Origin of the sequence: Prevotella sp. kh1p2 (genome assembly GCF_900111525.1) — a bacterium.
In the GTDB taxonomy this organism is placed as follows: Bacteria; Bacteroidota; Bacteroidia; order Bacteroidales; family Bacteroidaceae; genus Prevotella.
Window position 1 is genome coordinate 1 of sequence record NZ_FOHY01000009.1, and the last position, 57,033, is coordinate 57,033.

Genomic DNA, 57,033 nt, shown 5'->3' on the forward strand with positions numbered 1-57,033 from the left:
CCTCGTACCGCTGGACGCCAAGGAGCGCCCCATCCTTTTGGAAATCATCGAAGACCGCCATGACAGGAAGTCAATCGTCATGGCCTCTCAACTCCCTGTGGAAAACTGGTATGATGCCATCGGTGACCAGGCTGTCGCCGATGCCGTGCTTGACAGGATCGTACACTCATCACACCGCATCGAACTCTTCGGCGAAAGCATCCGCAAGATGAAGGCTAAGAAGTAAACAGGGCAAAATAAAAATGACCCCGCCAGTCAGGACTTTAGAGGGGGCAAAATAAAAAAGTTTTCAGGGGGCAACGTCGCTTTGCCCTCGGGGGTCAAACGCGCTCGGCTTTTCCAAATGTAGCTTTTAGTGTACCCGGAAAGACAAACAATCTCACCAATTGTGAGATAGCTCTTGGATACAACATGCTGCCACTCTACATCCAAACTATCGTATGGATTGTAGTAATGTTTGAAATGCTTGTAATTACTCATAATTATTGATGTCACTTTTGTGTGACAGTTAATAAATATGGTCTACAAGTGGCAGAATGAGTATGAACTGGGTCAATAAAGTTTTAAGCAAACTGGAATATTATACGTTTGTTAACAGAAATCTACCATCTATTAACAATAATTGCGCACTTTTGTCGGCTATTGTTGGGCTTCAGAGACATAAATCGTACTTTTACGGTAGAAATACGGTAGAAAAAAGAAAATAAATAGACTCGAATAACTTGAAATAAAAAACGTAAAGTGTTGAAATTCAGTAATGTGAAAGATGATAAATTGCTTCTACTTTCTTTTTTAAGAGAGATGTAACATCTTGCATGTCAGCGAGTTACGGTCATTCATTTGCCGACGCAGAAGTGGGCGAAAATGTTATTTAGTGTTTCTTGGGGGGTGATGCGGCCTTTGCCGGTTATGTCGGCAAGGTTGTCGAGGCAGGCCTTGAGGTCTTCTGATAGCAGGTCGGCACTGAGATTGGCGTTAATGCCGGCAATTACGCGGGTGAGATTCGCGTGTGCTAACTTGAGTGCCTCGTAGTGTCTGGCATTGGTTACGATGACTTCGTTCTCTGTTATTGCGGGTATGTTTGCGGCTTTGTAGAGCGACTCTTCCAAGTTACTGATGCCGGTACCCAACTTTGCGCTGATTTGGAGGACTTCGTATTCCTGGCTCCGGATAGGTGTTTTGGACTGATCTATCTTATTCTGGACGATAATGATTTTCTTTCCTTCGCAGTATGTGGCGATATCGCGGAAGGCATCGTCTACAGTTTCGCCGTCTGTCATGTACAGCACGATGGCCGCTTCCTGCAGTTTTTGGTAGCTGCGGCGGATGCCCAGCTGCTCTATCTGGTCGTCGGTATGGCGGATGCCTGCTGTGTCGATGAAACGAAAGGTGAGGCCGTGAATGTCTGTAGTGTCTTCGATGGTGTCTCGAGTGGTGCCGTGGATGTTGCTCACGATGGCTTTGTCCTCGTGCAGAAGGCGGTTGAGCAGGGTGGATTTACCGACATTTGTCCTGCCGATGATGGCCACGGGAATGCCTGCCTTTACTGCTTGGCCAATTTTGAAAGAATGGGCCAGGGAGACGATGCGGTCATCAATCGTGCTGGCAAGTTGCAGCAGTTCGTCCCTGTTGGCAAACTCCAGCTCCTCATGGTCGCTGAAGTCTAATTCCAGTTCCAGCAGCGATGTAATCTTGAGGAACTGTTCGCGCAGCGTTGCAAGCTCGTTGGAAAAATATCCCTTGAGCTGACTGAGTGCCAGCTTGTGGGTAGCCTGGTTGGTAGAAGAAACCAAATCGGCAACAGCCTCTGCCTGCGATAGGTCCATCTTTCCATTCTGATATGCCCGCATCGTGTACTCGCCCGGCTTAGCTTGACGGCATCCGGCATCGATGAGTGCCTGCAACGCCAAGCGCAGCACATAAGGTGAACCATGGAAACTAATCTCGGTGGCGTCTTCGCCCGTATAGCTGTGCGGTGTTCTGAATACACTCACCATCACTTCGTCGATGGGGTTATGACGGGTATCACTGAATACCCCGTAATGCAGCGAATAGCTTTTAGCCTGGCTGATGTCCTTACTGAAGAGCTTGTTGGTTATCCCAATGGCATCGGGACCGGAAACCCTAACAATGCCAATGGCGCCACCAGAGGGTGTCGCCAAAGCACAGATGTTGTCGGTATTTATCATTAAATTCTGTCGAGCACTTTAAGAATTAACGTGTCAATATCGTTTTTGTAGTTCGATTCAGCTTTCTGAGCCACGCGGTTTGCAATGACCATGCAACAAGTCAGGGCATGATGCCCCAACAGCCGGGCCAGACCGGCGAGGGCCGAGCTTTCCATCTCGAAGTTCGTAATGCGCATGCCGTTATACTCAAAGCTCTCAACTTTCTGGTTCTGCATGGGGTCGGCGAGCGGAATACGAAGCTCTCGGCCCTGCGGACCGAAGAAGCCGCCGCATGAAATGGTCACACCTCTCACCATGTCATCCTTGGCTATTCTGTCCAGCAGTTCTGCATCGTTGTCGATGACATAGGGCTGGCACAGCAACGGATTCCACGACATGTGTTCCTTAAACTTTTTCTCAAAGTTCAAATCGCATACCTCGTTGCGGCCGGCATAGAAGTTGAGAAGCCCGTCGAAGCCTATGCTCTTGGCGCTGGCAACGAAAGTTCCCGTAGGCGTATAGGGCTGCAGACCGCCGCAAGTGCCGATGCGAACCAAGGTAAGCTGGCGTAGTTCCTCTTTTGTGGTGCGGGTCCGGAAGTCGATGTTGGCCAATGCGTCAAGCTCATTGACAACGATGTCGATGTTATCACACCCGATACCGGTACTCAATGCGGTAATTCTCTTGCCCTTGTAGGTGCCGGTGATAGCATGAAATTCGCGGTTTGCAACCTCACACTCCTTGTTGTCAAAGTGCGAAGCAACGAGTGCCACGCGTCCCGGGTCGCCAACGAGAATAACTTTGTCGGCCAGCTGTTCCGGCTTGAGATGAAGGTGGAAAACACTTCCGTCTTCGTTGATTATCAGTTCTGATTCTGCAAACTTCTTCATATCCAGTTTGATTTTATGGAGTTAATAATATGTTCTCTGCATTGCGTATCTTCTTTTCCATCGCGTGAAGTTGAAGCCGTTGCTGCTCGATTTCCCTCTCTAAACGGATGATATCCTGCTGCATTTGCTCCTTACCGCGAGCCGATGAGCCGGCATAGGCATCGCGCAGGCCGTTGAGCTTGCGTTCTTTGTCAGCCAGTGAGGCCTTGATGCCTGCCATCTCCAGGTATGATTGCCTGTTTGTGGGAGAGCGGAAGTCGTCCAAATGCCTGTAGGTAACATTGTCATTGACCACAAAGCGAATAACCTCACGGTCTTCTACAGCCTGTGCCCGCTCTTTCATCATGCGCAATCTCTCCATCGCTTTGTCTCTGTCTCCAAACTGCCAGGTCTCGCGTATGCTTGCAATGTTGGCATAGCTCTGCAGTTCCTTGTCCGTAATCTCATCGCCGTTGAAGTTCTGCCGAGGGTAAGTAGGCACAAAGGTATAGATGCACACCTTGTCTTCCGGCTGGTTCCGGTCGCTCACAAGCCAGCCCAGTGTGTCCAGGTCGTCGTAGGCTATCAGGTAGTCATTGGCTTTTGAGTTGAAAGGCAAGCCGTAGTTTTCGGCAGAGTAGAACTTGCCCGTCTCGCTGTCGAACCGTGTAATGAAGATGTCGTAACCGCCTATGCTGTTTTTCCCCTGTGCTGCGAAGTAGAGTGTAACGCCATCGGCCGAAAGGAATGGATAGTTCTGCTTTTTCAGGTCATCGCCAAGTTCGTCTATCAACTTAGGCGAGCTCCACTCTTTCCCCAGCAAATCCATGGCATACAAGTCTCCTCCAGTTACCGTATCTGTAGTGGAGAAGTAGCATTGGTTCTTGAATTCGTTGAGATAGACCGATGCACCGGGCTGGTTGTCCTTGTGGAAGAATTCTTCGTAGCCCATGAGGTAGCCCGATTCCTTGTTCAGTGGCACCTTGGTGAGGAAATCCTCCTTGTCAACCACAACACTGTCAATGAACATCACCTTGGCCGTAGCCGACAGCATGCTCTTGTACATCCTTTCGCCCGGCGACTCTTCCTTCTGCACAACTTTCCCCCTTCCTTTCCGCTTCTGGGCAGGAGTTGGAACGGCGAACAAGGCAAGTGCCAATAATGCTATCAAGTATTTCTTCATTTCTTCGTTATTTCATGAAAACCAGATACACTGCACAGATAATGAGGAAGAAAGCCAGAATGTGATTCCAGTGCAAGTTCTGTCCTTGGAACATGATGTTTGCTATCATGGCGAATACGGCCAGGCTGATACATTCCTGTATGACTTTGAGTTGTACCAGTGTAAAAGGTCCTCCGTTTGCATTGAAGCCCAACCGGTTGGCCGGAACCTGACAGCAGTATTCGAAAAAGGCTATTCCCCACGAGAAAGCGATGACACCCAGCAGTGGCCAGTCCTTGCTGATGCCTGCCTGTTGCAGTCGCAGGTGCCCATACCAGGCCAGTGTCATGAAGATGTTGCTGCAAATGAGCAGCAGAATTGTATATAAACCATTCATTTTTCTTGTTTTTAATAGCGTCTCATCATGCAGGCGTCACTTGTGCCAGCAGCTGTTGAGCCATATTGTTGGCTGCCCGGCGGCCGTCGCCCATGGCCAGTATCACCGTTGCACCACCACGTACGATGTCGCCGCCGGCGTAGATGGTTGGCTGTGAGCTTTGCATCTGCTCATTCACCACAATGGTGTTCTTTCTGCCAAGCTCCAGTCCGGAGATGCTCTTGGGTACCAGCGGGTTAGGCGAAACACCCACCGCAACGATTACCTGGTCACAATCTACCGTAATGGTTTTGCCCGTAACCACAGGACTGCGGCGTCCCGAAGCATCCGGTTCACCCAGTTCCATGATGTCCAGTACAGCAGCTTTCACACATCCTTCCTCGTCTGCGAGATACTCCTTGGGATTGTGCAGCGTCATGAACCGGATGCCTTCTTCCTTTGCATGTTTCACCTCTTCCAGACGGGCGGGCATTTCGGCTTCCGAACGTCTGTACACCAACATAACCTCTGCCCCCAGTCGCTTGGCCGTGCGGCATGAGTCCATGGCGGTGTTGCCGCCTCCTACCACAATCACTTTTTTGCCTATGTTGAGCGGAGTGTCGGTTTCGGGATTGGCAGCGTCCATCAGGTTCACGCGTGTAAGGTACTCGTTGGACGACATGATGTTTATCAGGTTCTCGCCCTTAATGCCCATGAAGTTGGGCAGTCCGGCTCCCGAACCCACGAAAATGCCCTTAAATCCCTGCGCCTCGAGCTGCTGTACCGAGATGGTTTTGCCCACAATGCAGTCGGTCTGGAAGTGTACGCCCATCTTGCGTAGGTTGTTCACCTCTACGTCTACAATGCGGTTGGGCAGACGGAACTCCGGGATACCGTATTTCAACACGCCTCCTATCTCGTGCAGCGCTTCGAAAACGTAGACCTCGAAGCCCCGTTTCACCATGTCGCCGGCAAAGCTGAGGCCTGCTGGGCCAGAACCGATGACGGCCACCTTGATGCCATTAGCCGGCTCAAGTTCGGGCAATGCCATCTGTCCACTCTCGCGTTCAAAGTCGGCAGCGAAGCGTTCCAGGTGGCCGATGGCCACGGATGGCTCGTTCATTTTTAGATGGATGCACCGGCTCTCGCATTGTTTCTCCTGCGGACAAACCCGACCGCACACAGCTGGCAGTGCCGAAGTGCTTTTCAGAACCTTGGCAGCAGCCAGGAACTGGCCGCGTTCTATGTTCTTGATGAACGAAGGTATGTTGATGTTTACAGGGCATCCCTCTACACAACTGGGCTTGGCACAGTCCAGGCAACGTTTGGCTTCGCGCATGGCCATTTCGGGTGTGAGTCCTTGGTTCACTTCTTCGGTACGGGTTGTGGCCCTGTAAACGGGGTCGAGTTCCGGCATCTGTACCCGCTCAATGAGCTTACGCTCCTTGGGGTTCATGCTCTTGCGAAGCTCCACTCGCCACGAGGCATCTCTGTCGGTGAGTACATCTATGCTTTCGTCAATAGGAATTGCCTGCTGCGCAACGGCTTGCCCTTCTGCTGCTGCAGTGTCCTGCCGGTCTTCCGAGGCTGGATTATGCTGCCGGAAGTGTTCGAGTTCCTCTTTTTCAGCTCGTTTGAAGGTGCCCATTCGCTTGAACATCTCGTCCCAGTCTACCAGGTCGCCGTTGAATTCGGGGCCGTCGATGCAAACAAACTTGGTCTTGCCGCCTATCGTCAGCCGGCAGGCGCCGCACATGCCCGTACCGTCTACCATGATGGTATTCAGGCTCACGTCGTTCGGAATGTTGTATTGATGGGCCAGGAGTGAGCAGAACTTCATCATGATAGGAGGCCCGATGGCCAGTACCTTATCTATATGCTCGCGCTTGATGACTTCTTCCATTCCCACCGTTATGACACCTTTCTGGCCGTAGGAGCCGTCATCGGTCATGATGATGAGCTCATCAGAATATCGCTTCACGTCGTCTACCATGATGACCAGCTCCTTGGTGCGGCCTGCCAGAATGGAGATGACTTTGTTGCCGGCCTGTTTCAGCGCCGTCAGTATGGGCAGTATGGCAGCTATGCCGATACCTCCGCCGGCGCACACCACGGTGCCGTAATTCTTTATCTTGGACGGATTACCGAGTGGTCCCACTATATCAAGAACACTGTCGCCAACCTGCAGACTGCAGAACTTGATGGAGGAGAGGCCCACTTCCTGTATAACGAGTGTCAGCGTACCCTTCTCTGCATCGGATTTTGCGATGGTGTAGGGCACGCGCTCGCTGTTCTTGTCTACTCTCACGATGATGAAGTTGCCGGGTTTGCAGCTGCGTGCAATGAGTGGAGCCTCTACTTCGAAACAGTAAACTTTCTCTGAGAACTGTTGCTTGTCGATAATCTTGTACATAGTGTTTTTGCTCTTTGGATGATGGTGGGTTATAGTTTGACGGGCACGATGACCGGCCTGCAGAAAAAGAGTGAGGCTTTTGGCCAGTGGCGGCGGCGCTGTTGCCGGCCTGCCATGAGCCAAAAGCCAGTATGTGTTTAGAAGTTTTTGTCGTCAAGAAGCTCGAAGCCGCAGTAGGGAACGAGAACCTTAGGCACGCGGATGCCTTCGGGCGTCTGGTTGTTCTCTATAATGGCAGCCACGATGCGGGGTAGTGCCAGAGCCGAACCGTTCAGCGTATGGCAGAGTTCTATCTTCTTGTCGTCAGCATGGCGGTAGCGGCAGTGCAGGCGATTGGCCTGATAGCTCTCGAAGTTTGATACCGACGAAACTTCCAGCCAGCGCTTCTGGGCTGCACTCCACACTTCGAAGTCGTAGCAAATACTCGACGTAAAACTCATGTCGCCGCCACAGAGGCGCAGGATGTGGTAGGGCAGTTCCAGCTTTCGGACCAGTCCCTCTACGTGCGTAAGCATCTCGTCAAGGCTCTCGTACGAATGCTGCGGCGTGTCTATACGCACAATCTCTACCTTGTCGAATTGGTGCAGGCGGTTCAGTCCGCGTACATCCTTGCCGTAGCTTCCGGCCTCGCGCCGGAAGCAGGCCGAGTAAGCACAGCGCTTGATGGGCAAATCCTTCTCGTCCAGAATCTCGTCGCGGAAGATGTTGGTTACCGGAACTTCGGCCGTGGGGATGAGGTACAGGTCGTCGAGGTTGGCGTGGTACATCTGTCCCTCCTTGTCGGGCAGCTGACCGGTACCCAGTCCCGAGGCCTGGTTTACCACGAAAGGAGGTTGAACCTCCAGATAACCCGACTTGCGAGCCTCGTCCAGGAAGAAGGCTTCCAATGCACGCTGAAAGCGCGCCATCTTACCTATATAGATGGGAAAGCCGGCTCCCGTAATCTTTACACCGAGGTCAAAGTCCACCAGGTTAAATTTCTTCAGCAGGTCCCAGTGGCAGAGTGCGTCGGCTCCCAGTTCGGGCTTGTGGCCACCCTCTTTTACAACCACGTTGTCGGAGGCATCCTTGCCCTCGGGTACCAGCTCGTTTGGGATGTTGGGGATAGTGAGCAGCACCTCGGTCATGTCCTGCTGTGCCTTCTCCATAATTTCCTGAATGGCTTTGTCGGCCGACTTCAGTTCGGCCACCATGTTCTTTATTTCTTCTGCTTCTGCTTTCTTGCCTTCCTTCATCAAACCGCCAATCTGCTTCGAGAGCAGGTTCTGCTGCTGCTTGTTGGCGTCGAGTTTCTGCTGCGATTCGCGGCGAAGCCTGTCGTATTCCAATACTTTTTCCACAGCCTCTCTTGCACCGTTGAAATGCTTCTTCTCGAGGCCTTTAATCACACGTTCCGTTTCCTCACTGATGAGTTTTAGTGTAAGCATATCTTTTTTGTTTGATTCTTTTTCTTATTTGAGAGCAAAGATAATCATTTTTTTTCTCATACAGCGAGATTTGCAGTATGATTTTTAACCTGACCGTAAATAGTGCAGCTTGCCGAATGGCCGTTACGTGCGCTGCAGGCAGGGCGGGGGAGAAAGCAAAGATGCCAACTCTCCGCAGAGAATTGGCATCCTGTTGTTTGTTTGGAATAAGTTTTTGTATGTTATGCTTCAGCTTTCCTGCTCTTTTCAGCATAGGCTTCGGGCGAAAGCACCGATACGGTACTCTTGTCGCGCTTGCCTTTGTGGAAATAAACAACGCCGTCGGTCAGGGCGTACAGTGTATCGTCCTTACCCTGGGCAACATTCTCTCCGGGGAAGTGCTTGTTACCACGCTGGCGAACGATGATGTTGCCTGCGTTGATTTTCTGACCACCCCAGATTTTAACGCCTAATCTTTGTGAAGCTGATTCGCGGCCGTTCTTAGAACTACCTACACCTTTTTTATGTGCCATTTCTGTTTCCTCCTGAATTTAAGCGATTACTTGTTTAACTTCAACCTCAGTGAACTGTGCGCGGTGACCGTTCTTCTTGCGATAGTCCTTGCGGCGCTTCATCTTGAAGACAATAACCTTCTCACCCTTCACGAGCGGGTTTACAACCTCTACTAATACCTTGGCACCTTCTACAGTAGGTGCGCCCACTGTGACAGCTCCGTCGTTGTCAACGAGGAGAACCTTGTCAAACTCAACAGTCTTGCCGGCTTCCACATCCTTCAGATGGTGTACGAAGAGCTTCTTGCCCTGCTCAGCCTTGAACTGCTGACCGTTAATTTCTACAATTGCGTACATTACTTTAATAATATAAACGGGTTTTTCCGCCAGGCGGTTGACTTCCTGTCAACGCTTGTTCGAGCCCAAACGGACTAAATCGGCTGCAAAATTACGAAATAAAAACGAGAGTTTCCAGCACCGAAGTTGATTTCTTTTCTGTTTTAAGACAGATTAACATACACGGAATTCTTCTTGTTCTCATTGGTTCCTGCATAGTAATAGTGCTAAAGCAGCTGACAGCCGGAGGCTTTGATAAGCGAGAAAGCAATTTTCCCACATTTTAATCGGCGTGGGGCGTGGAACGAGATGCAGCTTGATGAAATGCACACCGGCTTGTCTACAGCATGTAAGCATCGTCGGGCGAGAGTGTCTGATCGCCCACGTACACTCGCCAATCAGTTATGATATCGGTAGAGTAGGTGCCGATGTCGCCGTTCTTCAGGCTGCTTACCCACACAGGAGTGTTCGTGCACTTGGCCATGAAGGTAGTGGCGGAGGTTATGGCCACAATCTCGAACCAGATGTGTTCGCGTTCCTCGGTGCCTTCCTTGGCAGCGTCGTCGGTCAGGAAACCGAGCTTCACAATGGCGTTTTCGGGTGTTTTGCGGGCTATATCGAGCATAATGCCCAACCGTTCTTGGGCCCGCTGATGCATGTAGTCGGTTTCGCGTTTGGTGTAGAAATAGAGTCCGTTGGTGCTAAGTTTCTTGCTCAGTCGGCTGATGTGGCGATAGTCGTGCTGCTTTTCAGCTTCCTTGGAGGGATAACAGTAGATGGCTGCCGAGTACGAATGGTGATCGTATTTGCGGTCGTACTTGCCGCCGTTCAGGTGCTCTGGGAAGCGTTTGATGGCTTCCTCCCAAGGCACAAGCGTAACCACCAGAGGCGTTTCGTCGTCTATGGCGCCCACGCAGATACCCTCGTAGGGCTTTGCTGCGTCGTTGTTACCGAGTATATAGCGTGCCGTGGCATTGAGCAGGTCGCCCATCGGTTTGTAGTTATCCACGTTTGCGCCCAATATCTCAAGCTCCGGAACGTGGCAGCGGGCCAGTCCGTGGGTGTGCATCCACACCTCATCTTTATCGTCACTTACTGCCTGAAGAACGTACATCATGTCAGAAGGAGGCGGAACGGCCGACTCCGCAGCCAACCGAACCCAGCGTCCGAGGAGCAGCTGCTCGCCACTCTCGTCGAAAACGGCAACGGCATCGGGCATGACAGCGTCCATAATCTTGAGCTGAAGATGGTAAGACGTCATGTAATCGGAACCGAACGGCATGTCGACGGCAAGCCCCATACGGGCATCCGTAGCCTGTTTCATTTCCTGCTCGGTGAACTCCTGGCGCACTTTCCAGCCGTTGTAGGCAATTTGAACGGGTACAAAGTAGAAGATGAGAGGATACTCTTCGTCTTCATGTCTTATGCGCAGCATGGCTTCTCCCTGTTCTTCGTCGTGCAGTGGGAGCATCTCCACGCCTTCTATGGCTGCAATCTTTTCGGGTATGCCGGTCAGTGTGGCATCGTCGCCAAGCTCTTTGGGCGGGATAGCAACCATCACCGACTTCTTTTCGTAGTATGCTTGCTCTTGTGCAGTGGGGTTCTTCAGAAACTCGGCAATGGGCCGGCAGTCTTTCAGCAGCGTCTCGGCATCAGCGTCAAGGTCGTCACAAACGGCTTTGCTCTTGGGCATCTTGAGCACGCGCTCCAAGTAGGGAACAGCCTCTTCTTCACGTTCCAGGTCCAGCAACGAATAGCCTACGCGGAAGTGCCAGTAAGGGTCGTTGCGCCCTTCTGTCTCCACTCCCTGCAAAAGGGCAAGCCCTTTGGCCAAGTATTGCTCACCGTCATCGCTGTTGTTGCCCTTGTTGTTGTAAGCCCGGGCAAGCCAGCTGGTGAGCTCATAGTCCAGTTCGTCGGCCGGCAAGGCCTCTATGGCCTCAATGATATGGCCGTACTCTCCGGCCTCGTGCCAGGCTTTTAGCTGGCTCAACAGCTGCTCCTTGTCTTTGCCTGCTGGCTTCTTTTTCTTCTTAAGCGAGTCAAATAGTCCCATAAATGTAGTTATTAGATTTATAAAGAGGTGAATTCAATTAGCTCGTGCAAATATAGTGAATTTATCCGAAGCGGCATTCTTTGGGCGCCTTAAAATGATTGATGGTGTTGCCTGCTGCGTTCGCGACCCACGTGGGCTGCCCGTTTCCGAGGGCGACTGGTGCAAGACAAAGGGCAGAAGCAGTGAAATTCAGACGGCCACCTTGCCGTCGGTAACTTCTGTGAAGTGCTCTTGGCCCCACTGGATGAGCGAGGTTATGCTGGGCATGAGCGACTCTCCGAGCGGCGTAAGTGAGTATTCCACCCTCGGGGGGATTTCCGCAAACTGCTTGCGGGCTATCAGGTGGTTCTTCTCCAGCCGCTTCAAGGTCTGCGAGAGCATCTTTTGCGAGCAGTCGGTCATGAGCTTGTGCAGCTCGCTGAAGCGCATCGGGCCGGGATGATTGCGCCACAGGGCGTAGAGAACCAACAGCGACCACTTGTCGCCAAACCTGCTGATGACCTGCCGGATGGGGCAAGCCAGGTATTCTGCCAATATCTCTTTCATCGTCATAGTTATTTTGCGTTGCAAAGATACGAATAGTTTCTGAAAGTAACCAATAACCGGCAAGGAAAAAACACCGAGCGTTAATCTTGGTTAATCCCATGTGGCAGTCCATCCGATGCAGCCGCTATTCCTACCTCTTGGTAACCTGCTATCCCGGCAGATAGTTCTTGCACGGCAGAAATTTACATGCTATCTTTGCACCGTAAATAATCAACAAACAACATAACAAGTACAAATGATGAAGAAAATCGAGACTATCAAGACCGGTAAGAACTACTCCGCAGTGAGCGTAGGGCGTATGGATGAAATCATAGAGCACGAGTTGCCCATGGGTCCGGATGTAACCATCCACGGCAAAGTGTTCGTTGGCCAGGCCGTAGGGGCAACGGGCAGCGAGCTGAGTTTCCAGACCTTGGTGCCCGGACAGGACAGCGGCTTCCTCCACACGCATAAAACGCACGAGGAACTCTACATCATCCTCAAGGGCGAGGGTCAGTACCAGGTCGACGGCGAGGTGTTTCCCGTAAGTGAGGGAACCGTTGTCCGCGTGGCTCCCGATGGCAAGCGGGCGCTGAAGAACACCGGTAAGGCGAACCTGACCATGCTCTGCATACAGTATAAAGCCAACGTTTTTGGCGAGGCCGACAGCCCGATGACGGATGGCAACATACTGCAGGAGCCGCTGAAATGGTAAACAGCAGATAAACGGAAGAACGAGACGGGGTGCCGAAAACAGTTTTCGGTGTCCCGTCTTTTTTTGTGTTCAGGCAACACTCCGCCCCGGCATGCCCCGCCACAGTGCCACCCAAGGGGGCGGAAGCATGCTTTCCGAAGTTTGAAAAAGTAGCCAACGCGGTCTTGAAGCTATCCTTCGCGAACTTTCGACACTTGTCGCATGATTGTGTGACAGGTGTCGAACGATTATGCGACACTTGTCGAAAGTTCGCGGCCTTCGGTTTTTGTGCCTCGGCATGATAGGTTTCAGATTGCAATATCACACAAGATGCGCTTATCTGCATTGTCCCGAAGCCCATGTCGCATCTTGTCTGCCTGATTTCCGGCAGATAGTTTGCGGGTTCAGAAAAAACTGCAGAACTTTGCACCGTAGTTGTGCACGGGCGTGGTTTCGCATTGCAGCCTGCCCTGCACATGACGGAGAAGACTTTGCTAAAACAATGATACAACTGAAAGAGAACGGGGGCATTCCCCGCAGTATGATGATTCTGATGGCCGTTATGGCTGGGCTTACAGTGGCAAACCTCTACTATAACCAGCCATTACTGGAGCGCATACGCTATGACCTCGGCGTAAATGAAGTGCCGGCCAACCTCATCATGGTTTTTACTCAGGTAGGTTATGCCACAGGACTCTGCTTCCTTATCCCGTCGGGCGACCTGTATTCTCGCCGCCGACTTATCATCGGGAGCATGTCGATGGCAACTCTCATGGCTCTCGTTATAGCCTTTTCAGGCAATATCTACCTGATTTGGGCGGCCTCCCTCCTCCTGGGAGCCTTCTCCGTGGTGCCGCAATTCTTCCTGCCTATTGCCACTCAATTCTCCAAACCGGAGAATAAGGCCCGCAACATGGGCTATGTATTGTCGGGATTGCTCATTGGCATTCTTGGTGCGCGGGTGGTAAGCGGCTTTGTGGGAGAATGGTTAGGGTGGCGGGCCATGTTCCTCATAGCTGCCGGTGTCATGGTATTATGCCTGTTCACTGCGTTACGGATGATGCCGGATGTACAGCGCAACTTCGAGGGTAGCTATGCTTCGCTGATGCGGACGGTATTACAGATTTTCTTGACCCATCCGGTCATACGCCTGAACTCGGTCCGCGCCGCCTTCGGTTTTGGCAGTCTGCTCACTGTCTGGGCGTGTTTGGCCTTTCATCTTTCCAGAAATTTCGGAGCCGGTTCTGATATGGTAGGCCTGCTCGGGCTATGTGGAGTGGCAGGAGCAATGGTGGCCAGCGGCTTGGGTAAATATGTGCCTCGCTTCGGTACGCGCCGTATCTCTATGGCAGGAGCCTTTATCATGATAGTTGGCTGGCTTGTCGCACTGCTCTTTGGGAACAGCTATGCGGGCTTGATAGCATGTATCATTCTGCTCGATGTGGGTTTGCAGTGCCAGCAACTGAGCAATCAGAGCGCCAGCATAGCAGAGATACCGTCGGCAAGCAATCGGGTGAACACCATCTTTATGACCATTTATTTTACGGGAGGGTCGCTCGGAACGTTCCTGGCCGGCTGGGGCTGGGGCATTGCCGGATGGCGGGGCGTGTGCATGGTGGGCCTGGTAATGGCCGGCATGAGCCTCTTCATCAGTCTGGCCACAAACAAGTAACGGCGCCGTTGCAATGCTCCGCCTTTGCTGCTGCCGGCGGAAAAACAGTTGTTTTTTAGCATGTAAGATGGGTGGAATTATCAGAATATTGCGTACTTTTGCAGCAGCATGCCCCAAGTATGGAGGTTGCACCCGGCCGTAAGATTATCAACATCATAACAATAAACATGGAAATTATGAAAAAAGTATTATTTGTAATTGGCTCACTACGCAAGCAGAGCTTCAACCGACAGGTCAGTGAATACGTAAAAGTGCTGCTCGGAGACAAGGCAGAGATAACTGAACTGGAGTATGCCGACCTGCCGTTGGTTAATCAGGACATCGAGTTCCCAACTCCGAATTCACTGTTACGTGTGCGCAAGGATGTGCTCGGAGCCGATCTCATTTGGGTATTTGCTCCCGAATACAACGCCAGCTACCCGGCAGCAATCAAGAACCTGTTCGACTGGCTGTCTCGTCCCATGACGGCAGAACCCAACAGTGCAACAGCCATTAAGGGCAAGAAGGTGGCCTTAACGGGCATTGGCGGCAGCAACCAGACCAACGGTTGCCGTGAGAAACTTACCGCTTTGCTCAACTTCATAGGTGCTGTGGTAATGGAGAACCAGGTAGGTCTTGCCGTAAATGCAGAGGCTTGGACGAGCAACAAGGTTGTTCTCACCGACGAGCAGAAAGCTATGCTGCGCAAACAGGCAGAGGATATGCTGGCATTCGTCGGCTAAAGCGAGATTAATTACATGCTTATGTCGGGCTGACAGTATCCAACTGTCAGCCCGTTTGCATTTCGCAAGCGGTTCTTTGGCAGTGCTCCGTGAACTTTCGACAGGTGTCGCACAATCTTTCGACAGGTGTCGCACGATCTTTCGACACCTGTCAAAAGTTCCTGAAGCATGCCTTTCAGGCCTCGATAGGAGATGTCGGCCGCCGTGGCTGTCGAGCAGCAAAGTTGCTGCCGGCGGCGGAAAAATAGTTGCTTTTTATGCCTCGGCGACTGATTTTTCAAAAGATTTTCCCTATCTTTGCAATCAATAAAGACAGTAAACATGAACATTTGTATTGTTGCAGGGGCACGCCCCAATTTCATCAAGGTAGCTCCCATCGTCAGGGCCATAGAGAAGGCGCAAGCCGAAGGTCGCGCCATTAGCTACGAACTGATTTATGCAGGGCGTGAGGACGACCCTACGCTGGAGCCATCGCTGTTTGATGACCTCATGATAAAGCGCCCCAGCACCTTCCTGGGGGTAGACTGCCGGAACCTGAACGAACTCACCGGGCAGGTAATGTCGAAGTTTGAAGTGTACCTGCAACAGCATCCTACCGATGTGGTTATTGTGGTAGACGACCTCGCATCCACCATGGCGGCAGCCATTGTGACCAAGAAGCAGGGCATTCTGCTGGCCCACCTGGTGGCCGGTACGCGCAGTTTCGACATCCAGATGCCCAAGGAAATCAACCGACTCGTTATCGACGGCCTCTCCGACCTGCTCTTTACGGCCGGCACGGGCAGCAACACCAACGCCTCGCGCGAGGGTGCCGAGCTGTCTAAAATCTACATGGTGGGCAACATTCTCATGGACACCCTGCGCTTTAACTACAACCGTCTGCAGCGCCCCGCCATACTTGACAAACTGCAGCTGGCCGGCAGCGATTACCTTGCCTTTACCCTCAACCGCCGTGCCCTGATAGCCAACAGGGAGAACCTGGGCCGCATGATAGACCGCATGTTGGACCAGGCAGCCGGCCTGCCCATCATAGCACCGCTGCGGCAGGAGGCCGCGCAAACGGTTCGCCAACTGCTCGCAGACCGCAAGCAGGCAGTAGGCGAGGGCTCGCAGCTGGTGCTCACGGAGCCGCTCTCGTATCTGGAGTTCGGCTATCTGATTGCTCATGCCAAGGGCGTTGTGACCGATTCGGGCAACGTAGCAGAGGAGGCAACCTTCGACAGCGTGCCCTGCATCACGCTGAACAGCTACACGGAGCACATCGAGACGGTAAAAACAGGCTCCAATGTGCTGGTGGGAGAGGACGCCGAGGTGCTGGGACAGGCCGTGGCCGACATGGTGGCGGGCCGCTGGAAGAAGTGTGCCGTGCCCGAAAGGTGGGACGGCCGCAGCGCCGAACGCATCGTGCAGATACTTTTGGAACTTCAAAACGAATCATCAAACAACTGATAAGGATGAAGAAGATTGCATTGATAACAGGAGCCACAAGCGGCATCGGGCAGGCTTGCGCGCGCCGTTTCGCCACTGGCGGCTATGACTTGATTATCACCGGGCGTAACAGGGAGAAGCTGGAAGCCCTGCAGCAGGAACTCCGGACGGCGGGAGCTGATGTCTGCCTGTTGTGCTTCGACGTGCGCGATCGCGAGGCTTCGCGCGCTGCCGTGGCCTCGCTTGGCGGCAAGTGGTGCCAGGTAGACGTGCTCATCAACAACGCCGGGCTGGCCCGAGGGCTGGAGCCGGAGTACGAGGGCAACTTTACGGACTGGGACGAGATGATAGATACCAACGTCAAAGGGCTGCTCACCATGACGCGCCTCATCGTTCCGGGCATGGTGCAGCGTAACCGCGGCCACGTTATCAATATAGGCTCGGTGGCCGGCGACGCTGCTTACGCGGGCGGAAACGTGTACTGCGCCACCAAAGCTGCAGTGAAGGCAATAACCGACGGGCTGCGTATTGACCTGGTGAACACCCGCGTGAGGGTGACGAACCTGAAGCCCGGACTGGTTGAAACCAACTTCAGCAACGTGCGCTTCCATGGCGACAACGACCGTGCGGCCGGTGTGTATGATGGCATCAGGCCGCTTACGGGCGACGATATAGCCGATGTTGCCTTCTATGCTGCTGCCGCCCCGGAGCACGTGCAGATAGCAGAAGTGCTCGTGCTGGCCACCCATCAGGCAAGCGGAACGGTTATCAGCCGCGATGCGAGCAGAACAGAGAGCCTCACTTAATGGCCAAACACGCTGACAATTATACATTCCTAACCTCCGGTCCGATACACAGGGTGATAGGTACCATGGCCGTACCGACCATCATCAGCATGCTGATAACAAACCTGTACAGCATTGTTGACACTTTCTTCGTGGGTCAGCTCGACACGCAGTCAACTGCTGCAGTGGGTGTGGTGTTCTCCGTCATGTTCATCATTCAGGCCTTCGGCTTTCTCTTCGGGCACGGTAGCGGCAACTACATAGCCCGCGAACTCGGTGCCAAACGCCATGACAACGCCGTGAAGATGGCCTCTACGGGCTTCTTCTTTTCCCTCGTCATGGGTGTTGTCATCATGGTGCTGGGCTTGCTTTTCCTGCGTCCGCTCTCCGTGCTGTTGGGCTCCACGCCAACCATTTTGCCCTATACGGAGAAGTATCTGGGCATCGTTCTCTTGGGTGCACCTGCCATGACAGCCTCTCTGACCATGAATAACCAGATGCGGTTGCAGGGCAACGCCTCCTTTGCCATGTACGGTATCGTGACCGGGGCGGTGCTTAACGTGGCGCTGGACCCGCTGTTCATCTTCGTTTTCGGGCTCGGAGTGAGCGGTGCGGCGGTAGCTACGGTCGTGGGACAGCTTGTGAGTTTCTTCGTTCTGCTGTACATGAGCGGGCGTGGAGAGAACATTCCCATTCGCTGGAAACACTTCTCTCCGTCGTGGAAAGCTGCCAAGGAGATTTTCTACGGAGGCTCTCCATCGCTCTCGCGGCAAGGCTTGGGCAGTCTGGCTACAATTGTTCTGAACGTCGCGGCGGGAGCTTATGGCGATGCGGCCATAGCAGCCATGTCGATTGTGAACCGTATCTGCGTGTTCGTGATGTCCATTATCGTGGGCCTGGGGCAGGGCTTTCAGCCTTTCTGCGGCTTCTGTTTCGGTGCCGGCTTGTACCGGCGCCTGCGGCAAGGCTATTGGTTCACGGTGAAGTTAGGTACCGTTTTCATTCTCATTTTCACCACAGTAGGCTTCCTGCTCACCGACGAACTCATCGTTGTTTTCCGCAACGACCCCGCCGTAGTGCAAGTAGGAGTGGTGGCGTTGAGGTGGCAATTGGCCACTCTCTCATTGGTGCCGGCCGTCATGGTGAGCAATATGCTGCTGCAAACGTGCCGTAAACCGTGGCGTGCCAACCTGCTGGCAGCAGCCCGAAGGGGCATTTACTTTATCCCGCTGATGTTCATCCTGCCCCGCTACTTCGGCCTCCTGGGTGTGGAAATGTGCCAGGCATGGAGCGATGTGCTGGCTTTCCTGACCACCATTCCCGTGGTGTGGAGCTTCTTCCGTGAGCTACGGCAACTGGAGAAAGCGGCATGAAGCGATGGAGCCTGATAGGGATGCTGATGCTGTTGTGCCTGCCTGCTGCAGCTGCCGACGGCGATTCGCTCCGCCACTGGGGCGTGAGTGCCGGAGTGAATCCCTCTGCCGTGGTGGGACTCGACCGTTATGTGCGCAAGTGGCTCAGGCATAGGAGCTCACTGTCAGTGGATGTCAAGTTCGCAAGAACGGCTTTACCCGAGGATTCTGACGCCTTTGCAGCCGATTACAACTATCCGCTCGTAGGCCTGGGCGTGAGGTACGGCATGAACGATGTGACCATGCACCGCGACCAAGACCCAGACTGGGGGCTGCTGCAGCCCGTTGATTACCATTCGCGTTTGGGCAACATCGTGAGCTTCTACGGCTCATTTCAGCGGCCGCTCCTCCGTTCCCGCAGGTGGGAAGCAGGCTACGGGCTGGGCTTCGGCACTGCGTGGGCACACCGGAAGTACAGCCGCGGCGACAATATCGACGACGAGTTCATCGGCTCCCGCTGGCTTATCTACTTCTCGGCAGCCGTCTATGCCAAGTATCATTTTGCCCGCGAGTGGGGTTTGAAGGCCGGAGTAGAGTTCTCGCACCACAGTAACGGGGCGCTGAACCGCCCGAACAAGGGCGCCAACTATCTGGGACCGGAGCTGGGAATAGTCTATGAACCTTATTATAATAAGATAGTGGGCAGACCGATGGCATCGCCTTTCGCCCCGTATTGGTACCTGCAAGTTACCGCGGGCATAGGAGCAAAGACGCTGAACGAGGACTGGCAGCTCACGCAGTTTGCCACCCGGCCTGGCAATCCAGGCTATCGGCGCAGCCGGTTCCATGTCTATCCAACGTACAGTGTACGTCTCGACGTGCTGCACCGCTATGCCCGCAGGTGGGCATCGGGCGTGGGCATCGATGTGTTTTATGGCCCTTACGCCAACCACATTGCCCGACTGGATGCCGGAAAGGGGCTGAAACACAGTCCGTGGTCAGTGGGATTGTCGGCCAAACACAAGGCTTACTACCACCAGCTGTCGCTCGACATGTCGCTGGGTTATTACCTTCTGCGCCGCATGGGCGACAATGCGCGGCAGGTGGAGAAGCCCTACTACGAGCACATTGGCGTGCATTACACCTTCCGGAGGATGAAAGGCATGAGCATAGGCATCAACATCAAGGCCCATCTCACCAAGGCCGACTTCACGGAAATAGTGGTGGGATGGCCTTTCAGATTATCATCAAAAACGAAATAGGATGGAAACGACATTGTATATCAAGAACATGGTGTGCGACCGTTGCAAGATGGCAGTCGACAAAACGCTGCGTGACGCCGGCCTGCAGCCCCTCTCCGTGGAGTTGGGTGTGGTGAAGCTGGAGCACGACATCACCGATACGAAGCGGACGGAGCTGAAGGGGGAGCTGGAGAAACTTGGCTTCGAGCTGCTCGACGACCGCCGTCAGCAGACCATCGACCTCATCAAGAGCGCCATCATCCGCCTGGTTCATTACCGTGGCAACAGGTCGGCAGTCAACCTGAGCGATTATCTTGCCGCCGAACTCAAGAGCGATTACAGCGCGCTGAGCAAGCTCTTCAGCGAGTTCATGGGCAAAACCATCGAGCGCTACTACATCGAGCAGCGCATCGAGAGGGTAAAGGAACTCATCTTCTACGACGAACTCTCGCTCACCGAGATTGCCCTGCAGCTGAACTACTCCAGCGTGGCGTACCTCTCGGCCCAGTTTAAGAGCGTTACCGGAATGACGCCCACGCAGTTCAAACAGCTGCGGCACAAGCCCCGGAAGGCGCTCGACAAAATCTGAAACCATAATCTTGTAACTCTTATCCATCATTCCGTAACACCCTTATATCATAAAAGGTGTAATTTTGCCATTGACAAATAGAAGAACAACTTTTAAACAGACAGAACGATGGAAAAGAAGATTTTTGAAGTATCGGGAATGATGTGCGAGCACTGCAAGGCCAATGTGGAGAACGCTCTCACGGCTCTTAACGGCGTGGTATCGGCCGAGGCCGACCTGGAAAAGCATCAGGTAACGGTTGCCTACGACGAAACAGCCGTACAGCCGGAGGCTTTCAAGCAGGCCGTTGACGACTGCGGCCGCTACGAACTCACGCTCTAAGGCCGTTCAGAACAGGTTTTCAGGATAATAAGCAGAAAGGAGTAACAGATGAAACAGACAATTCCCGTTGTCGGCATGGCCTGCTCGGCCTGCTCGGCCAACGTGGAGCGCAAGCTCAACTCGCTGCCGGGCATCCGCAGCGCAGCCGTCAGTCTGCCCGGCCGGAGTGCCCTGGTAGACTACGATACCGACCAAATAACGCTCGAAGACATGAAGCGCGAGGTGAACGCCATTGGCTACGACCTCGTCATAGAGGCCGACCGCTCGGCTGTGGAGATAGAGAAACGCGCCTACACCCTGCTCAAGCGCCGCACCATCCTGAGCTGGGTTTTCGCCCTGCTGGTCATGTCCGTCTCCATGGGATGGCTCCAGGTGGGCAGCCGCAGCGTGGCCAACCAGCTTTCGTTGCTGCTTTCGCTGGCCAACATCGTGCTTTGCGGCTGGAGCTTCTACCGCGTTACGTGGCGCCAGCTGCGCCATGGAGCGGCCAACATGGACACCCTCGTGTGCCTGTCTACGGCCATAGCGTTCCTCTTCAGCGCCTTTAACACCTTCTGGGGCGATGCCGTCTGGGGTGCCCGCGGCATAGCGTGGCACACCTACTTCGATGCTTCGGTCATGATTATCACCTTCGTTCTCACCGGCCGATTGCTGGAGGAAAAGGCCAAGGACGGCACGGCATCCTCCATCCGGGCGCTGATGGGCATGGCTCCCAAGACCGCCCACGTGGTCAGTAAGACAGAGAAACGCGACGCGGAAGGCAACATCACCGAGCCTGCCGTGATAGAGGAAGTGCCCATCAAGACCATAGCAGTGGGCGACGTGCTGGAAGTTCGCCCCGGCGAAAAGGTGCCCGTAGACGGCGAGGTTACGTGGGCAACCTCGTTCATGACGGCCGATGCGGCCTACGTAGACGAGAGCATGATTACCGGCGAGCCAACTCCGGCCGAGAAGAAGAAGGGCAGCAAGGTGCTGGCCGGCACCATTCCGAGCCAGGGCAGGTTCCGGATGAAGGCGCGCCAGATAGGCAGCAACACCGCGCTGGCACACATCATAGAGATGGTACAGCAAGCTCAGGGCTCCAAGGCGCCCGTCCAGCGCATCGTCGACAGGGCCGCCCTGGTCTTCGTACCCACCGTGGCAGCCCTTGCGGTGGTAACCTTCCTGGCCTGGTGGGCTATCGGGGGCAACGCCGCCCTGCCGCAAGCCATCTTGAGCGCCGTGGCCGTACTGGTCATTGCCTGCCCCTGCGCCATGGGCCTGGCCACGCCAACGGCACTGATGGTGGGTATAGGCAAGGCCGCCGAACGGCAGTTGCTCATCAAGGATGCTACCGCTCTGGAGAGCTTGCGCAAGGTAAACGTGCTGGTAACTGACAAGACCGGCACGCTGACCATTCCCAATCAGAGCATCGACTTTACCAAAGCCGACGACCTGCAACCCGAGGAACGCGAGACGCTGAAGCCCCACGTGGCCGACGCCATGCGCGACTTGCAGGCAATGGGCATCGAGGTCTACATGATGAGCGGCGACAAGGAGGAGGCTGCCCGCTACTGGGCAGAGAAGGCCGGCATCAGCCATTACCGGAGCAAAGTGCTGCCTACGGACAAGGAGAACCTTGTGCGCAGCCTGCAGCAAGCGGACAAGAAGGTGGCCATGATAGGCGACGGCATCAACGATACGCAGGCTCTGGCGCTGGCCGATGTAAGCATCGCCATTGGCAAGGGCACCGATGTGGCCATGGACGTGGCGCAGGTAACGCTCATGGGCGACGACCTCCGCGCCCTGCCCGCTGCCGTAAGGCTGAGCCGGCGCACGGTTCGAATGATATGGGAGAACCTCTTCTGGGCTTTCATCTACAACATCGTGTGCATCCCTCTGGCTGCCGGCGTGCTCTATCTCTTCGGCATCCACTTCCAGATAACGCCCATGTGGGCCAGCGCGCTGATGGCTTTCTCGAGTGTGAGCGTGGTGTTGAACAGCCTCCGACTCAAGTTTACGAAATAAGAAAAGGCCCGTGTCGATTGACGCGGGCCTTTTCTTTTATGGCTTGCCTACCGTTCAGAGCGGCGGCAGGGGATAGCTGCGCCGGTCGAAGTAGTACGGAGTCTGATTGTCGTACCACACGCCCTGCACGCTCACCCCGAGCGAGAAGTTCCTGTTGAAGTGGTAGGTTACGCCGCCGCCTGCCACCTTTGCGCCCGGCATGCCCATGCCGTAGCGAGTTCCGCCAATGCCCATAGGACTGCAGAAGCCCATGTACGCCGGCCCGTAACCCCAGTAGCGGGAGTAGAAACGGTCGTAATTGCTGGCCAGTGAGAGCTGTCCGTAGGCGTAGGCCTCCCAGTGTTGGTCAATGCGGTAGCCCAACAAGGCGTACAGTCCGGCGTCGCGATAGCTGTCGCCTCCCCAGTTCGTGTTGTTCAGATAGCCGCCCGCGGCGAGCCACAACTTGCCGTTACGGGTGAGGGGAGCCACGTAGGCGGCGTTGATGTTCTGTGAGAAACCGCCCCGATGGGGTACATGCTTGCCGAAGGTGGCAAAGGCCGAGAGCCCCACTTCTACGTTTAGTCCGCTGTGCAGGCCCCATGCGTAGCCGTAGGGGCTGTAATTCAGTGCCGTGGGTATGTAGCTCTGCGCCGTTGGACCGGGCGCTGCGGGCACGGAATCGGTGCCGGCACGCCATTCGGCAACTGGCATGGCGGGCTGCAAGGTGGTAGCGGCCGCGGGCACCGTGTCGGCAACCATCTGCCGCCAGAGGGCTTTCTGCGCCTCCAGGTCGGCACGTTGGGCCAGTGCCGGGACGCCTGCGAGCAGGGCTGATGTAATGATTACGATTCTTCTCATAGCTGCAAATTTAAGCCAAATAGGTGTTACTGCCAAACTTTGAAAGCATTTTTTAAGTTACGAAAGATTAAATGCGGAAGATGCGGTGAGGTTTCTGCGCGGCGCAAGAGTTCGCCGGCAGCCCTCCCGTTTGTCAAGAAAACATGCTGAAAAACAGTGCAACATTCTCGCTCGAAATAGCAAACAAAAAGGCCGTTTGCGGCCTCCGTTCACCCCATTCACGGCCTCCGGAGTTGCTGAATATGCCCTCCGGAACCTCAAAAGCTATCCTTTTACCCGCTCGGAGCTATCCTTTTACCCGCTCGGAGCTATCCTTTTACCCGCTTGGAGCTATGCTTTTAAGCGTAGTGAAGCCATCTCACTACGGCAGTGAAGCCATCTCACTACGATAATGAAGCCATTTCACTACGGCAGTGAGGCCATCTCACAGCAGCCTGGAAGTATGCTGAAAAGATAAAATACTGATGTTCAAGGAGTTACGAAAATGGCGATTTTAGCGCGTATTTGCGGCCAAACGGCCGCTTGCCGGCGAATACACGAAACCTGAGAGGTATTTTGTTAAAAAATTACAAGCCTTATTTCCTTCTCTCGCCCGTCCTCTCTGCGGTTGTGGGAGCGGGTAGGCAAGCAGTTCGAAAACGGCAGCAGCAGGGGCCGCCGGCACGGCTTAAATCCTAAATAAACTGAATTTATTTTGCCGATAACGCATTTTGTACTATTTTTGTTGCAACCAAAAGCAATTTGAAATGAAGAAGACAATGATGATACTGTTGGCCGGCATGATGCTTGCAGCGATGCCGGCCGGAGCGCAGGTTAATGAAGCTGACAAGCAGCCGTCGCTCAAGGAGAAGGTAACGGGCCTGTGGAACAAGGCCAAGAAGGACGTGAAAACGACGGGAAAGAAGCTGGGTGAAGCCATCGGGCTGAACGACTCGTCTTCTTATCCGCATGTTGACGACGTGAAGATAGACGGCCATTACTACATGCCTCTTTACACTGTAGAACTCTACAAGGAAGCCGACGGGCAGGAATTCAGGGACCAGTGCGAGGCGTTGTTTAAGGAGCGCTATCCTTCGGCCACTGTTCAGACCGTGCGGCTGCCGCAAACCGACTGGTTTGTGGAGACCGTGAAGCGCGATGGCAAGATAGTGGGCTACACCGAGACGCTGTACTGCTTCATCATCGCACGCGACGGTGGCGACGGCTACATCAATGCCAAGTTCGCCTTCCAGCAGTACAAGGACGTGGGCCACGAGTACAACCACGTGGTGGGCAAGTGGCCGGCATGGGTGCGCACCGACGTGCTGACCAACGCGGTTTACGAGAAACTCAAGGACCGCTGACCCTTTCACGGCCCGCGAAATCTGGCAGGCAACCTGTCTGTAACAACCTAAATATCAAGCTATGAACTTTCTGAAAGCACTCTTCGGGAGCAAAAAAGAGAACCCGGAAGAAAAACGTAAAGAGGATGAAGCCAAGAACTTCGACGTACTGAAGTATGGCGGCGTGGCCGCACTGAAGACCAATCAGGTGGAATATGCCATCCGTTGCTTCAACCATGCACTGCATATCAAGGACGACCTGGAGGTGAGAGACTATCTCTCTCAGGCCCTGATGAGCAACGGCGAGCTGCTGCCGGCCTACGAACAGCTGCAGAAACTGGCCGAAGCCCAGCCCGACAACGAGCAGATACTGCTGCGAATGGCCAACGTGGCCTACATGATGGAGGACTACGGAGCCATGGGCGACGCCTGCGAAAAGGCCATGCTCATCAACAAGGACGACCCGCAGGTGCTCTTCCTCTATGCCCGCGCCTGCATCGGACAGGGCGACCAGGTGAACGCCATCGCCATGCTCACCAAGGCGATAACGCAGAATGCCGACTTTGTCGACGCCTATCTGCTGCGCGGCGAGACACTGCTCAAGATGGGCGACGTGGCCGGTGCCGCCGAAGATGCCGACCTGCTGGTGAGCAAAGTGGAAGGTAACGAGGACGTGCTGCTGCTAAAGGCCCGCGTTGAGGAGGCCAAGGGCAACCACGACCAGGCCGTGGCTATATATAATAAGGTAATAGAGGTGAACCCCTTCTGCGCGAATGCGTTCCGTGAGAGGGGCGCCATCAGGAAGGCTCTTGGCGACCTCGAGGGGGCCGAGGAGGACATGAAGAGCGTGCTCGAGCTATCACCCGATGAGGCCAACGGCAGCCCCGCCGCTGCCGAAGCAGATGGCATACAGCACAAAACGGAGCAGAAATACAAGGAGATGAACCCCTACGGTTTCTGAAAAGAGCAGAGGCGAGGATGAGAAAAATACACGGAAAGACGACATTTTCTGACCAAATGTTTGTTTGTTCCAAATAAATGTTATACTTTTGCTGCATCAACAAGAAACAAGCATACCATCATGAGTAACGTGTACGCATCTTACTTTTACTTTTATTTTTACTTTGCAAGTAATTGTAAAGCGGGAAGTTGCGTGTCATTTAACTGATGGTTAACGAGTATGAGAACATACAAAACGGTCCCGCTTACAATGAGCAGGGCCGTTTTTCGTTAGATATGAGAAATCATGAGAAGAGTAGCCATACAGGGCGAGATGGGGTCTTTCCACGACATTGCAGCCCATGAGTATTTCCGGAGCGAGCAGATACAGCTGATATGTTGCTCCACCTTCGAGGAAGTATTTGAGAACATCAAGCGCGATAGCACCGTTATCGGCATGCTGGCCATAGAGAACACCATCGCAGGGTCGCTGCTCCACAACTACGACCTCATGCGCTCCTCGGGCACAACCATCGTAGGCGAGCACAAGCTGCACATCCAGCACTGCATCTGCTGCTTGCCGGACGACGACTGGGCGACCGTTACCGAGGTGCATTCACACCCCGTGGCGCTGATGCAGTGCAGGGGTTTCTTGGCCAATCATCCCGACATGAAGGCCGTTGAAGCAGAGGATACGGCCGGCGCGGCACAGTATATCAGCTCGCACGGGTGCCGCGGCTGGGCTGCCATCTGCCACCCCGATGCCGCCCGCATGTACGGCCTCAAGGTGCTGGAAGACCACATCGAGGACAACAAGCACAACTTTACGCGCTTCCTGGTGGTGAGTAATCCGCGCAAGGCCGACTTCCTCCGCCCGCTCGAAAAGTCGGACAAGGCCAGCTTGGTGTTCTCGTTGCCGCACGCGGAGGGCAGCCTTTCGAAGGTGCTCACCATCCTTTCGTTCTACGACATCAACCTCACGAAGATACAGTCGCTGCCCATCATCGGGCATGAGTGGGAGTACCTGTTCTACGTGGATGTAACTTTCAGCAGCCTGACCCGCTACCGGCAGTCGATTGATGCCATCATCCCGCTCACCAGCGAGCTCAAGATACTGGGCGAATATCAGGAATAGAAGGCCTCTGGTACTACGTGATTAATAACCTGAAACATACAGACAGACATGATACAACCTGCAAACAGACTCGATACAGTACAGGAATACTACTTCAGCCGCAAGCTGAAGGAAGTGGCAAAGATGAACGCCGCCGGGCAGAACGTTATCTCGCTGGCCATCGGGAGCCCCGACATGCCGCCCTCGGAGCAAACCGTCAGCAAGCTCTGCGAGGTGGCCCGCGACCCTTCGGCGCATGGTTACCAGCCCACGATGGGCACTCCCGAGCTGCGTCGGGCTATGGCTTCGTTCTACCGCAAGTGGTATGGAGTGGAGCTGAACGCCGACTCCGAGATACAGCCGCTTATCGGCAGCAAGGAGGGAATACTGCATGTAACGCTCGCCTTCGTAAATCCGGGCGAGCAGGTGCTGGTTCCCAACCCCGGATATCCTACCTACACGTCGCTCAGCAGGATACTGGGAGCCGAGGTGGTGAACTACAATCTGCGTGAAGACAACGGCTGGCAGCCCGACTTCCGGGAGCTGGAAGGCCTCGACTTGAGCCGTGTAAGGCTCATGTGGACCAACTATCCCAACATGCCTACGGGCGGTGATGCCCGGCGGGAGACGTACGAAAGGCTGGTGGAGTTTGCCAGAAGGCACAATATAGTTGTGGTAAACGACAATCCCTACAGCTTTATTCTGAACCCGAAGCCCATGTCCTTGCTCCAGATACCTGGCGCCAAGGACTGCTGCATCGAGTTCAACTCCATGTCGAAGAGCTTCAACATGCCCGGCTGGCGCGTGGGTTTGTGTGCCTCCAACGCCCGGTTTATCAGCTGGATACTGAAGATTAAGAGCAACATAGACAGCGGAATGTTCCGCGGCATACAGCTGGCGGCGGCCGAGGCTTACAACACCAACACCGCAGAGTGGCACCGGGAGTACAACATAGAGACCTATCAGCGCCGCCGCAACGTGGCCGAGCAGATTATGAGAGCGCTGGGTTGCACCTACGACCCGGCACAAGTGGGCATGTTCCTGTGGGGCAAGATACCCGCCGGATATGCCGATGCGGAGGAACTGACGGAACGAGTACTGCACGAAGCCAGGGTATTCATCACTCCCGGATTTATCTTCGGTTCCAACGGCAGGCGGCATATCCGCATCAGTCTTTGTGCCAAAGACGAGCTGATAGGTGAGGCCCTGGAGCGGATAAAGTCAGTTTTCAAGCAATCATAAATAAAGAACAAGATATGGAATTGGACCTTTTACCATTGAATTTACCGAGTGACAACGAACGCCCCATCGTCATTGCAGGCCCCTGTTCGGCCGAAACGGAGGAGCAAGTGATGACCACCGCCCGCCAGCTGAAGCAGAAGGGATGCCACATGTTCCGTGCCGGAGTGTGGAAACCACGCACCAAACCGGGCGGTTTCGAGGGCAACGGAGAGGCTGCCTTGCCCTGGATGAAGGCCGTGAAGGACGAAACCGGCATGCTCGTAGCTACCGAGGTGGCCAAGCCGGAGCATGTGGAGCTCTGCCTGAAGTACGGTATCGACATCCTCTGGATAGGCGCCCGCACCACTGCCAACCCCTTTGCGATGCAGGATTTGGCCGACTCGCTCCAGGGCGTTGACGTACCCGTGTTCGTCAAAAACCCCGTCAATCCCGACCTTGAGCTGTGGATAGGCGCCATGGAGCGCATCAACCAGGCCGGCGTTAAGCGCATGGCGGCCATTCACCGCGGCTTCTCAAGCTACGACAAGAAGATATATCGCAACCTGCCCATGTGGCAGATAGCGATGGAACTGCACCGTCGCGTGCCCAACCTGCCCATCATCTGCGACCCCAGTCACATCGGCGGGCGCCGCGAGCTGATAGCTCCGCTCTGCCAGCAGGCCATGGACTTGGGCTTCGACGGCCTCTTGGTAGAGAGCCACTGCTGCCCCGACGAGGCCTGGAGCGACGCCAAGCAGCAGGTTACGCCCGATGTGCTGGACTACATCCTGAGCCTGCTTGTGGTGCGCGACGAGCACTCCACGACCGAAGGAATTACCCTCTTGCGCAAGCAAATAGACGAACTGGACAACGAACTCATGGAGTTGCTGGTCAAGCGCATGCGTGTTTGCCGCGAGATAGGGCAGTACAAGAAGGAGCACAACATGACGGTGTTCCAGGCGAACCGCTACAACGAGATACTGGAAAAGCGCGGTGCGCAGGGCTCGCTGCTGGGTATGGACGCCGAATTCATAGCCCGCGTGTTCGAGGGAGTGCACGAGGAGAGCGTCCGTCAGCAAATGAAAATCATCAACCAGTAACCAGACAAAGTAACAAACGGAGGAACAGAGGAAGCCATGAAGCCACAAAGAGCTGCGCTGCCGTGGCCTTGCCAACGTGCTGCGGTGCTGCTCCGGCTGGTTTTCCGGCCTCTTTCTGCAAGGCTGAAGGCCAAGTTTTGAATTATGAGAATATTGATTTTGGGAGCAGGAAAGATGGGAAGTTTCTTCATCGACCTGCTGAGTTTTGACCACGAGGTGGCCGTTTTTGAGAAAGACCCGCGGCGCATGCGCTTCACGTACAACTGCCAGCGCTTTACCAAAGTTGAGGAGATAAAGGCTTTCAGGCCCGAACTGCTCATCAACGCCGTAACGGTAAAGTTCACCTTGCCGGCCTTCGAAGAGGTGCTGCCGTACCTGCCGGCCGAGTGCATCATCAGCGATATCAGCTCCGTAAAGACCGGGCTGAAGGACTTCTACGAGCATTGCGGCCACCCGTACGTGAGCACCCATCCGATGTTCGGCCCCACCTTTGCCAACCTGAACCAGCTGAGCGAGGAGAACGCCATCATCATCAACGAGGGCGACTACATGGGGCGCATCTTCTTCAAGGACCTTTACCGGAAGCTGGGGCTCAACATCTACGAGTACACCTTTGACGAGCATGACCGCACGGTGGCCTACTCGCTGAGCATCCCCTTCGTGAGCACGTTTGTGTTTGCTGCCGTGATGAAGCACCAGGACGCGCCCGGAACAACCTTCAAGCGCCACATGAAGATTGCCAAAGGCGTGCTGTCGGAAGACGACTACCTGCTGCAGGAAATCCTCTTCAACCCCTACACGCACGACCAAGTGGCCCAGATACGCACCGAACTCAAGCAACTGCTCGAAATCATAGACCACAAGGACGCCGACGGAATGAAGGACTATCTGACCAAAATACGGAAACACGTAAGGGAATAGCACCCGAGGACAATAAAAAACAAGGGCCATCGTTGTGATGATGAACAATCACCTACGACGATGGCCCTTGTTTTATTGCTGCTTGATATCTTCACTTTCGTGGAGCTGAACTGCGAGAACATGTTCGATTGCGTGGACGACAGCCTCACGCAGGACGAGGAGTTCCTGCCCCAGAGCTACCACCACTGGACGCGTACCCGCTACTGGCGCAAGCTGAACCGCATAGGGCAGGAAATCATTTCGTGCGGAGCAGACGGCCGGGAGTGGGCTTTGCCCGATATGGTTGCACTCTGCGAGGTCGAAAACGACAGCGTGATGCGCGACCTGACCCGGCGCTCGCTGCTGCGCAAAGCTGGCTACGAGTACCTTATGACCAGCTCGCCCGACGTGCGTGGCATTGACGTTGCCCTGCTGTACTCGCCCTTTACGTTCCTGCCCGTGAGCCATTACGCCCTGCGCGTGGAGCCCGTCAGGGGCATGCGGCCTACGCGCGACATCCTTTATGTGAAAGGAGTAGGGCGCAGCGGCGATACGCTCCACGTTTTCGTTGTCCACGCTCCGAGCCGTTCGGGCGGCGAGTTGGAAACGCGGCCGCACCGCATGCAGGTCTCACGGCGGCTGTGCCAGTCGGTCGATTCCATCCGTCTTGCGGAGCCGGAGGCCAGGATTCTGGTTGCCGGCGACTTCAACGACACTGCCGGCAACGCCTCCCTGCGCCATCTGGAGCTCCACGGCATGGTGCACGTATCAGCCGGGGCACAGGGCAGCCATGGTGCCCGGGGCACCTATTGGTATAGGGGCGGGTGGGAGAGTATTGACCATGTGTTCTGCTCGCCCCGCCTGGCAGCAAGGGTGGAGGGCTGCAGGATTGGCGACGAACCTTTCCTGCTGACGGACGACGGGCAGTATGGAGGCCTCAAGCCCCGCCGCACCTACATCGGCCCCCGTTATCAGGACGGGTTCAGCGACCATCTGCCGCTGATTGTGAAGTTCAGCTATTAGCCTTTTTCGCAGGCTCGCCGCAGTCTGTACGGGGCTGTCATTTCAATCCGTTGCATTCTTTTTTCGTTTGTTTCTTCCTCTTTCTGTCCGCGTGTTTCACTTTTTCCGGGTGTCGTAAAAACCCAGCCGGAGGTGCCGAAGCTATGCTTCAGGAACTTTCGACAAGTGTCGCACGATTGTGCGACACTTGTCACACATGAATTCGACACTTGTCGAAAGTTCCCGAATGGCTCCTGCAAGCCGACGAAAAGAGCCCCGCGTTAAATTTATACAAAACAAGTTGGTTTTTCTTTCTTATTCATCTTATTATCAGTATCTTTGTAGGATATTACAAAAAGATTAAAAAAATCATGTTCGAAAATCTGAGTGACAGACTTGAACGCTCGTTTAAGATACTGAAAGGTGAAGGAAAAATCACCGAAATCAATGTTGCCGAAACGCTCAAAGACGTGCGCAGAGCCTTGCTGGATGCCGATGTCAACTACAAGGTTGCTAAGAGTTTTACCGATACGGTGAGGCAAAAAGCAATGGGAATGAACGTGCTTACGGCCGTGAAACCCGGACAGTTGATGGTCAAAATCGTTCACGACGAGCTGGCGGAGCTCATGGGCGGCGAGGCTGCTGACCTGAAGCTGACCGGCCGGCCGGCCGTTATCCTGATGTCGGGACTGCAAGGTTCGGGCAAGACTACGTTCACCGGCAAGCTGGCTAACCTGCTCAAGACCAAGCAACACAGGAAACCGCTGCTCGTGGCCTGCGACGTTTACCGCCCCGCCGCCATCCAGCAGCTCACGGTTGTGGCCGGACAGATAGGCGTGCCCGTGTACAGCGAGCCGGAGAACAAGAACGTGAACGAGATAGCCCGGCATGCCATCCAGGAGGCCAAGGCCAAGGGCAACGACGTTGTCATCATCGATACCGCCGGCCGACTGGCCGTAGACGAACAGATGATGGACGAGATTGCCTCGCTCAAGGAGGCCGTAAATCCGGATGAGACGCTCTTTGTGGTCGACTCCATGACCGGCCAGGATGCCGTGAACACGGCCAAGGAGTTCAACGACAGGCTCGACTTTGACGGCGTGGTGCTGACCAAACTCGACGGCGATACCCGCGGCGGCGCTGCCCTCAGCATCCGTACGGTGGTCACCAAGCCCATCAAGTTCATCGGTACCGGTGAGAAAATGGAGGCCATTGATGTGTTCCACCCTTCCCGCATGGCCGACCGCATCCTCGGAATGGGCGATGTGGTTACGCTGGTGGAGCGTGCCCAGGAGCAGTTTGACGAGGAGGAAGCCAAGCGACTGCAGAAGAAGATACAGAAAAACAAGTTCGATTTCAACGACTTTCTCGGTCAGATAGAGCAAATAAAGAAGATGGGAAACCTCAAGGACCTGGCCGGCATGATTCCCGGTGTGGGCAAGGCTATCAAGGATGTGGATATAGACGACAACGCCTTTAACGGCATCGAGGCCATTATTCGCAGCATGACACCCAAGGAACGCACTACTCCCGAGATACTCAACCAGAGCCGTAGGCAGCGCATAGCCAAGGGTTCGGGTACCAGTATTCAGGAGGTGAACCGGCTCATCAAGCAGTTCGACCAGACCCGCAAGATGATGAAGATGGTTACAGGCAGCGGTATGCGCGGCATGATGGGTAAGATGAAAGGCATGCCCGGCATGCCCAAAATGTAAAGAACGACTGACATGGCATATCAACTCATAGACGGCAAGGCTACGGCTACGGCCATCAAGGCCGAAATAGCGGAAGCGGTAAGGCTCCTGGTGGCCGGCGGCGGCAAGCAGCCTCACCTGGCTGCGGTGCTCGTTGGGCACGACGGAGGCTCGGAAACCTACGTGCGCAACAAGGTCATTGCCTGCGAGCAGTGCGGCTTCAAGTCGACGCTCATCAGGTTCGAGGCCGATGTTACGGAGGCTGAACTGCTGGCCTGTGTCGACAAACTGAACCGAGACGAAGACGTCGACGGCTTCATCGTGCAGCTGCCTCTGCCCGTTCACATCGACGAACAGAAGGTTATCATGGCCATAGACTACCGCAAGGACGTAGACGGATTTCATCCCGTAAACGTCGGCCGCATGGCTATCGGCCTGCCCTGTTTCATTTCCGCCACGCCACTGGGCATCCTTACGCTGCTCAACCACTATCATATAGCGACCAGCGGCAAGAAGTGCGTGGTGCTCGGACGCTCCAACATCGTGGGCAAACCCATGGCCCAGCTCATGATGCAGAAGCACTACGGCGACGCCACTGTTACGGTGTGCCATTCCCACTCGGCAAACCTGAAGGAGGAATGCCGCCAGGCCGACATCATCATTGCAGCCATCGGCAAGCCCGACTTTGTAACTGCCGACATGGTGAAGGACGGGGCAGTCGTTATAGATGTAGGTACCACGCGCGTTGCCGACGCCACTCGCAAGAGCGGTTTCCGCCTGAACGGCGACGTGAAGTTCGATGAGGTTGCGCCCAAGTGCAGCTTCATAACCCCTGTTCCGGGCGGAGTGGGGCCCATGACCATCTGCTCGCTGATGAAGAATACATTGGCGGCAGGCCGGCATGAATACTATCAGTAATCAAGATTATCCGCAACCAATGACCGCAGAAGAATACTACAGGCTCGGTAATGAGCACCGGCGCAAAGGCGACTGGCAGCATGCCATCGACTGCTACATGGAAGCTATCGCCCTGGATCCTAACTCTCCGGCGGTTGAAGCAAAGGAAATGCTTGACAATATTCTGAATTTTTACGATAAGGATACATACAATCCTTGAAAAAAAAGACATTATGAGTAAGTTTAAGGGAGCTATTGTGGTGGACACCAACAGGTGTAAAGGATGCCAACTCTGCGTAGTTGCGTGTCCCAAGCATGTGATTGCACTGGCACAAAAGAAAGTAAACGTCCACGGCTATCCATACGTTGAGGCTGCCAAACCAGAAGACTGTATTGGCTGTGCATCGTGTGGCATCGTTTGTCCCGATGGATGTATCACCGTTTATAAAAAGAATATGGAGGCTTAGAGACATGGCAGAACAGGAAGTAACATTAATGAAAGGCAACGAGGCCATAGCCAATGCTGCCATTCGTTGCGGTGCCGATGGCTTCTTCGGCTATCCTATCACTCCGCAAAGTGAGATTATTGAGACGCTGGCTTTGCTCAAGCCGTGGGAAACAACCGGCATGGTAGTGCTCCAGGCAGAGAGCGAGGTGGCAGCTATCAATATGATATATGGTGGTGCGGGCGCAGGTAAACGCGTCATGACCACATCCTCTTCGCCCGGCATTGCATTGATGCAGGAGGGCATCTCGTACATGGCAGGCGCCGAGATACCGGGAGTGTTCGTCAACGTACAGCGTGGCGGCCCCGGCCTGGGTACCATCCAGCCGAGCCAGAGCGACTATTTCCAGGCAACGCGCGGCGGCGGCAACGGCGACTACAACGTCATCGTACTGGCTCCCAACAGTGTTCAGGAGATGGCGGACTTCGTGGATTTGGCCTTTGAGCTGGCCTTCAAGTACCGCAATCCGGCCATGCTTCTGTCCGACGGAGTTATCGGGCAGATGATGGAAAAGGTGGTTCTGCCGCCTTTCAAGCCCCGTCGCACGGAGGCGGAAATCAAGAAAGAGTGCCCGTGGGCAACCATCGGCCGCACCAAAGGTCGTGAACCGAACATTCTGACCTCACTGGAATTGAAGTCGGAGGTCATGGAGGTGCGCAACGAACATCTGCAGGAGAAGTACAGGCAGATAGAGGAGAACGAGGTGCGTTATGAAACCCAGCAGCTGGAAGATGCCGACTATATGGTTGTGAGCTTCGGAAGTGCCGCCCGTATAGGCGAGAAAGCCGTTGAGCTTGCACGTGAGGAAGGCATCAAGGTGGGGCTTTTCCGTCCCATCACGCTGTGGCCTTTCCCCAGCAAAGCAATAGCCCAGGCTGCCAAAGGCAAAAAAGGCATCCTGGTATCCGAAATCAATGCCGGCCAAATGGTACAGGATGTACGCTTAGCCATGAATGGTGCATTGCCGGTAGAACACTTCGGCAGGCTGGGTGGTATAGTGCCCGATCCGGAAGAAATAGTCGAGGCACTCAAGCAAAAGCTGATTAACAAATAGGAGGAACCAACAATGGCAAATGATATTATAGCACCGGAGAACCTGGTATATAAGAAACCAACGCTGATGAACGATACGGCCATGCACTACTGTCCGGGCTGTTCGCACGGCGTGGTGCACAAACTCGTGGCAGAGGTAATTGAGGAGATGGGCATGGAGGACAAAGCTGTGGGCGTTTGCCCGGTGGGCTGCGCCGTCTTTGCTTACCGCTATCTGGACATCGACTGGCAGGAAGCTGCCCACGGCAGAGCACCCGCCGTGGCAACCGGTATCAAGCGTATGTGGCCCGACAGGCTTGTCTTCACCTACCAGGGTGACGGCGACCTGGCCTGCATCGGAACCGGAGAAACCATCCATGCACTCAACCGCGGCGAGAACATTCCTATCATCTTCATCAACAATGCCATCTATGGAATGACGGGAGGACAGATGGCTCCCACCACTCTTATTGGCCAGAAGACCGCCACCTGCCCCTATGGACGCGACCCGCAGCTGCACGGCTATCCGCTCAATATTACCGAGCTGGCATCACACCTGCGCGGAACATGCTACGTGACACGCCAGAGCGTGGAGACGGTAGGCTCCATCCAGAAGGCCAGGAAGGCCATCCGCAAGGCGTTCGAAGCCTCCATGCAGGGGCTCGGGTCAAGCCTGATAGAGATTGTTGCTACCTGCAACAGCGGCTGGAAACTATCTCCAGTCAAGGCAAACGAGTGGATGCAGGAGCACATGTTCAAGGAATACGTCAAGGGAGACCTCAAGGACACCACCGGACTCTAACGGTTACGGCTTCGGAAAATCAACAGACAAGTAACAGGAAACCTTCCCCGGGGAAGGCGACGTAAGGCTTTTAAATATGAAGACAGAAATAATCATTTCCGGTTTCGGTGGCCAGGGAGTTCTCTCCATGGGTAAGATACTGGCCTACTCGGGACTGATGGAAGACAAGGAAGTTACGTGGATGCCGGCCTACGGGCCCGAGCAGCGCGGCGGTACGGCCAACGTAACGGTGATAGTGAGCGATGAGCGCATCTCGTCGCCCATCCTGAGCAAGTTCGATGTTGCCATCGTGCTCAACCAACCCTCACTCGACAAGTTCGAATCGAAGGTAAAACCGGGCGGTGTTCTTATTTACGACGGCTACGGCATCATAGCTCCGCCAACGCGGAAGGACATCAACGTGTACCGCATTGACGCCATGGACAAGGCCGCCGAGATGAAGAATGCCAAGGTGTTCAACATGATTGTGCTCGGCGGACTGCTCAAGGTGTGCCCCGTAGTGAGCACCGACGGCCTCAAGAAAGCACTCTACAAGAGCCTGCCGGAGCGCCATCACAACATGATTCCGCTGAACATGGAGGCTGTAAGCGTAGGAATGGAAATAATCCAACAACAATAACAACTTGATTTTTTAACTCTCTAATTATGGGGTCGGCAGCAGTGATGCTCCTGGCCTTTTTTTATTTTCTCTTCCAAAGGCCGCCGGCATGACATCGGCTCACGGCGAACCGGCAGGAGAGAGCAAGTGAAACCTACAACCAAAGACCGAACATAAAAACCGAGAAAGGATGAAAACAATGCTTCTTACAGCTGCACTGACCATGATGGGCGCAGCAGTTTACGCACAGAAAAGCTATCCCCAGCCCATGCCCATGAAGCCTGAAATGACGGAATACTGGACACCACAGCCCCCCGTCATTACGCCCGGAGAGGATGCGGGCAGTGCTCCGGCCGACGCGCTCGTGCTCTTTGGCGGCACCAACCTGGCGCAGTGGCAGAGCACCGACGGCAGTCCGGCCAAGTGGCGGGTGCACGACGGCGTGATGACGGTGGTCAAAGGAGCCGCCGCAGATATAGAGACAAAGGAGAAATTCGGCAGTTTCCAGCTCCATTTGGAGTGGATGGTGCCCGCCAACATCACCGGCAGCAGCCAGGCCCGCGGCAACAGCGGCGTCTATCTGCAGGGTATGTACGAGGTGCAGATACTCGACAGCTACTGCAACGAGACCTATGTTAACGGCATGGCGGCATCGGTCTACAAGCAAACACCGCCCCTTGTCAATGCCATGCGGCGCCCGGGACAGTGGAATGTGTACGACATCATCTACACCGCGCCCGTATTCAAGGCCGACGGCACTTACCTCTACCGCCCCCGGGTAACTGTTATACAGAACGGGATAGTGGTGCAGAACCATACCGAAATTATGGGAACTACCGAGTACATTGGCCTGCCGCAAGTAAAGCCGCACGGCGACGGCCCCATCCTGCTGCAGGCCCACGGCGACGACAGCGCACCCATCAGCTTCCGCAACATCTGGATTCGCAAGCTGTAGCGGCTGTTTTTCCTGCTTCGTTCAGCACCCGCAGGCCCGGAGGATGCTAAAGCCAGGCCTGCCGCATCATTCTGCCGGCCGGTAGTTGGCTATGGCCCACGTGCGCACCCGGTCGTGCATAACGGAGTCGGCCTGCCGCCTGTTCCTCACCACGGGGCGCGAGAAGCAGGCATCCATAAACCCCTTCATCCGGGCGGCAATCACGTCGTTGCCCGTAGGTTTGGCGTTGCGCTGCCATGCGGCTATCTCGTTGTCTATGGCCGTAGGGTTATACACGTAGTAGTTACGGGTGGAGTTACCGTTCGCACCCGGCGGAACATCCATCGTTGCAACCGTCATCGCCACCATGCCTGCCATTCCGCAGAGAACCAGCAGGTCCTTCATTCCATTCTTGTTCATGTGCATTTCCTTTCTATGTTTGATGCAGCAAAGATAGCGCGAACCGTCTTCGCGTGCAATACCCCGCATCAAACTGACATGCGTCCGTTATTACAAACTGCTGAAAATCAGCAGTTTGATATTTTTCCAAACACTTGTTTTGACACAAACCGAATGTTCCCGGGGTGATTGAAAACGCGTAAAAGAAGTGCAAAAGCTATGCTTCGTGAACTTTCGACAAGTGTCGCACGATTGTGCGACAAGTGTCGAATTCATGTGCGACAAGTGTCGAAAGTTCCCGGAGATGCTTTTCAAGTCCATCAGCAGATGTCTTTGCGCAGTTGCTGGCACCTGTTATTTAGCGTGAGTTCGATGAGTTTTGAAGAATATCTGTATTTAGGAACTCACTGATAGTTTTTTTCATTGAATGGATTTCTATATTGTTTTCTAAGGTGTCTTTCTGTAAGTTCAGCTGTTCTTTCAGCGCATGGTACAGCAATGGCTTCTTCCTCCAGAAACTTTCCGGCACTTTGAGAACGGCATTCAGTAAGTCGCCCTCATAGAAGTCACCAGCGGCAAGAAAATTCTTTGATAATATTTCTATTGCCAATGGTATTATGTATTCCAATCCTATGTTCTGATTGACGAGAAAACGGAAATCTTCTATCGTGTATTCAGAAATCCTTGTATTCTGCAAGTCATACAGATGCCTTATAGGATAAGAGTCGTCCGGAGTTGGCGTATAATCATCCCATCTCTCATTTAAAAGAGCTGGTAAGGTTTTAGACAGCAGTTTTTGAGGGCTTAAGTATTGTATAGCCTGTTCTGACATGGTACTTGGCAGTTTTGGCTTTTGGCTCTTTTCAGTCTGTTCTTCTCGTAAGTATTTAGGCATTTTCTTTCTCTTCATGTTCTTCGCTATTCTTTTTAATTCTAAACTCACATGATTTCTACGAATTATATCACACCCAATCATACCTATGATTGGCGAGGCTAAAATTACAAAAAGTTTTTGTTAATTACCAAATTGCAGCCTGTTATAATTCGTCGAACTTACGTTATTTATAGTTCATGCCATAAATGTTTCTACTTGTGGAGGCCAGTCTATGCGGTGGTCATTATTTTTCCTGCTGCTTTTTTTACTCAGCCACGTGCAAAGAGGGGATGGATGTGGTTAGCAGTTCAGCGGAGTACACCATGTGGTTGGGTTCAGATAAATACAAATTACAGGCATTTTCCTTAGTAACTAACTCGCTTTAAAGGAGTTTTGGTATCTCAACAGCCCGTTCTGCAGAAAGGCTAAGTTATCCGACTGCTATTTTTTGATTCTTTTCTTGGGTAGTCACAACCCGATATTTTGTGTTATCTTTGCAACTGATAAAATAGAGATGAAACAACCGAGTGGCAAAGCTGGCAGGTATGGAATTGCGATGCAAGGAAGGTGGATGAGGCAGCAGCCAATCAAAAAACAGGCCGTATGATGATGGAAAGGCAAGGTTATTTTCGCGTTCATGGCAAGGGTGAGCAAGCCTATCAGTCGTTTGTGCCCACGCCGCTACAACAAGTTGAGGTTGCCGTTGACGATGAGATGCGCTGGCTTCTGCAGCAGGCACATCGGCAGATAGCGTCATTAAGCCACAGCGAGGAGGCCATGCGGCAGGAAGTGGAGGCTTCGGTGCGCCTGGCATGGGGCGTTCCGGAGCCCTCGCCGTTCATGTTCGGCATGGCTCCTGCAGCCCAGGAGCGCGATGAGCGCATGCTGATGGACGAGAAGTTGCTCTGCGAGGCCACCTCCTTTGGCGTGGAACGGCTGCATGTTCTGCCGCTCTCGGGGCGGTTGTTTAAGGACATTCATTATGTCATGATGCAGGGCGAGCACAATGAGAAGAAGTATCCCGGCGAGTTCCGACATTCGCCCACGTGGATAGGTGATGTGGGCGACACGCTCTTCACGGCCCCCTTTGTTACGCCTACAGGTGATGATTTCCTGACTGCTTTTGCAGATTTGGAGAATTATATCAATGAGGAAGATAATCAGGATGTGCTCATCAAGGCAGCACTCATACACTATCAGTTTGAAATGCTGCATCCTTTTATCGACGGGAATGGGCGTCTGGGCCGGCTCATCACGCAACTTTTTCTGATCGACCGCGGTGTACTTGAAGCCCCATTGCTGCGGCAGTCGGTGTTTCTTAACCGGCATCAGTTTGAGTATTTTACAGGGTTAGCCTCGGTGGAATTTTCTGGCAGGTATGAAAAATGGATAAAGCTATATTTAAAAGCACTCTCATCAGACACATTCGCCAATGCGGCTTCCGTGTAGGTTTGCGGCAGTTTTTCTGTCGATAAGTGTCCCTATATATAATAAGGTGTAACGGGTGGTGCGCCGGCAGCTACCGCAAAAAGGCCACGGCGGCCAGGAACGAGAGCAGAATGAGCTGGCTGGCGAGGGCGATGACGGCATCGTTGTAACCCTGATGGCGGCGGAACAAGGCCAAGTACAGAAAGTACATGACCAGGCAGGGGCCAAAGATAATAATGTCCCAGCGCAGTTGCCAGTCGGTTTGCCAGAGCATGAAGACGAGCGGCAGGATGCCGAAGGCGAAGTAAAGGGCGCCGATAAGATAGACGCGGGCATTGATTTTGCCCTCGCGGCCGGCAAATTGGAACGACGGATAGAGCGTGAAATACCTGCTTGCCGTATCGGGTCGGAGCATCAGTACCAGCTGGCCGGCTATCATCCGGCTGAAAGGTATGCCCGCAAACAGTGCCAGCACGGCTATCCGTGTGGGCATGGATGCAATCACCAGAACCTGCAGCGGAACTGTCAGCGTAATCAGATAACGGCCGTAAGAGCCCAACAGTTGCTCGCTGCCGGCAATGAAGAGGCGCTCGTACTGCAGCCGGCCCACCGCCAGGGGTATGAGTACTGCTATGGCAGCAACGACAAGCGGCGGCAAACTGCCGCCCAAGAAAAAGACTGACAGCGCCGAAAGACTGGCCGGTATCCAGCCAGCGAGGGGCCAGTATTCCATCTTTCGGATTTTGTATAGCGGTAAACTCATTGCTTTTTCTGCAAAATTAGCCATTTTTCCTCTATTTATCGTAATTTTCGCTTCGTTTCTGCGGCAAAGTTGCAATTTTCGTGAAAAACATTTGGTGGTTATTAGTTTTTTTATTTACTTTGCACCCGAAAAGATATAAAGATAACGAAAAAATACAAATTAATTTATTAATAAAAGAGAGACATGAAAAAGTTAGTTTTATTGTTTGCTGCCGCTGTGATGGCAGTATCTGCAAACGCACAGACTGTTACAGAAAGTAAGACTTTCGACAACTTCTACATTGGTATCAATGGAGGTGTTGCCACAAAGACTACCGGAAACAGCTGGATGGGCAACCTGAACCCCAACGCCGGTCTGCGTATTGGCCGTTGGTTCACTCCCGTATTCGGTCTGGCTGCCGAGAGCAATGCTTACTTCTCTAACAAGCCTTGGAATTCTACCGGCACTGCAGTACGCGCACTGAATACAAGCTTGCTTGCTACCGTGAACCTGAGCAACTGGTTCGGTGGCTACAAGGGTGAGCCCCGTGCTTTCGAGGTTATTCCTGTATTTGGTTTCGGCTGGGGTCACACTTTCAACGCTTATGGCGCAAAGAACATCAACGCCCTGACTTCTAAGGCAGGTATCGACTTCGTATTCAACCTGGGTGCCGAGAAGGCATGGCAGGTATATGTTGAGCCTTCTGTAACTTGGGCACTCAACGGCACTGGCTACGAGGGCACACAGTACAACATCAACCGCAGCGCAGTTCAGTTGAATGCAGGTGTTGTTTATAAGTTTGGCAACTCTAACGGTACTCATAACTTCACTATCGCCCAGTTGCGCGATCAGGCTGAAATCGATGGCCTCAACGCCCAGATTAACGACCTGCGCAACGAACTGGCCAAGAAGCCTAAGGAGGTTGTGAAGGAAGTTGTTAAGGAAGCTCCGGCTCCTCAGGTAGTTAAGGTAGAGAACCTGGTATTCGTTACCTTCGCACAGGGCAAGTCTGCTCTTACCAAGGACGCAAAGAAAGCTCTCGATGCTGTGAAGGAAGGCAAGCACGTACAGATTGTTGGTACTGCATCTCCCGAGGGTTCTGCAGAGCTCAACCAGAGATTGTCTCAGTCTCGTGCTGACAACGTAGCTGAATATCTCAAGGGCCGTGGCGTCATTGTTGACGAGGCTTCTGGCAAGGGTGTTCAGGGTACAACTTCTAACCGTCTGGCTGTAGTTTACGTTAAGTAATCAACTGATAACAAAGATTTAATGATTATCCCCGGTGCTTCGGCATCGGGGATTTTTTTGTTTTCATTCGCCGGCTCGTGCCAAGAGAAAATCGCTCTGGCATTGTTTTAAAGTGTAGCAGAATATCTACTTTTATTTAAAAACTATTGGTAAATAGATAAAAAAGCAGTAACTTTGTAACCATTTTAAGCAGAATGATTAAAAGTTAGGATATGAAACATGAGTTGAGAAGTGCTGTTTGCACGCAAGGCAGAAGAATGGCAGGCGCCCGTGCACTGTGGGTGGCCACGGGAATGAAGCAGGAGCAGTTTGGCAAACCCATTATAGCAGTAGTTAATTCGTTCACTCAGTTTGTGCCTGGACATACGCATCTGCACGAGATAGGGCAGATAGTGAAGCACGAGATAGAGGGTATGGGCTGCTATGCGGCGGAGTTCAACACCATTGCCATCGATGACGGCATCGCCATGGGGCACGATGGCATGCTGTATTCGCTGCCCTCGCGCGACATCATTGCCGACTCCGTAGAGTACATGGTCAATGCCCACAAGGCCGATGCCATGATATGTATCTCCAACTGCGATAAGGTTACGCCCGGCATGCTGATGGCTGCCATGAGGCTGAACATACCTACCGTGTTCTGCTCCGGCGGCCCTATGGAGGCCGGCAAGTGGAAAGGAGAGAACGCCGACCTCATTACCGCAATGGTGAATGGCGGCGACGAGAGCGTGAGCGACGCCGACTTGAACCTCATCGAGCAGTGTGCCTGTCCGGGTTGCGGATGCTGTTCGGGCATGTTTACGGCCAATTCCATGAACTCGCTCACGGAGGCCATCGGTCTTGCCCTGCCCGGCAATGGCACCATTCTGGCTACTCACAAGAACCGCATCAGGCTCTTCAAGGATGCTGCCCGGCAGATTGTGAAGAATGCCTTGGCTTATTATGAAGACGGGGACGAGAGCGTACTGCCGCGCAACATTGCCACGCGCGATGCTTTCCTCAATGCCATGACGCTCGACATTGCCATGGGCGGCAGCACGAATACGGTGCTCCATCTGCTTGCAGTGGCGCAGGAAGGCGACGTGGAGTTTACCATGCAGGATATTGACAGGCTGAGCCGGAAGGTTCCCTGCCTGTGTAAGCTCTCGCCGAACACGCAGAAATACAGCGTGCAGGAGTGCAATCGCGCCGGCGGCATTCTCGGTATCCTGAACGAACTCGACCGTGGCGGGCTCATACACGGGTCGGTGAACCGTGTAGACGGCATGACGTTGGGCTATGCGATGCGTAAGTATGACATCACGCAGGCGGAAACCGACGCCGAGGCCGACCGCATCTATCACAGCGCCCCGGGCCATAAGTTCTCCATCCGGATGGGCAGTCAGGATGCGCAGTGGGAGAGTCTGGACACCGACCGCAGCTCCGGCTGCATACGTGATATGGCTCATGCCTACACCAAGGACGGCGGACTGGCCGTACTCTTTGGCAACATAGCCCAGGACGGCTGCGTTGTCAAGACGGCCGGAGTGGATGCCTCGCTGTGGCATTTCAGCGGTCCGGCCGTGGTGTTCGATTCGCAGGAGGCCGCCTGTGACGGCATCCTGGACGGCCGGGTGAAGAGTGGCGACTGCGTGGTCATTACCCACGAAGGCCCCAAAGGCGGCCCCGGCATGCAGGAAATGCTCTATCCCACATCTTATATAAAGAGCCGCCATTTGGGCAAAGCGTGTGCGCTGATAACCGACGGGCGCTTCTCCGGAGGCACGAGTGGACTCAGCATCGGTCACATCTCGCCCGAGGCAGCTGCCGGAGGCAACATTGGCAAGATACAGGATGGCGACATCATCGAGATTGACATTCCCTCACGCAGCATCAATGTGAAGCTGAGCGAGGCCGAACTGGCCTTACGGCCGCAGCGTCCCCTGACCCGTAACCGTGTGGTTTCAAAGGCTCTGCGGGCTTATGCCCAAAGTGTGAGCTCGGCAGATAAGGGCGGCGTGAGAGTGATAGACTGAATGCAAGCAAGCATTGAAACAGAAACAAAATAAAGAAAGAATTCATGTCAACAGACAAAAGAGACTCCTGGGGCGGCTGCCGGCTGGGCGAAACCTGTACGGGAGCTGAAATCCTGATGCGTTCCCTCTATCAGGAGAATGTGAAAACGATATTCGGATATCCCGGCGGAGCTATCATGCCGGTGTTTGATGCCCTCTATACTTACACGCGAGAGGATAATGCCTGGTTCAACCATGTCCTGGTTCGGCATGAACAGGGCGCGGCCCTGGCAGCTGAAGGTTATGCCCGCGTGAGTGGTGAAGTGGGCGTTTGCCTTGTTACCTCGGGGCCCGGAGCCACGAACACACTGACGGGTGTGGCCGATGCCATGATGGATTCAACCCCTATGGTCGTGATAGCAGGGCAGGTGGGCATCGGTGCTTTGGGCACGGATGCTTTTCAGGAAGTAGACTTGGTGAGCCTTGCACAGCCCATCTCCAAGTGGAGTTACCAGATTAGGCGTGCCGAAGACGTGGCTTGGGCAGTTAGCCGGGCATTCTATATTGCCCGCAGCGGTCGGCCAGGCCCTGTGGTTCTCGATTTTCCCAAGAATGCACAGGCTGGCACGTGTGTATGGAATCCGGGCAAGCTGAGCGGCATCCGCTCGTACATAGCCTATCCTAAACTCGACGAAGATGCTGTCAGGGCGGCTGCCGGACTTATTAACCAAGCCCGCAAGCCGTTGGCTCTGGTGGGTCATGGGGTGGAGTTGGGCGGTGCTCATGAGGAACTGAAGGAGTTCCTGGAGAAAGCTGACATCCCGGCAGGCCGAACCTTGCTCGGGCTTTCGGCATTGCCTTCCAACCATTATCTCAATGTGGGCATGCTCGGCATGCACGGCAACTACGCGCCCAATGTCAAGGAGCAGGAGTGTGATGTACTGATAGCTATCGGCATGCGGTTCGACGACCGCGTGACCGGTCGCATCGACAGTTATGCCCGCCAGGCCAAAGTCATCCATCTGGACATTGACCCGGCCGAGATTGACAAGAACGTAAAGACCGACGTGTCCGTCATAGCAGACTGCAAGCAGAGCCTCCCCGCCATTACCGAACTGCTGGAGCAGGCCAGTCACAAAGAGTGGCGCGAGAGCTTCAGGCCGCTCTATGAGCAGGAAAAAACGGAGGTCATAGAGCCCTCTGTTCATCCTTCCGAGGGCCCACTGCTCATGGGAGAGGTGGTGAATGCCGTTGCCGAGGCCACGCAAGGCGACGCCGTGCTGGTTAACGACGTAGGACTGAACCAGATGTTTTCCTGCCGTTACTTCAAATTTCAACATAAGTACAGCATCGTAACGAGTGGCGGACTGGGCACGATGGGCTTCGGATTGCCTGCTGCCATTGGCGCCACCTTCGGCGTTCGGGCACGAACAGTGTGCCTGTTCACCGGCGACGGCGGCCTGCAGATGAACATCCAGGAGCTGGGAACCATCATGGAGCAGCAGTCGCCCGTAAAAATCATATTGCTGAACAACAACTACCTGGGCAATGTACGCCAGTGGCAGGACTTGATGTTCAACCACCGGCGCTCGTTCACGCGCATGCTCAACCCCCGATACGCGGAAATCTGCCACGCCTACGGCATCAGTTACGATGTTGCCACGAGCCGAGCCGACCTGCAGGCAAAGATTGAGAAGATGCTTGCCACCGACGGACCGTACCTGCTGGAATGTGCCGTGAAGGAAGAAGAGAACGTAACCCCGATGGTTACTCCCGGCAGTTCCATTGACGAAATGCAATTACACTTAGACATATAATGGACACACAAAAGAAGTTCTACACGTTGCTGGTATTCTCGGAGAACATTGCCGGCATCCTGAGTCAGATAACATCGGTCTTCACGCGCAGGCAAATCAACATCGAGAGCCTGAACGTTTCGGCTTCAAGCATTGAGGGAATACACAAGTACACCATTACGGCATGGTGCACGCCCGACGAGGTCGTGAAGGTAACCAAGCAGATAGAGAAGAAGATAGACGTGGTGAAAGCCAACTACTACACCGACGACGAGCTCTTCATCCACGAGGTGGCGCTGTACAAGATATCAACACCGGTGTTGCTCGACAATTCCGAAGTATCGCGCACCATCCGCAAGCACGATGCCCGCATGATGGAGGTGAACCCCACGTACAGCACCGTTCTGCTGGCCGGACTCACGGAAGAGATAGTAGACCTGTACAATCAGCTCAACGCGTTCAAGTGCCTGTTGCAGTACACGCGCAGCGGGCGGATAGCCGTAACGCGCAGCACGGAGGAGTCAATTACCGATTTTCTGAACAAGCAAGAGAATAAGGTGTGATGTTGCTGCGTTATGATAACAGAACATCAACCAAACAGTATGAACATGGAATTATTGAGTAAAGTAGGCCGCTACCCGTTTTTGGCCGAGCCGTTCCACTGCGATTTCAAGAACCGCCTGTTCATGGGGCACCTGGGAAACCACCTGCTTAATGCGGCCGATTTCCACAGCAACGACCGTGGTTACGGCATGACGTACCTCAACCCCATCCACAAAACGTGGGTGCTCTCGCGCCTGGCCATCGAGATGACGGAGATGCCGCTCTCTTACGACCGCTTTTTCGTGGAGACATGGGTTGAGGGAGCGATGAAGTTTTTTACGAGCAGAAACTTTGCCGTTACGGGAGCTGACGGCAAAGTATATGGCTACGGCCGCAGCATCTGGGCCATGATAGACACCGACACCCGCCAGCCAACCGACATTCTGGCCATACACGACGGCCTGATAACCCGCTACGTTGAGACCGGGAAGGACTGCCCGATTGAGAAGTCCTCGCGGGTGAAGATGGACGGACAGGCCGAATACGTGCGCACCATCGACACCCAGTACAGCGATGTGGACATAAACGGCCACATCAACAGCGTGAAATACATTGAGCACATTCTCGATTTGTTCGACCTCAGCTGGTATCGCACGCACGCGGTGAGCCGCTTCGAGATTGCCTACGTGGCCGAGAGCCATCAGGGTGACAAGCTCAACTTCTACCGCGAACAATCAGCAGCCGATGAATATTGCGTCCGCGTAACCAAGACAACGCCCGATGAAGAAAGTGAAGTGGAAGTTGTAAGAAGTAAGGTTAAATTCGTAAAAGAATGAATTTAAATTTGGCAGTTTGATTATAAATCATTACTTTTGCGCTTGAAACAGAGAAAGTACAGTATAATGACAGTTCTCCGCGAACTGCGAATAAACAAACATAGCTTATGGCACAAATGAACTTTGGTGGCGTTATGGAGACAGTAGTCACCAGCAAGGAGTTTCCATTGGAGAAAGCACGCGAAGTGCTCAAGGACGAAGTGATAGCCGTTATCGGCTACGGTATTCAGGGACCCGGCCAGGCCGGTAACCTGCGAGACAACGGTTTCAACGTAATCGTGGGCCAGCGCGAAGGTAAAACCTACGACAAGGCCGTGGCCGACGGATGGGTTCCGGGCAAGACGCTCTTCTCCATCGAAGAGGCAGCCCGGCGCGGCACCATTGTCTGCATGCTGCTTTCAGACGCCGGACAGATTGCGGTGTGGCCCCGCATCAAGCCGTATCTCACCCCCGGCAAGGCGCTGTATTACTCCCACGGCTTCGCCATCAACTGGAACGACCGCACGGGCGTGGTTCCTCCCAAGGACATCGACGTTATCATGGTAGCCCCCAAGGGTTCCGGCACCTCGCTGCGAAGCATGTTCCAGGAGGGTCGCGGCCTGAACTGCTCCTACGCCGTTTATCAGGATGCAACGGGCAAGGCCGAAGAACGGACCATCGCTTTCGGCATCGGCATCGGTGCCGGCTATCTGTTCAAGACCACCTTCCAGCGTGAAGCCACATCCGACCTTACGGGCGAGCGCGGCGCACTGATGGGGGCTATCGAAGGATTGCTCGAAGCACAGTACGAGGTGCTGCGCGAACACGGGCATTCACCATCCGAGGCGTTCAACGAAACGGTAGAAGAACTCACGCAGAGCCTGATGCCTCTCTTTGCCGAGAAGGGCATGGACTGGATGTACGCCAACTGTTCTACCACCGCACAGCGTGGCGCACTGGACTGGGCTCCACGCTTCCGCGAGGCCATCAAGCCGGTTATGGAGTGGCTCTATCTCTCTGTCAAGACCGGCAACGAGGCACAGATATCCATCGACTCCAATTCTAAGCCCGACTACCGCGAGGGCTTGAACAAGGAGCTGGAGGCCATGCACAACATGGAGATGTGGCGAACCGCCGAGACGGTGCGTAAACTCCGCCCCGAAAACAACTGATGTAAGCACAGGTTTACATATACAGCAACACGCCGACGGGCTGGTTCCAAGATGGAGCCAGCCCGTTTCTTTTTCCGTTCTTTCACCTCTGGCAGCCTGCCGGTTTACCTTGTTTTTTATTTTACAAACACCCTCTGTAGTTTCGCGTATTTGCCACCGGGCGGCCTGTTGCCCGCAAATACGCGCTAAAAACGCCTCTTTCCTAACTGGTTAACTATCAATGTTTTGCCTAAAAAGCATACTTTCGGCTTGCACGGAGATGGTCTTTTAACTGTAAGGAGATGGTCTCTTTATGCTAAAGAGCTATGCTCCTTATGGTAAAGCGCATAGCTCCTTATGGTAAAAAGCATAGCTCCTTACGGTAAAGAGCATAGCTCCTTAGGCTTAAAAGGATAGCTTCTGCAGTCTTGAATGCCATCTTCGGCAACCTTGAAGGTATCAATTAAGGTGAAAAGAGGCTGCAAACGGCAATTTCGTTTGCTATTTGGGCCGAAATCGTTGCATGGATTTTAGGCATAAAAAGTTTACAAACTCTGTATCAACTTCAGTCGTTTGAGAGGGTAGAGAGCAGACGTTACTTGGCATGCCGGCGCAGGTACGAGGGATTGATGCTGATGTAGCTGCCGTCGGCCAGCACCGTTTCGTCGAACACCAGCTGCTCGATGGCGCTGTCGAGTTGGCGGGTGGGCAGCCCGAGACCATTGAGTTCGGTTACGTGATGGCGCTCGCCGTCGGAGAGCAGGCGGATGATTTCGCGCCGTGCGCTGGCCGTGCGTTCCTCCGAATCGTGGCTGGCCGACTGCTCCAGGCATACGTCGCACTGTCCGCAGTCGCTGCTTCGGCTCTCGCCGAAGTACTTGAGCAGCTGCCGGCTGCGGCAAATATAGTCGGTGGTGGCATACTCCAGCATGGCGTGTATGCGCTTGGTGTACTGTTCGCGGCGGCGTTCGTACACCTCGGGCGGGATGATGAGCCGTTCGGCATCGTCGCGGTCGCGCGTGTAGGTGATGTAGGGAGTCTTGCGACGGGGCACGAAATGCAGGATGTGGTGCTGGCTGAGCGACTTGAGAATGAGGTAAACCTGCTGCTTGTCGAGGCCCGACTGCTGGGCGATGAGTGCCTCGTCAATGTAGCCGTAGTCGGTAAACAGGCCGCCGTAGTTGCGCAGCAGGGCGGTTATGACGGCGTCCTCGTGGGGCGACAGTGTACTGAGCCGGTAGAGTTCGTTGCGCTCCAGCAGGAACATTACACGCGCGCTGGCGTCGGGGTCCATCTCGTAGTCGAGGTAGCCGGCACGCTGCAGTATCTTCAGCGAGGCGTCTACCTGGATGGGGAAGTGCCTGAAGGTGCGGCTGAACTTGTCGATGTCGAACTCAAAAGTATGCCCGCCGCCGCTGCCCACGCCTATTTGGTAGTAGTAGGCAAGGTGCTCGTACACCTGCCGAATGTAGTCCTTGTCGGGAAAGTTGTCGCCTATGCGCTTGTTCAACTTGCGCTCGTCGCCGTCGTTATACAGCAGTACTGCGTAGGCTTTGCGGCCATCGCGCCCGGCGCGGCCCGCCTCCTGGAAGTAGGCTTCGATGGAGTCGGGGCAGTCGAAGTGGACAACCACCCTCACGTCGGGTTTGTCGATGCCCATTCCGAAGGCGTTTGTGGCAACCATAATCCTTGCCTCGTCGGCCTGCCAGGCCTTCTGCCGCTGGTCCTTGATGGCGTGGTCGAGCCCTGCGTGGTAAAAGGTGGCGCTCATGCCGGCGGCATCCATCAGCTGTGCCAGCTCCTTGGCGTGGCGCCTACTGCGCACGTAAACGATGGCAGAACCGCCGACGGAGTTCAGGATATGCACCAGTTCGGTGTACTTGTCGGTGGCCCGCCGCACGATGTAGGCCAGGTTCCGGCGCTCGAAACTCATGCGGAAGACGTTTTTCTGCCCAAATCCGAGGCGCTCCTGTATGTCGTCCACCACATCGGGAGTTGCCGTTGCGGTTAGCGCCAGCACCGGGACGCCGGGCTTGAGCTTGCGTATGTCGGCTATCTGCAGGTACGAGGGACGGAAGTCGTAGCCCCACTGGCTGATGCAGTGGGCTTCGTCTACGGTTATGAAACTTACGTTGATGTGGCGCAGTTTGGCTTGAAAAAGGTCGGATGAGAGGCGCTCGGGCGAGACATAAAGTATCTTGACGCCGCCGAAAACGCAGTTTTCGAGTGTCTTGATGATTTCCTGCCGCGTCATGCCCGAGTAAATGGCGGCAGAGCGGATGCCCTGGCGCTGGAGGTGGGCAACCTGGTCCTTCATCAGCGCAATGAGCGGCGTGATGACAATACACACGCCCTCGGCGGCCAGGGCGGGAACTTGAAAGGTGACGGACTTGCCGCCACCGGTTGGCATCAGGCCGAGCGTGTCGCGTCCGGAGCCAATGCTTTCGATGATGGAACGCTGGATACCGCGGAAGTCGGGGTATCCCCAGTACTGCCGCAATAGGTCAAGATACCTGTCACTCATCTTCTTCCGTGGGGCGGATGTCTTCTATCTGCAGCTGTATCTGGTTGTGTTTGAACACGTTGTCCTCAATGGTGTAGGCAATGTCGAAGCTCCGCTTGGACTTGATGTAGCGGGCCGAGGCGCTCTGGCCGAAGGCGATGCCGTTTACAACGGTGCTCGACTTGGAGTCTACCAGCTCCAGCTTGATGTGTTCCTGCTCGCGTCCCACCACCTTGCTGGTGCCGTAGTCGTACACTCCCACGGTGCAGAAAAGCGGCTTGGTGTTGTCGGGGCCGAAGGGGGCAAAACGCTTCAGGTCGTTGTGCAGCCTGCGGGTAATGTCCTTGAAGTCGATAACGGCGTCGATGTTCAGGTTCGCTTCCGTCTGTTCGGGCTGTATGTGCTCCTCTACATACTGGTGGAAGCGGTTGCGGAACTCTGATACCTTGTCCCATTTCAGCGTGAGCCCGGCGGCGTAAGTATGGCCGCCGAAGTTTACGAGCAGGTCTTGGCAGTCCTTGATGGCGGCATAGATGTCGAACCCCGTTACGCTTCGGGCCGAGCCGGTGGCAAATTCGCCGTCGCGCGTCAGCACCACCGTGGGCCGGAAATAGATTTCCGTGAGGCGTGAGGCCACAATGCCGATGACGCCCTTCTTCCAGTGTTCGTCGTACAGAACGATGGATGAGCGGTGCCTCTGGCTCTCCAGGCGGGCCACAATCTGGTTGGCCTCCTCGGTCATCTGCTTGTCTATGTCCTTGCGTTGCTCGTTGTACTCGTTGATGTGGCGGGCTTTCTTCAGTGCCGCACTGTAGTCCTTCTCCACCAGCAGGTCAACGCTCTCCTTGCCGTTCTCCATCCTTCCCGAGGCGTTAATGCGCGGGCCAATCTTGAAAACGATGTCGCTCATGGAGATGTCGCGGCCGTTGAGCCCGCAAATATCAATGATGGCTTTCAGTCCGAGGCTTGGGTTTTGGTTGAGTTGCTTGAGCCCGTGGAAGGCAAGGATGCGGTTCTCGTCGACAACGGGCACGATGTCGGCGGCAATGCTCACGGCACAGAAGTCGAGAAGCGGAATGAGGCGGGAGAATGGGATGCCGTTGTTCTTGGCGAACGCCTGCATGAACTTGAACCCTACACCGCATCCGCTGAGATGCTTGAAGGGGTAGGAGTCGTCCGGACGCTTTGGGTTGAGAACGGCAACGGCATCAGGCATCACGTCGTCGGGAACGTGATGGTCGCATATAATGAAGTCTATTCCCTGGCTCTTTGCGTAAGCTATCTGTTCAACAGCCTTGATGCCGCAGTCCAGGATGATAACTAATTTAACCCCGGTTTCCTTTGCGTACTCTATTCCTTTTTTGCTTACGCCATATCCCTCGTCGTAACGGTCGGGGATGTAGTAGTCAATGTTGGAATAGAACTGCTGCAGAAACTTGTACACCAGTGCAACAGCCGTGCATCCGTCGACATCATAGTCGCCATAAACGAGTATGCGTTCCTTGTGGCCCATGGCGTCGTTCAGCCTGTCTACGGCTACATCCATGTCCTTCATCAGGAACGGATTGATGAGGTCGGCCAGTTGGGGACGGAAGAATCTCTTGGCTGCACTTTCCGTTGTAATGCCTCGGCGAATGAGCAGATGAGCCAGTATGGGGCTCATGCCGAGCTTTTCGCCAAGTTCGTTAGCTGCTTGTTTTTCTTCTGATGTAGGAGGTTCGTAATTCCATTTGAAGTGCATTTATGTTGTTTTTGTTTCTTCTTTACGAGGCGGAAGCGCCGTGGGGCGCCGGTAATCCGTGCCCAAATTTACGAAATAAAAACGAGAAAAGCAGCAGTTCCAAATAGAAACTGCTGCTTTATTATTATTTTTTAATTCTTGGTTCTGGCTGCTTTCAGGGCGCGGTCAGATGCCGAGTTTCTTCCTGATGTCCTTTGGTACGGCGTTCTTGTTGACCATGTAGTCCATCGTGTTGGCTGCAACGAAGCTCTTGGTCATGTACCAGATGCCTTTGTACTTGCCCGTTTCGCCCCATGAGTTCTTAACCATGTAGTACTCCTTGCCGTTCTGGTCCTTGGCAATTCCATAGATGAGCATGCCGTGGTCGTCGGTAAGTTCCCAGTTGTCGAACCGTTCCTGGCGCAGCTTCTGGGTGGGTTTGAGCTCCGGAACGCTTACACCGAGCGAGTCGATGATGTTGGTGCGCTTCTCTTTGGAGAGCTTCAGCCAGCGCGCCATGTCGCTTCCGGCGTAGCTTTCCATTTTCTTCATGTCGTACGCATAGGCCAAACCGTCGCGGGTGAAGCCCTCTTCCGATACGTCGCCACCCCATGCCACGGTGTATCCTTGGGCTATGGCATTGTCTATAATGCGCATCATGTCGTCCATCGGCACGTTGTATGACAGCGGGTTACGCCAGTTGTCCTGTACTTCAACGGCAAAAGAAGTCCAGAAGGGATGGTGCGTATAGCTGGTGAAACTTACGTAGTCGTCCCAGTTGAGGCCCAGACTTGCGGCGAAAGACTGCGGGGTATAGGTCTTTCCCTGATAGGTGAAACTCTCCGGACACTTACCCAGATAGGCGTCGAGGATGCCCTGGAGCCCCGGTTTCCACTGGTTGGAAATCTTCTGAGCCTTGTTTTTGGCCACTGCATCAACAAAGGGCGACATCACGTCGAAGAACTCATTGAAGTTGTTCAGCGAGTCTCCGTACAGGCTGCCGGGGAAAGGCATGGCCTCTTCCGGCACGATGCCGTAGTGCTGGATGCAGTAAAGCGGGTCGTAGGCGCTGCCGCCCTGTGAGAACTGACAGTCTCCATGCAGGCGTACAACCTGAATGGCGCGGTCCATATACGTTTTGTTTGCAACGAACGACTCACATAGGTCATAGGTCTTACCCGTAGCTTTGAGGATTTCGGCCTCAAAGAAACTCAATGTAGAATAGTCCCAACAAGTGCCCGAACGGCTCTGATCCTTGATGCTGGTAATCTTGTTTTCCTTTACAACTGTAAATACCGGCTCGTTCGGATTCTTCTTTTCCGTCTTCTCCTGAGCGTTTGCACCCGTTGCAGCCAATGCAAGAAGTGCCATTAACAATAGTTTTCTCATTCTTTGTTATTGATTTATTAAAATATGTCAGTGTTTAGTTGTTCTCCATGAAGGCCTCTATGTCCTTGGGATGATAAGGTATGCGCTCCTCGCCGATGAAGCGGCAGCCGTCCTTGGTGATGAGCACGTCGTCCTCAATGCGTATGCCTCCGAAGTCCTTGTAGGTTTCTAACAGGTCGAAGTTGAGGAACTCCGCGCAGTGCCCGGATGCCTTCCAGTCGTCTATCAGTGCGGGAATGAAGTAGATGCCCGGCTCGTCGGTCACCACGAAACCTTCCTCAAGACGGCGGCCCATGCGCAGACTGTTGGTTCCGAACTGCTCCAGATTGGGCCTTGTCTCTTCGTCGAAGCCCACGTTAATCTGGTCAAGGTTCTCCATGTCGTGCACGTCCATGCCCATCATGTGGCCCAGTCCGTGAGGCAGGAAGATGGCATGAGCACCGGCTTTCACGGCTTCTGCCGTGTCGCCTTTTGCCAGTCCGAGTTCCTTCAACCGGTCAAACATCAGCCTGCAAACGGCAAAATGCACGTCGGCATACTTCACTCCGGGCTTTGCCACCTGCAGAACGTAGTCATGGCAGGCCTCTACGATGGAGTAGATTTCGAGCTGCCGCTGGGTGAACTTGCCGTTTACGGGATAGGTACGGGTGTTGTCGGAGCAGTAGTTGTTGATGTTCTCGGCCCCTGCATCGCACAACGCGAGGCGTCCCGCCTGCAGTTCGGCCATCGAGGGATTACCGTGCATGATTTCTCCATGCTGCGAGAAGATGGTCGGGAAGCTAACCATGGCGCCGTAGGAGTTGGCTATGCCGTCCACCTGTCCGCCTATGTACTTCTCCGTTACGCCCGGTTTGGTAAGCCGCATGGCTGTGGTGTGCATCTTGTAGCCTATGCGCGCCGCCTTTTCCAGCTCCACAATCTCTTCCGGCTGCTTGGTAGAACGCATCTTGACGATGGCTTTTATCAGTTCCATCGACGCGCTTTCCTTCTGCTGGTTGGGGTGAATACCGAGCAAGTCATAAACTTGCAGCTTGATGTCATGGCGATAGGGGGGCAGGAAGTGTATCCTGCGGTGCTTGCTCATAGCCTCGTTGCAGATGGCGGCAAGGGTCTTGGCGGGTGCCGAATGGGCCACGCCAACCTCTGCGGCCATGTCACTAACGCTGTCTACCGAGCCATACCACACGATGTCCTCAATGTCGATATCGTCGCCGATGAGGGTTTCGGTATCGTTGTCTACATCAATGACGCCAACCAGTCCGTCTCTGTTCTGTCCGAAATAATAGAGGAACGAGGAGTCCTGACGGAAAGGATAGTAGCCGTTGTTGGGATAATTGCAGGGTGAATTGTTGTTTCCAAACAGGATAATGACGCCGTTCTTGACCAGTCTCTTGAGTTCTTGCCGCCGGCGTACATAGATTTCTTTATCAAACATAATCGGTTGAGTTTAGTTATTTGACGCAAAGTTACTAAATAATCGCCAAAAATTATTAACTTTGCAAGTAAATTTAATCATCCTCATGCAAATCGACGGAAACACTGGTCTTGTGCTCGAAGGTGGCGGAATGCGTGGCGTATTCACGAGCGGAGTGCTCGACGCCTTCATGAAGTACGATGTGTACTTCGGCTATGTGGTAGCTGTATCGGCCGGCGCATGCAACGGCATGTCCTACATCAGCCGCCAGCCGCGCCGTGCCCGCATATCAAATATCGACTACCTGACCCGTTACAACTATATCGGTTTGCGCCACTTGGTCACCCAGGGGTGCATCTTCGACCAGAAACTGCTGTACGACAAGTTTCCCAATGAGTTCATCCCGTTCGACTTCGACACCTATTTTAAATACTCGGACCATTTCGAGATGGTGACCACCAACTGCGACACCGGCCGCTCCATGTACCTCACGGAGACCTCCGACCACCAGCGCGCGCTCGATGTTGTACGCGCTTCGAGCAGTTTGCCCTATGTTAGTAAGATTGTGCCGATAGACGGCATCCCGATGCTCGACGGCGGGATAGTGGACTCCATCCCCGTTATGCGTGCCATGGAGATGGGCCATTCGCGCAACGTACTGGTGCTGACGCGCAACAAAGGCTACCGAAGCCGCGAGCGCGACCACAAGGTTCCTCGTTTCATTTACAAGAACTATCCGCGCCTGCGGGTTGCCTTGAGCCATCGCATCAAGGCCTACAACGAGCAGCTGGACCTGGTAGACCGGCTCGAGGAGAGCGGACAAGTGCTGTGTATCCGCCCCCAGAAGCCCGTCGAAGTAGGCCGTATAGAGAAGGATGTCAACAAGCTCGAGGCCCTCTATGAGGAAGGCTACGAGCTGGGCGAGCAGTTCGTGATGCGCTACAACCTGCGCCGAAACTGATTGTTATTCGGCTGCAGCGGTCTGGGCAGGCTGCTCCAGGTAGTATTTAGGCGACTCGCCGTACCGGTTTGTCTCCTTTTTGCCGTCCATGAAGCAGAACACGATGATGGGCAGACCCGTTACAATGGCAACCAGCATGCTGACCACAGCCACCGGACTCTTATAGAAATCCATTATCGTATTTACGTCCGGGTTTACCGATTGGGCTGCTTCCATTGCGCCGCTGGTAACGAACATAGCGCTGAACACAACACTGGCAGCAAAGTTGATGAATACCCACCACTTGCTGTGGCCGCCATCTTGCAGTCTCCTTACGGTCACTGCCAGGGCCAGCAGGCTAAGAATGCAGCTAATGATGAAGGTCACCGTAAGCGGCAGAAACAGCTCGAGAACGAAGTTGAGCACGTAGGAGAACACGCAGAAGGGCAGGAAGAACCACCAGAACTCGGAGCGGCGGCTGCGCGAGTTGAAGTCTGTCAGTCGGCCCAAGGCCAGTTTCACTGCTTCTGAAAATCCCAGTC

At 54.2% G+C, this 57,033-nt stretch carries 53 protein-coding genes (1 of these 53 only partly in view); 34 read left to right on the top strand and 19 right to left on the bottom strand.

The window, feature by feature from the left end:
- A partial coding sequence (locus BMW31_RS06500) for an ATP-binding protein (protein ID WP_177166284.1) occupies window positions 1–226 on the top strand: 226 nt, incomplete at its 5' end.
- Window positions 227–836: 610 nt separating this feature from the next.
- Here BMW31_RS06500 and mnmE read toward each other — a convergent pair.
- The 10 genes from mnmE to BMW31_RS06550 form a co-directional block, all read right to left on the bottom strand.
- Window positions 837–2,189, bottom strand: a complete 1,353-nt coding sequence (gene mnmE, locus BMW31_RS06505; RefSeq protein WP_091822881.1) for a tRNA uridine-5-carboxymethylaminomethyl(34) synthesis GTPase MnmE — start codon at window positions 2,187–2,189, stop codon at window positions 837–839.
- Complete coding sequence (locus tag BMW31_RS06510; protein WP_091822884.1) at window positions 2,189–3,058, bottom strand: nucleoside phosphorylase; 870 nt, start codon at window positions 3,056–3,058, stop codon at window positions 2,189–2,191. Before BMW31_RS06510 ends, mnmE begins: the two co-directional genes overlap by 1 nt.
- A 13-nt stretch (window positions 3,059–3,071) precedes the next feature.
- On the bottom strand, window positions 3,072–4,220 hold the full coding sequence (locus tag BMW31_RS06515) for a hypothetical protein (RefSeq protein ID WP_091822887.1): 1,149 nt from the start codon (window positions 4,218–4,220) through the stop codon (window positions 3,072–3,074).
- Window positions 4,221–4,227: 7 nt separating this feature from the next.
- On the bottom strand, window positions 4,228–4,596 hold the full coding sequence (locus BMW31_RS06520; protein WP_091822889.1) for a DMT family protein: 369 nt from the start codon (window positions 4,594–4,596) through the stop codon (window positions 4,228–4,230).
- A gap of 25 nt (window positions 4,597–4,621) precedes the next feature.
- On the bottom strand, window positions 4,622–6,988 hold the full coding sequence (locus BMW31_RS06525) for a bifunctional dihydroorotate dehydrogenase B NAD binding subunit/NADPH-dependent glutamate synthase (protein ID WP_091822891.1): 2,367 nt from the start codon (window positions 6,986–6,988) through the stop codon (window positions 4,622–4,624).
- Window positions 6,989–7,125: 137 nt separating this feature from the next.
- Window positions 7,126–8,415: a serine--tRNA ligase gene (serS, locus tag BMW31_RS06530; protein WP_091822895.1), complete on the bottom strand. Its 1,290-nt coding sequence runs from the start codon at window positions 8,413–8,415 to the stop codon at window positions 7,126–7,128.
- A 221-nt stretch (window positions 8,416–8,636) separates the two neighbouring features.
- The gene (gene rpmA, locus BMW31_RS06535) at window positions 8,637–8,927 is read right to left on the bottom strand and encodes a 50S ribosomal protein L27 (protein WP_091822897.1); all 291 of its coding nucleotides are present in this window, start codon (window positions 8,925–8,927) and stop codon (window positions 8,637–8,639) included.
- 18 nt (window positions 8,928–8,945) lie between these two features.
- The gene (gene rplU / locus BMW31_RS06540) at window positions 8,946–9,263 is read right to left on the bottom strand and encodes a 50S ribosomal protein L21 (protein ID WP_091822900.1); all 318 of its coding nucleotides are present in this window, start codon (window positions 9,261–9,263) and stop codon (window positions 8,946–8,948) included.
- Between the two features lie 319 nt (window positions 9,264–9,582).
- Complete coding sequence (locus BMW31_RS06545) at window positions 9,583–11,298, bottom strand: DUF4026 domain-containing protein (RefSeq protein ID WP_091822902.1); 1,716 nt, start codon at window positions 11,296–11,298, stop codon at window positions 9,583–9,585.
- Between the two features lie 189 nt (window positions 11,299–11,487).
- On the bottom strand, window positions 11,488–11,850 hold the full coding sequence (locus tag BMW31_RS06550; RefSeq protein ID WP_410524430.1) for a winged helix-turn-helix transcriptional regulator: 363 nt from the start codon (window positions 11,848–11,850) through the stop codon (window positions 11,488–11,490).
- Between the two features lie 232 nt (window positions 11,851–12,082).
- Here BMW31_RS06550 and BMW31_RS06555 point away from each other — a divergent pair, with 232 nt between their 5' ends.
- The 10 genes from BMW31_RS06555 (at window position 12,083) to BMW31_RS06600 (ending at window position 22,634) form a co-directional block, all read left to right on the top strand.
- Window positions 12,083–12,538, top strand: coding sequence for a cupin domain-containing protein (locus BMW31_RS06555; protein ID WP_091823221.1), 456 nt, complete (start codon window positions 12,083–12,085; stop codon window positions 12,536–12,538).
- A gap of 481 nt (window positions 12,539–13,019) precedes the next feature.
- Entirely contained in the window at window positions 13,020–14,189 is a 1,170-nt protein-coding gene (locus BMW31_RS06560) for an MFS transporter (protein WP_091822908.1), read from the top strand.
- A gap of 176 nt (window positions 14,190–14,365) precedes the next feature.
- Window positions 14,366–14,911, top strand: coding sequence for an NADPH-dependent FMN reductase (locus BMW31_RS06565; protein ID WP_177166285.1), 546 nt, complete (start codon window positions 14,366–14,368; stop codon window positions 14,909–14,911).
- A gap of 321 nt (window positions 14,912–15,232) precedes the next feature.
- On the top strand, window positions 15,233–16,360 hold the full coding sequence (locus BMW31_RS06570) for a UDP-N-acetyl glucosamine 2-epimerase (protein ID WP_091822911.1): 1,128 nt from the start codon (window positions 15,233–15,235) through the stop codon (window positions 16,358–16,360).
- 5 nt (window positions 16,361–16,365) lie between these two features.
- The gene (locus tag BMW31_RS06575; protein ID WP_091822913.1) at window positions 16,366–17,145 is read left to right on the top strand and encodes an SDR family NAD(P)-dependent oxidoreductase; all 780 of its coding nucleotides are present in this window, start codon (window positions 16,366–16,368) and stop codon (window positions 17,143–17,145) included.
- A complete protein-coding gene (locus tag BMW31_RS06580) occupies window positions 17,145–18,497 on the top strand; it encodes an MATE family efflux transporter (protein WP_091822915.1) in 1,353 nt (450 codons plus the stop codon). The genes BMW31_RS06575 and BMW31_RS06580 overlap by 1 nt, the downstream gene beginning before the upstream one ends.
- A complete protein-coding gene (locus tag BMW31_RS06585) occupies window positions 18,494–19,738 on the top strand; it encodes an acyloxyacyl hydrolase (protein ID WP_091822918.1) in 1,245 nt (414 codons plus the stop codon). The genes BMW31_RS06580 and BMW31_RS06585 overlap by 4 nt, the downstream gene beginning before the upstream one ends.
- A gap of 1 nt (window position 19,739) precedes the next feature.
- On the top strand, window positions 19,740–20,306 hold the full coding sequence (locus BMW31_RS06590) for an AraC family transcriptional regulator (protein ID WP_091822921.1): 567 nt from the start codon (window positions 19,740–19,742) through the stop codon (window positions 20,304–20,306).
- A gap of 108 nt (window positions 20,307–20,414) precedes the next feature.
- Window positions 20,415–20,627 carry a heavy-metal-associated domain-containing protein gene (locus BMW31_RS06595; RefSeq protein WP_091822924.1) on the top strand — a complete coding sequence of 71 codons (213 nt, stop codon included), beginning with the start codon at window positions 20,415–20,417 and terminating at the stop codon, window positions 20,625–20,627.
- Window positions 20,628–20,675: 48 nt separating this feature from the next.
- Window positions 20,676–22,634: a heavy metal translocating P-type ATPase gene (locus tag BMW31_RS06600; RefSeq protein WP_091822926.1), complete on the top strand. Its 1,959-nt coding sequence runs from the start codon at window positions 20,676–20,678 to the stop codon at window positions 22,632–22,634.
- A gap of 54 nt (window positions 22,635–22,688) precedes the next feature.
- Here BMW31_RS06600 and BMW31_RS06605 read toward each other — a convergent pair whose 3' ends face one another.
- Window positions 22,689–23,474 (bottom strand): hypothetical protein, encoded by a 786-nt coding sequence (locus tag BMW31_RS06605; RefSeq protein ID WP_091822930.1) that lies wholly within the window; start codon window positions 23,472–23,474, stop codon window positions 22,689–22,691.
- 746 nt (window positions 23,475–24,220) lie between these two features.
- On the opposite strand from BMW31_RS06605, the gene BMW31_RS06610 reads away from it, so the two are divergent.
- The 15 genes from BMW31_RS06610 (at window position 24,221) to BMW31_RS06680 (ending at window position 37,556) form a co-directional block, all read left to right on the top strand.
- Window positions 24,221–24,817, top strand: a complete 597-nt coding sequence (locus BMW31_RS06610; protein ID WP_091822933.1) for a hypothetical protein — start codon at window positions 24,221–24,223, stop codon at window positions 24,815–24,817.
- A 61-nt stretch (window positions 24,818–24,878) separates the two neighbouring features.
- Window positions 24,879–25,757, top strand: coding sequence for a tetratricopeptide repeat protein (locus BMW31_RS06615; RefSeq protein ID WP_091822935.1), 879 nt, complete (start codon window positions 24,879–24,881; stop codon window positions 25,755–25,757).
- Between the two features lie 285 nt (window positions 25,758–26,042).
- The gene (locus tag BMW31_RS06620; protein WP_091822939.1) at window positions 26,043–26,870 is read left to right on the top strand and encodes a prephenate dehydratase; all 828 of its coding nucleotides are present in this window, start codon (window positions 26,043–26,045) and stop codon (window positions 26,868–26,870) included.
- Window positions 26,871–26,918: 48 nt separating this feature from the next.
- Entirely contained in the window at window positions 26,919–28,091 is a 1,173-nt protein-coding gene (locus BMW31_RS06625; RefSeq protein ID WP_091822942.1) for a pyridoxal phosphate-dependent aminotransferase, read from the top strand.
- A gap of 14 nt (window positions 28,092–28,105) precedes the next feature.
- Complete coding sequence (locus BMW31_RS06630) at window positions 28,106–29,170, top strand: bifunctional 3-deoxy-7-phosphoheptulonate synthase/chorismate mutase type II (RefSeq protein WP_091822945.1); 1,065 nt, start codon at window positions 28,106–28,108, stop codon at window positions 29,168–29,170.
- Between the two features lie 144 nt (window positions 29,171–29,314).
- The gene (locus tag BMW31_RS06635; RefSeq protein WP_091822949.1) at window positions 29,315–30,091 is read left to right on the top strand and encodes a prephenate dehydrogenase/arogenate dehydrogenase family protein; all 777 of its coding nucleotides are present in this window, start codon (window positions 29,315–29,317) and stop codon (window positions 30,089–30,091) included.
- Window positions 30,092–30,151: 60 nt separating this feature from the next.
- Window positions 30,152–31,093, top strand: coding sequence for an endonuclease/exonuclease/phosphatase family protein (locus BMW31_RS06640; protein ID WP_091822952.1), 942 nt, complete (start codon window positions 30,152–30,154; stop codon window positions 31,091–31,093).
- 350 nt (window positions 31,094–31,443) lie between these two features.
- On the top strand, window positions 31,444–32,787 hold the full coding sequence (gene ffh / locus BMW31_RS06645; protein ID WP_091822956.1) for a signal recognition particle protein: 1,344 nt from the start codon (window positions 31,444–31,446) through the stop codon (window positions 32,785–32,787).
- A 12-nt stretch (window positions 32,788–32,799) separates the two neighbouring features.
- On the top strand, window positions 32,800–33,684 hold the full coding sequence (gene folD, locus BMW31_RS06650; protein ID WP_091822959.1) for a bifunctional methylenetetrahydrofolate dehydrogenase/methenyltetrahydrofolate cyclohydrolase FolD: 885 nt from the start codon (window positions 32,800–32,802) through the stop codon (window positions 33,682–33,684).
- A 19-nt stretch (window positions 33,685–33,703) separates the two neighbouring features.
- Window positions 33,704–33,883: a tetratricopeptide repeat protein gene (locus BMW31_RS06655; protein WP_091822962.1), complete on the top strand. Its 180-nt coding sequence runs from the start codon at window positions 33,704–33,706 to the stop codon at window positions 33,881–33,883.
- A 13-nt stretch (window positions 33,884–33,896) separates the two neighbouring features.
- The gene (locus tag BMW31_RS06660) at window positions 33,897–34,130 is read left to right on the top strand and encodes a 4Fe-4S binding protein (protein ID WP_091822965.1); all 234 of its coding nucleotides are present in this window, start codon (window positions 33,897–33,899) and stop codon (window positions 34,128–34,130) included.
- A 4-nt stretch (window positions 34,131–34,134) separates the two neighbouring features.
- Window positions 34,135–35,223 (top strand): 3-methyl-2-oxobutanoate dehydrogenase subunit VorB, encoded by a 1,089-nt coding sequence (locus BMW31_RS06665; RefSeq protein WP_091822968.1) that lies wholly within the window; start codon window positions 34,135–34,137, stop codon window positions 35,221–35,223.
- A gap of 12 nt (window positions 35,224–35,235) precedes the next feature.
- Window positions 35,236–36,003 (top strand): thiamine pyrophosphate-dependent enzyme, encoded by a 768-nt coding sequence (locus BMW31_RS06670; protein WP_091822971.1) that lies wholly within the window; start codon window positions 35,236–35,238, stop codon window positions 36,001–36,003.
- Between the two features lie 76 nt (window positions 36,004–36,079).
- Window positions 36,080–36,622: a 2-oxoacid:acceptor oxidoreductase family protein gene (locus tag BMW31_RS06675; protein ID WP_091822975.1), complete on the top strand. Its 543-nt coding sequence runs from the start codon at window positions 36,080–36,082 to the stop codon at window positions 36,620–36,622.
- 169 nt (window positions 36,623–36,791) lie between these two features.
- The gene (locus tag BMW31_RS06680) at window positions 36,792–37,556 is read left to right on the top strand and encodes a 3-keto-disaccharide hydrolase (protein WP_218140602.1); all 765 of its coding nucleotides are present in this window, start codon (window positions 36,792–36,794) and stop codon (window positions 37,554–37,556) included.
- A 66-nt stretch (window positions 37,557–37,622) separates the two neighbouring features.
- Here BMW31_RS06680 and BMW31_RS06685 read toward each other — a convergent pair whose 3' ends face one another.
- The gene (locus BMW31_RS06685; RefSeq protein WP_143049163.1) at window positions 37,623–37,955 is read right to left on the bottom strand and encodes a hypothetical protein; all 333 of its coding nucleotides are present in this window, start codon (window positions 37,953–37,955) and stop codon (window positions 37,623–37,625) included.
- Between the two features lie 337 nt (window positions 37,956–38,292).
- Window positions 38,293–38,844 (bottom strand): contact-dependent growth inhibition system immunity protein, encoded by a 552-nt coding sequence (locus tag BMW31_RS06690; RefSeq protein ID WP_143049164.1) that lies wholly within the window; start codon window positions 38,842–38,844, stop codon window positions 38,293–38,295.
- A 567-nt stretch (window positions 38,845–39,411) separates the two neighbouring features.
- Here BMW31_RS06690 and BMW31_RS06695 point away from each other — a divergent pair.
- Window positions 39,412–40,257, top strand: coding sequence for a Fic family protein (locus tag BMW31_RS06695; RefSeq protein ID WP_091822985.1), 846 nt, complete (start codon window positions 39,412–39,414; stop codon window positions 40,255–40,257).
- Window positions 40,258–40,327: 70 nt separating this feature from the next.
- Here the strand turns inward: BMW31_RS06695 and BMW31_RS06700 are convergent, their stop codons facing one another.
- Window positions 40,328–40,999: an adenosylcobinamide-GDP ribazoletransferase gene (locus BMW31_RS06700; protein ID WP_143049165.1), complete on the bottom strand. Its 672-nt coding sequence runs from the start codon at window positions 40,997–40,999 to the stop codon at window positions 40,328–40,330.
- 183 nt (window positions 41,000–41,182) lie between these two features.
- On the opposite strand from BMW31_RS06700, the gene BMW31_RS06705 reads away from it, so the two are divergent.
- From BMW31_RS06705 to ilvC, 6 genes are all read left to right on the top strand, one after another.
- Window positions 41,183–42,226 (top strand): OmpA family protein, encoded by a 1,044-nt coding sequence (locus BMW31_RS06705; protein ID WP_091822992.1) that lies wholly within the window; start codon window positions 41,183–41,185, stop codon window positions 42,224–42,226.
- A gap of 212 nt (window positions 42,227–42,438) precedes the next feature.
- The gene (ilvD, locus tag BMW31_RS06710) at window positions 42,439–44,241 is read left to right on the top strand and encodes a dihydroxy-acid dehydratase (protein ID WP_091822995.1); all 1,803 of its coding nucleotides are present in this window, start codon (window positions 42,439–42,441) and stop codon (window positions 44,239–44,241) included.
- A gap of 44 nt (window positions 44,242–44,285) precedes the next feature.
- Window positions 44,286–46,037: a biosynthetic-type acetolactate synthase large subunit gene (gene ilvB, locus BMW31_RS06715; RefSeq protein ID WP_091822998.1), complete on the top strand. Its 1,752-nt coding sequence runs from the start codon at window positions 44,286–44,288 to the stop codon at window positions 46,035–46,037.
- Window positions 46,037–46,579, top strand: a complete 543-nt coding sequence (gene ilvN / locus BMW31_RS06720) for an acetolactate synthase small subunit (protein WP_091823001.1) — start codon at window positions 46,037–46,039, stop codon at window positions 46,577–46,579. The genes ilvB and ilvN overlap by 1 nt, the downstream gene beginning before the upstream one ends.
- Window positions 46,580–46,624: 45 nt before the next feature.
- Complete coding sequence (locus BMW31_RS06725) at window positions 46,625–47,395, top strand: acyl-[acyl-carrier-protein] thioesterase (protein ID WP_091823234.1); 771 nt, start codon at window positions 46,625–46,627, stop codon at window positions 47,393–47,395.
- A gap of 107 nt (window positions 47,396–47,502) precedes the next feature.
- The gene (ilvC, locus tag BMW31_RS06730; protein ID WP_091823004.1) at window positions 47,503–48,546 is read left to right on the top strand and encodes a ketol-acid reductoisomerase; all 1,044 of its coding nucleotides are present in this window, start codon (window positions 47,503–47,505) and stop codon (window positions 48,544–48,546) included.
- Window positions 48,547–49,120: 574 nt separating this feature from the next.
- On the opposite strand, the gene BMW31_RS06735 is transcribed toward ilvC, so the two are convergent.
- The 4 genes from BMW31_RS06735 to BMW31_RS06750 all read right to left on the bottom strand — a co-directional run bounded on the left by BMW31_RS06735 (window position 49,121) and on the right by BMW31_RS06750 (window position 55,572).
- Window positions 49,121–51,049 (bottom strand): RecQ family ATP-dependent DNA helicase, encoded by a 1,929-nt coding sequence (locus BMW31_RS06735; protein WP_091823007.1) that lies wholly within the window; start codon window positions 51,047–51,049, stop codon window positions 49,121–49,123.
- A complete protein-coding gene (recJ, locus tag BMW31_RS06740; RefSeq protein ID WP_091823010.1) occupies window positions 51,042–52,769 on the bottom strand; it encodes a single-stranded-DNA-specific exonuclease RecJ in 1,728 nt (575 codons plus the stop codon). The genes BMW31_RS06735 and recJ overlap by 8 nt, the downstream gene beginning before the upstream one ends.
- A gap of 165 nt (window positions 52,770–52,934) precedes the next feature.
- Window positions 52,935–54,137 (bottom strand): C1 family peptidase, encoded by a 1,203-nt coding sequence (locus BMW31_RS06745; RefSeq protein ID WP_091823013.1) that lies wholly within the window; start codon window positions 54,135–54,137, stop codon window positions 52,935–52,937.
- 34 nt (window positions 54,138–54,171) lie between these two features.
- Window positions 54,172–55,572 (bottom strand): aminopeptidase P family protein, encoded by a 1,401-nt coding sequence (locus tag BMW31_RS06750; protein WP_091823015.1) that lies wholly within the window; start codon window positions 55,570–55,572, stop codon window positions 54,172–54,174.
- 85 nt (window positions 55,573–55,657) lie between these two features.
- Between BMW31_RS06750 and BMW31_RS06755 the strand changes: the two genes are divergently transcribed.
- Entirely contained in the window at window positions 55,658–56,512 is an 855-nt protein-coding gene (locus tag BMW31_RS06755) for a patatin-like phospholipase family protein (RefSeq protein WP_091823019.1), read from the top strand.
- Between the two features lie 3 nt (window positions 56,513–56,515).
- Here the strand turns inward: BMW31_RS06755 and BMW31_RS06760 are convergent, their stop codons facing one another.
- Window positions 56,516–57,033 carry the 3' portion of a DUF805 domain-containing protein gene (locus tag BMW31_RS06760; RefSeq protein WP_091823022.1) on the bottom strand. 25 nt of this gene lie beyond the right edge of the window, so the window shows 518 of its 543 coding nt (coding positions 26–543); its start codon lies beyond the right edge, outside the window; it ends in the stop codon at window positions 56,516–56,518.

What these genes read in the sequence shown, in the direction of transcription:
- BMW31_RS06680 (WP_218140602.1), top strand. Translation starts at nt 36,792, where the DNA reads ATGAAAACAATGCTTCTTACAGCTGCACTGACCATGATGGGCGCAGCA.
- BMW31_RS06700 (WP_143049165.1), bottom strand. Translation starts at nt 40,999, where the DNA reads ATGAGTTTACCGCTATACAAAATCCGAAAGATGGAATACTGGCCCCTC.
- BMW31_RS06545 (WP_091822902.1), bottom strand. Translation starts at nt 11,298, where the DNA reads ATGGGACTATTTGACTCGCTTAAGAAGAAAAAGAAGCCAGCAGGCAAA.
- BMW31_RS06610 (WP_091822933.1), top strand. Translation starts at nt 24,221, where the DNA reads ATGAAGAAGACAATGATGATACTGTTGGCCGGCATGATGCTTGCAGCG.
- BMW31_RS06570 (WP_091822911.1), top strand. Translation starts at nt 15,233, where the DNA reads ATGAACATTTGTATTGTTGCAGGGGCACGCCCCAATTTCATCAAGGTA.
- BMW31_RS06630 (WP_091822945.1), top strand. Translation starts at nt 28,106, where the DNA reads ATGGAATTGGACCTTTTACCATTGAATTTACCGAGTGACAACGAACGC.
- mnmE (WP_091822881.1), bottom strand. Translation starts at nt 2,189, where the DNA reads ATGATAAATACCGACAACATCTGTGCTTTGGCGACACCCTCTGGTGGC.
- ilvD (WP_091822995.1), top strand. Translation starts at nt 42,439, where the DNA reads ATGAAACATGAGTTGAGAAGTGCTGTTTGCACGCAAGGCAGAAGAATG.
- BMW31_RS06725 (WP_091823234.1), top strand. Translation starts at nt 46,625, where the DNA reads ATGGAATTATTGAGTAAAGTAGGCCGCTACCCGTTTTTGGCCGAGCCG.
- BMW31_RS06615 (WP_091822935.1), top strand. Translation starts at nt 24,879, where the DNA reads ATGAACTTTCTGAAAGCACTCTTCGGGAGCAAAAAAGAGAACCCGGAA.
- BMW31_RS06565 (WP_177166285.1), top strand. Translation starts at nt 14,366, where the DNA reads ATGAAAAAAGTATTATTTGTAATTGGCTCACTACGCAAGCAGAGCTTC.
- BMW31_RS06590 (WP_091822921.1), top strand. Translation starts at nt 19,740, where the DNA reads ATGGAAACGACATTGTATATCAAGAACATGGTGTGCGACCGTTGCAAG.
- BMW31_RS06595 (WP_091822924.1), top strand. Translation starts at nt 20,415, where the DNA reads ATGGAAAAGAAGATTTTTGAAGTATCGGGAATGATGTGCGAGCACTGC.
- BMW31_RS06705 (WP_091822992.1), top strand. Translation starts at nt 41,183, where the DNA reads ATGAAAAAGTTAGTTTTATTGTTTGCTGCCGCTGTGATGGCAGTATCT.
- BMW31_RS06675 (WP_091822975.1), top strand. Translation starts at nt 36,080, where the DNA reads ATGAAGACAGAAATAATCATTTCCGGTTTCGGTGGCCAGGGAGTTCTC.
- ilvN (WP_091823001.1), top strand. Translation starts at nt 46,037, where the DNA reads ATGGACACACAAAAGAAGTTCTACACGTTGCTGGTATTCTCGGAGAAC.
- BMW31_RS06510 (WP_091822884.1), bottom strand. Translation starts at nt 3,058, where the DNA reads ATGAAGAAGTTTGCAGAATCAGAACTGATAATCAACGAAGACGGAAGT.
- rplU (WP_091822900.1), bottom strand. Translation starts at nt 9,263, where the DNA reads ATGTACGCAATTGTAGAAATTAACGGTCAGCAGTTCAAGGCTGAGCAG.
- BMW31_RS06665 (WP_091822968.1), top strand. Translation starts at nt 34,135, where the DNA reads ATGGCAGAACAGGAAGTAACATTAATGAAAGGCAACGAGGCCATAGCC.
- BMW31_RS06575 (WP_091822913.1), top strand. Translation starts at nt 16,366, where the DNA reads ATGAAGAAGATTGCATTGATAACAGGAGCCACAAGCGGCATCGGGCAG.
- BMW31_RS06555 (WP_091823221.1), top strand. Translation starts at nt 12,083, where the DNA reads ATGAAGAAAATCGAGACTATCAAGACCGGTAAGAACTACTCCGCAGTG.
- BMW31_RS06585 (WP_091822918.1), top strand. Translation starts at nt 18,494, where the DNA reads ATGAAGCGATGGAGCCTGATAGGGATGCTGATGCTGTTGTGCCTGCCT.
- BMW31_RS06745 (WP_091823013.1), bottom strand. Translation starts at nt 54,137, where the DNA reads ATGAGAAAACTATTGTTAATGGCACTTCTTGCATTGGCTGCAACGGGT.
- BMW31_RS06690 (WP_143049164.1), bottom strand. Translation starts at nt 38,844, where the DNA reads ATGAAGAGAAAGAAAATGCCTAAATACTTACGAGAAGAACAGACTGAA.
- BMW31_RS06670 (WP_091822971.1), top strand. Translation starts at nt 35,236, where the DNA reads ATGGCAAATGATATTATAGCACCGGAGAACCTGGTATATAAGAAACCA.
- BMW31_RS06655 (WP_091822962.1), top strand. Translation starts at nt 33,704, where the DNA reads ATGACCGCAGAAGAATACTACAGGCTCGGTAATGAGCACCGGCGCAAA.
- BMW31_RS06735 (WP_091823007.1), bottom strand. Translation starts at nt 51,049, where the DNA reads ATGAGTGACAGGTATCTTGACCTATTGCGGCAGTACTGGGGATACCCC.
- serS (WP_091822895.1), bottom strand. Translation starts at nt 8,415, where the DNA reads ATGCTTACACTAAAACTCATCAGTGAGGAAACGGAACGTGTGATTAAA.
- BMW31_RS06600 (WP_091822926.1), top strand. Translation starts at nt 20,676, where the DNA reads ATGAAACAGACAATTCCCGTTGTCGGCATGGCCTGCTCGGCCTGCTCG.
- BMW31_RS06640 (WP_091822952.1), top strand. Translation starts at nt 30,152, where the DNA reads ATGGCCCTTGTTTTATTGCTGCTTGATATCTTCACTTTCGTGGAGCTG.
- ilvC (WP_091823004.1), top strand. Translation starts at nt 47,503, where the DNA reads ATGGCACAAATGAACTTTGGTGGCGTTATGGAGACAGTAGTCACCAGC.
- BMW31_RS06625 (WP_091822942.1), top strand. Translation starts at nt 26,919, where the DNA reads ATGATACAACCTGCAAACAGACTCGATACAGTACAGGAATACTACTTC.
- BMW31_RS06620 (WP_091822939.1), top strand. Translation starts at nt 26,043, where the DNA reads ATGAGAAGAGTAGCCATACAGGGCGAGATGGGGTCTTTCCACGACATT.
- ilvB (WP_091822998.1), top strand. Translation starts at nt 44,286, where the DNA reads ATGTCAACAGACAAAAGAGACTCCTGGGGCGGCTGCCGGCTGGGCGAA.
- ffh (WP_091822956.1), top strand. Translation starts at nt 31,444, where the DNA reads ATGTTCGAAAATCTGAGTGACAGACTTGAACGCTCGTTTAAGATACTG.
- BMW31_RS06580 (WP_091822915.1), top strand. Translation starts at nt 17,145, where the DNA reads ATGGCCAAACACGCTGACAATTATACATTCCTAACCTCCGGTCCGATA.
- BMW31_RS06695 (WP_091822985.1), top strand. Translation starts at nt 39,412, where the DNA reads ATGATGATGGAAAGGCAAGGTTATTTTCGCGTTCATGGCAAGGGTGAG.
- BMW31_RS06755 (WP_091823019.1), top strand. Translation starts at nt 55,658, where the DNA reads ATGCAAATCGACGGAAACACTGGTCTTGTGCTCGAAGGTGGCGGAATG.
- BMW31_RS06550 (WP_410524430.1), bottom strand. Translation starts at nt 11,850, where the DNA reads ATGACGATGAAAGAGATATTGGCAGAATACCTGGCTTGCCCCATCCGG.
- BMW31_RS06515 (WP_091822887.1), bottom strand. Translation starts at nt 4,220, where the DNA reads ATGAAGAAATACTTGATAGCATTATTGGCACTTGCCTTGTTCGCCGTT.
- BMW31_RS06750 (WP_091823015.1), bottom strand. Translation starts at nt 55,572, where the DNA reads ATGTTTGATAAAGAAATCTATGTACGCCGGCGGCAAGAACTCAAGAGA.
- rpmA (WP_091822897.1), bottom strand. Translation starts at nt 8,927, where the DNA reads ATGGCACATAAAAAAGGTGTAGGTAGTTCTAAGAACGGCCGCGAATCA.
- BMW31_RS06560 (WP_091822908.1), top strand. Translation starts at nt 13,020, where the DNA reads ATGATACAACTGAAAGAGAACGGGGGCATTCCCCGCAGTATGATGATT.
- recJ (WP_091823010.1), bottom strand. Translation starts at nt 52,769, where the DNA reads ATGCACTTCAAATGGAATTACGAACCTCCTACATCAGAAGAAAAACAA.
- BMW31_RS06635 (WP_091822949.1), top strand. Translation starts at nt 29,315, where the DNA reads ATGAGAATATTGATTTTGGGAGCAGGAAAGATGGGAAGTTTCTTCATC.
- folD (WP_091822959.1), top strand. Translation starts at nt 32,800, where the DNA reads ATGGCATATCAACTCATAGACGGCAAGGCTACGGCTACGGCCATCAAG.
- BMW31_RS06660 (WP_091822965.1), top strand. Translation starts at nt 33,897, where the DNA reads ATGAGTAAGTTTAAGGGAGCTATTGTGGTGGACACCAACAGGTGTAAA.
- BMW31_RS06525 (WP_091822891.1), bottom strand. Translation starts at nt 6,988, where the DNA reads ATGTACAAGATTATCGACAAGCAACAGTTCTCAGAGAAAGTTTACTGT.
- BMW31_RS06605 (WP_091822930.1), bottom strand. Translation starts at nt 23,474, where the DNA reads ATGAGAAGAATCGTAATCATTACATCAGCCCTGCTCGCAGGCGTCCCG.
- BMW31_RS06520 (WP_091822889.1), bottom strand. Translation starts at nt 4,596, where the DNA reads ATGAATGGTTTATATACAATTCTGCTGCTCATTTGCAGCAACATCTTC.
- BMW31_RS06685 (WP_143049163.1), bottom strand. Translation starts at nt 37,955, where the DNA reads ATGAACAAGAATGGAATGAAGGACCTGCTGGTTCTCTGCGGAATGGCA.